The organism is Frateuria edaphi (assembly GCF_021117405.1).
In the GTDB taxonomy this organism is placed as follows: Bacteria; Pseudomonadota; Gammaproteobacteria; order Xanthomonadales; family Rhodanobacteraceae; genus Frateuria_A; species Frateuria_A edaphi.
The window spans coordinates 3,482,293-3,539,963 of sequence record NZ_CP088251.1; the positions used below are offsets into that span (position 1 = coordinate 3,482,293).

The following is a 57,671-nucleotide window of genomic DNA, read 5'->3' on the forward strand; positions in this document are numbered from 1 at the left end:
CAGCTTGTCCTTGATCAGCGGGCCGCCGACGTAACCGTCGACCGTGGTCACCCAGGTCTTGTTGTCCTGGCGGTACTGGCGCAGGGCACCGTCGGTGCCGTCGGCGTTGACGTAGTGCCAGTTCTTCGGGTCGCCCTTGAGCTGGCTCGGGGTCCACTGGACCTGGCCGCCGAAGTGCCATTCGTTGGTGCCGCGCTTGCCGACCTGGCTGATCACGCCGCCGTCGGAACGACCGTAGGCCGCACCGTAGCCGCCGCTCAGGATTTCCTGCTGGTCGATCGCGCCATACGGGAGGCTGATGCCGCCGAAGCCGCTGAGCGGATCAGTCGTGTTGAAGCCGTTGATGTAGTAGGCGTTCTCGGTGACCGAGGAACCGCCGAAGGAGACCACCTGGCCGCCCAGCGGGCCCTGGAACAGCGAGCTGCCCTGCACCACGCCCGGGGCCAGCAGCGCGATCGCTTCGGCGCTGCGCGCCAGCGGCAGCTTGGCCAGCTGCTCGGCGGTGATGACGGTGCGCGAGTCCACGCCGGTCACGTCGATCGTCGGCAGCGCGTTGGCGCTGACGGTGATGGCGGACAGGTTCTGGGCATCAGCCGCGCCCGCCGCAGCGAACGAGACCTGCGTACCGGCACCCACGCGCAGGGTGACGTCCTTGCGGGAATCGACGTTCTGGCCGTTCTGGCGCAGGGTGACGGTGTAGTCGCCCAGCGGCAGCTGGTTGGCGACGAAGTGACCGGAAGCGTCGACCGCGACTTCACGCGAGAAACCGGTGCTGTTCTGGATCAGGACGGTCTCGCCCTGGGCGGCCGGTGCATCACCGAAGATGCTGCCGGTGGTCGCCTGTGCAAAGGCAACGCCGGCGAAGCCCACGCTCAGGGCGACGGCGAGGGCCGTCCGGCGGATGGCCGGGCGATTGGCAACTTGCAAGCTCATGCAAAACTCCCCAAAACCTGTTTTGGAATAGAAGGACTGAGGCCATCGTTATGCCTCGTGGCAACGAGCACGATCGTCCATCCGCGTCCGAAAACGGTTCACAAGGAGTGCCTGAGGGAAGCCAGCAACCGCATAGGGGGATCGGTGCTGGCGAGACAGGCTTTGTGGGGAAGCGGGGCTCGTTTGACTGAACCTTAAGGTGCCCACAGCAAAAATTCAACATTTGTTGTAAAGGCGTTATTAACGCACCGCGGACCGACCCAGTGCGGGGTCATCGGTAAAGAACGCATCGACGCCGGCCTCCAGGTGCGCGCGGATCTCCTCGATCGACCCCGCGGCATTGCGCGCACCCGGGTCTTCGCCGCGCCACAGCGTGCGCGGCAGGAACACGTTTTCCGGACGGAAGGTCCACGCGTGCACTTGGAGTCCCGCTGCATGGGCATCGTGCACCAGTGACGTCGGCGCACCGAGGCGGCCCTCGTCGTCCAGCGGCAGGATTGCGCGCGCGTTCGGGCCGATCGCATCGGCCCAGGTCGCTACCTCGCGCAGGCCGTCGGGCGTGAGCAGGTCGGCGTAGCGCAGGTGGCCACCTGCGACCGCGACATCCCACGGTTGCGTCTGCGGCTCGTCGATGAGCTGCAGCAGGCGCACGTTGGGCAAGTCGCCCAGGCAGCGGCGCAACGCGCGCAGGTTGGCGAGCTCGAAGGACTGGATCACCACCGGCACGCTGCGCGTGCAGGCATGCGCCCCGAGCGTGTCGAGCAGACGCTGCTCCATCGGCAGGCCCCGGCGCTGGAACCAGGTGCCGTGCTTGATCTCCGGGATCAGTCCGACCACCCGCCCCTGCCGCGCACCCTCGATCGCCAGCAGTTCGATGACTTCCTCCAGCGTGGCGATCGGGTATTGCCCGTCGTGGGCGGTGCCGCGCAGGTCGGGCAGACGCTCGCGGGTGCGCAAGGTCTTGAGTTCGGCCAGGGTGAAGTCTTCGGTAAACCAGCCCTCGACCGCGACGCCGTCGACGACCTTGCGCGTGCGTCTGGCGGCGAAGCGCGGGTGCGCGGCCACGTCGGTGGTCGCGCCGATCTCGTTCTCGTGACGGGCCACCAGCACGCCGTCGCGCGTCATCACCAGGTCCGGCTCGATCAGGTCGGCGCCGTCGCCGATGGCGCGCGCGTAGGCGGCCAGGGTGTGCTCGGGCAGATGCGCGCTGGCGCCGCGGTGCGCGATGACCAGGGGGCGCGGAATGAGGGGACGTTCGCTCATGGCATGCGACCGCGGGATAGGTTTCAGTCCCCCGGCTCCGATGCGCCAAGGAGGGTTGGAGACCACCCTACGCGATCGCTCACAGCTTGAGGTAGAGCCGGCGCCGGTCCATCGCCCACGCGATCGCCCACCACAACGCCACGAAGGCGATCGCCCAGGTGAGCGATGCGATCCACGGACCGGCCAGCGGCGCGATCCAGCCGGCGAACAGATGCCGGTACAGCGGCTCCTGCCAGCCCAGCGCGGGTAGCGCGATCTGCAGCAGTTCGGAGCCGGCATAGGCGGCGATCGCATTCATGCCGAAGCGGCGGCCCAGCGCGGGCCAGCCACGCAGGTCGACCAGCCAGTGGAACGCCAGCAACGCCAGCATGGCCAAGCCGCCGGTCCACAACACGAACGAGGGCGTCCACAGGTTCTTGTTGAGCGGCATCCACGACGACCAGCCCGCACCGAACGCCAGCGCCACGAGGCCCGCGGCGAGCAGCCGCCCCGGTTGCCGCGCGCGCAGCCACGCGCCCGCGCACAGGCCAAGCAGGCTGCTGGCGATCGCCGGCAGCGTGGCGGGCAGGCCTTCCGGATCGTGCACCTGCCCGGTGGCGGGGTTGTGATCCCACACGTACTGCCCGAAGACCGCGCCATCGATGCGGTCGACGATGTTGTTCCATTCGTCCAGCGTGCCGCCCGCCAGCAGCAGCACGGTGTAGCCGGCCAGCAGCGTCGCGATGGCAAGCCACCAGGCGCGTCGCGGCGTGTAGATGGCGAACGCGGCGACCACCGCGAAGCACACGCCGATCCGCTGCAGCACGCCCGGCCAGCGCATCTCGCGCCCCGGCAGCCACCACGCCGCCAGCGCGTTGATCGCCAGCCCCAGCGCGAGGATGCGCAGCGCCCGCCACAGCGCCGCATTGAGCAGCCGGTCGGACGCCACGCCCTGCTCCAGCCGCGGAAGAATCGCCAGCGCCACGGACACGCCCATCACGAACAGGAAGAACGGGAACACCAGATCGGTCGGCGTGCAGCCGTGCCACGCGGCGTGCTCCAGCGGCCAGTAGACGTGCCCCCAGTCGCCCGGATCGTTGACCAGCAGCATCGCCGCCACGGTGCAGCCGCGCAGGGCATCCACCGAGGCCAGGCGGCGGGCAACATGCTGCCCCGTCGAGGGCGCCGGCTGGTCCATCGTCATCGCCATCGCGTGCACCGTCAGCGCGGGGCGTCCAGCGATAGCCGTCCAACCGCGTACAACGGCCCGTCGCCGGGCGCGGTGAAGGCCATGCACAGGTCGTGCGCTCCCCGCTGACGCTCGAAGTGCGCGTCGAGCGCGAAGCGGCGCGGCGCGGCGGTCGGGTCGGGCAGCGGCAGGGTCGCCAGGATGTCGCCCTCGCAGCTGTCGCGACGGATCACCAGCTCACCGAACGCGGTAGTCCTGGGCCGCTGCACTACCAGCGTGGCTTCATGCGCGAGCGCATAGTTGTTGGGCAGCCGGGCCAGTTCCACGTGCAGCGCCTGCGCGCCATCCAGCGGCGCGGCGGGCCACACCTGGCATGCGTTGAACAGATTGATCGTGTAGACCGGCCGCCGCGACGTGGCATCGGGCAACGGCTGCACACGCAGGCGGAACGGATTGCCCGGGCAGTTGACCAGCGTGTTGCCGTCGCGCGCATACAGGTCCGCCGCGTCGAAGCTGCGCACGCGCCGCGCCAGGATGCTGCCATCCGGCGCAAACGTGGTGGCGCGCACGGTCAGCGGCAGCGTCACCGCCAGCGGCTTTGCGTAGGCCGGTGAATCCGGATTGGGCGCGCTGCCGTCCAGCGTGTAGCGCATAGTGCCGAAGCCGGACTGGTTGGCCAGCGTGAGCGTCGTCCTGCCATGGGCGCGCGCGGCCGTTTCGTCGATCGCCATGGAAGGCGCGAAGGCGCTGTCGGCCCAGGTGATACCCGCTCGGCGGTAGCGCTCGAGCTGTGCTGGCAGGCGCGCGAGGAAGCCCTCCCAGTCATGGCGCGCCGGCGGCGTCCACAGCACTTCGGATAGCGCATCCAGCCGCGGGAACACCATGTACTGGACATGCCGCATGTCCGGCATGTGCTCGGTCCAGACATTGGCCTGCGCGCCCAGTATGTGCCGCGCCTGCGCCGCATCGAGCGCGGCCGGCACCGGTTCGAACGCGTAGATGTCGGCCAGGCTCTTGGGCGGGATGCGTCCGGTGGCCTCGTCGTCGCTGCTGCTCTGGAGCTGGTCGAAGTAGAGGTCCGGCGAGGGCGAGAGCACGACGTCGTGGCCCAGCTTCGCCGCATCGACCGCGCCTTCGGTGCCGCGCCAGGACATCACCATCGCGTCGCCCGGCACACCGCCCTGCAGGATCTCGTCCCAGCCGATCATGCGGCGCCCGTGCCGCTTCAGGTAGTCGCCCAGGCGGGCCATCATCCAGCTCTGCAGCTCGTCCTCGGTCTTAAGGCCCAGCGCCTTCATGCGCGCCTGCACCGCGGGCGAGGCCTGCCACTGGTCCTTCACCGCCTCGTCGCCGCCCAGGTGGATCCAGCGCGAGGGAAACAGCGTCATCACTTCGTCGAGCACGCTCTCCAGGAAATGGAGCGTGGGCTCGTCGACGTTGTACAGCGTGGTGTTGACGCCCCAGTCCGGCGACACCGCGATGCGCTTGCCGGTTACGCCGAACTGCGGATAGGAGGCGACCGCCGCGGTGGCGTGCCCGGGCAGGTCCAGCTCCGGCACGATGGTGATGCCGCGCGCGGCGGCGTAGGCGACCAGCGCGCGGATGGTCTCCTGGGTGTAGTAACCGCCGTAGCGCGCCGGCTCACCGTCCTCGCCCGCGGCCGGCGGCGTGCGCCACGCGCCGACGCGCGTGAGCTCGGGCCAGCGCTTGATCTCGATGCGCCAGCCCTGGTCGTCGGTCAGGTGCCAATGCAGCACGTCCAGTTTGTGCAGCGCCATCTGGTCGATCAGTGCGCGGATCTCGTCTGGGGTCTGCATGTGCCGGACCGAGTCGAGCATCAGTCCGCGCCAGGCGAAGCGCGGCGCGTCGGCGATGTGCAGCGCGGGGACTGCGTCCTGCCCAGCCTCGTCCAGCAACTGGTAAAGGGTGACCGTGCCATGCAGCAGTCCCGCATCGTCCGCGCCGACGATGCGGATGCCATCGACACCGACGTCGAGCGTGTAACCGCCGGCGGCCAGACCGGCATGCACATCGCGCACCAGCGCGATGGCGCCCGCGATGGGCGCGCCTTCGGCCAGGGCAAGGCGGGGCCCGTGCGTGCGAACCAATTGGGACATCAGGAATTGGGCCGCATGGCGCGCACCGTCGTCATGGGCGGGGATGCGCAACGGCGTGGCCGGTGCCAGCCTGAATTGGCCGTTGGCCAGGCGCAGCTGCGCGGGCCGCGGGATCAGCGAGGGTTCGACCGCTGCCGCGGAAGCGGAGGAGGCGGCCAGGCCCAGGAGCAGGCCGAGTAGCAAGCGGTGCATGCGTGGGCTCCATGGCAAAAAGCGGACCCGGCAAGCCGCCGGGCCCGGGCGGGGAGTTTGCCAAACTCCAAATGATCAGGACGCGGGCGGAACGCTCGTCGCGCTCCGCCCCCGCCCACCTTCTCCCGAGGGAGAGGGTTTCCGGCGCGTCAGAACTTGAAGCGCAGGTTGAGGTAGTACTGCCGGCCGTTGACGTAGAACGCGTACGGCTGCTTCCCGTAGGCGGCGTTCTGCGTGTAGTACTTGAGCTTGGGATTGTTGAGGTTCATCGCGTCCAGCGACAGCGACATCCAATCGGTCAGCTGCACGCCGACCGACGCGGCCAGGTTGCCGATGCCCTGCTGGAAGTAGGTGTCGGTGCGACTCACGCCGGCGTAGAACTCCGAGCGGTAGGTGTAGCTCACGCGCGCGTTGAAGCGCTGGTTCTCGAAGTAGCCCGACACGTTGTAGGTGTTCTTCGAGGTGCCCTGCAGCGGCACGTCGCCGGTGGCGTGGGCGTCGGCGTAGGTGTAGTTGGCCTGCACGCCGAAGTTGTCGCCGATCGGCTGGATGTAGTTGAGCTCGACGCCGCGCACCTTGCCGTCGACGTTGTGCGGCACGCTGATCAGGTAGTCGTTGAAGACGTCCTGGCCGGCCGCCTGGCTGGCCTGCATGTCCTTGAAGGTGCGCACCTCGTTGCCGAAGTTGACGTAGTCCTTCAGGTTCATCGCGTACACGCCGGCCGACACCAGGCCACGCGGCGAGAAGTACCACTCCAGCGCGGCATCGAAGTTGCTCGATACCAGCGGCTTGAGCTTGGGATTGCCGCCGCTGCCGGTGTGGGTCAGATCGTCGGCGGAAACGTAGCCGGCCAGCGCGGAATAGTCCGGCCGGGTCATCGTCTGCGAGGCGGCGAAGCGCAGCAGCACGTCGTCGGTGAGGGCGAACTTGAGGTTCGCGCTGGGCAGGAACTTGTCGTAGCTGGTCTGATAGGTGTTCCAGTAGTAGTCGCCGAAGGCCGAGCCGGTGATCGGGCCGGTGACCGTAGTGGCCTCGGCGTCCGGCGCCGTGCTGGTGTAGCCGATGTTTTCCTTGGTCTTGATGTAGCGCACGCCGACGTTGCCGCTGGCGATGCCCGACTGGAAGTTCAGCTGAAGGTAGGCGGCCGAGTCCTTCTCCTCCACCTTGTAGACATCGTTGAAGTAGAAGCGCGAGACCGGATCGCGGTTGGCGAAGGCGTCATCGATGGCCGCCAGCTGGCCGGGCGTCCAGTACCAGATCGGGCCGGGGAAACTGCCACCCAGCGAGCTGCCGAAGTCGCCCGGGTAGTGCTGCACGTTGGTCGGATAGGCGGCCGGGTCGGTCCAGTTGGTGGCGAAGTCCGGGCCCTGGGCGATCTCGCTCGGGTTCTGCCGCGTGTGCTTGGCGTAGCGCGCGCCGAACTGCAACGAGCTGATGGCGCCGTCGTCGAAGGCCAGTTCGCCGTCGAACTGCGCCCAGTCCTCCTTGTCCTTCACCTTGATGCCCTGGCCGCCGAAGATCCAGCCCATGTCGGGGCGGATGCCCGAGGTCGAGCTGTTGTCGCCGCCGAGCGTCCAGTTGATCGGCTTGTCCAGGCCGCGCATGTCCCAGCTGGCGCCTGCGCCGGCTGCGGTGCCCAGTTCCATCACGTCCTGGGTCGGGCTGGAACCGGTGCCGCGGGTGGTGCCGACCTGGCCTTTGAGCGTGAGGTGGTCGGTGACGCGCCAGTCGGCGTCGAGGGTCAGGTACTTCGATTCGGACTGCGCGCCCGGGCGCGAGATCTGGTCGTACACGCCGTAGGCGCCGGTGCCGCCGCTGATCGAGCCGCTGGTGACCACGTTGTTGTCGATCGAACCCGGGGTCAGCACGCCACCGTTGGCCAGCGCGCTGCTGGCCCACATCATGTAGTTGCGGTTGAAGTTGTCGGCCTTGAGCTTGGAGTAGAAGCCGTTGAGGTCGAGCGTGAGGTTGTCGGTCGGCTTGAACTCGATGTCGATCACGCCGCCCTTGCGCTCGCGCTGCTGTGTGAACAGCACCGCGCCGATTTCGTTGGGGTAGTAGACGGTGTTGCCGCCGATGGTGGTGGGCAGGTAGCCGCCGACCACTTCCTGGCCGTTGCGCTGCAGGCTGCGCTTCTCGTAGAAGGCCTGCACCATCACGCCGGCGGTGCCGCCGTCGTTCTTCCAGTTGAACAGGCCGCTGAACTGGGGCTTGGTATCGCCCGGCAGGTCCGAATACACGCCGCCGATCGACGCCTCGGCCGTCATCGGCTTGGCGAATTCCAGCGGCTTGCGCGTGATGATGTCGACCGAGCCGGCGCTGCCGCCCTCGACCAGGTGCGCCTCGGAACTCTTGTAGACCACCACCTGGTTGACGATTTCCGAGGGCAGCAGGCTGTAGCTGACGCTGCGGCCGACGGTCTGCACCTGGCTCAGCACGAACCAGTCGCCGGTGCCGATCGAGTGGCCGTTGACCAGAGTCTGGGTCAGGCTGGGCGCGGTGCCGCGCAGGCTCACGCGGTCGCTCTCGTCGAAGCCGCCTTCGCTGGCGCTGGAGGAGCTGATGTTCACGCCGGGCAGGCGCTGCAGGGTGTCGGCAACGTTCTTCGCCGGCAGCTTGCCGATGTCTTCGGCGGTCACGACCTCGACGTGCGAGTCGAACGCCTTCTTGGTTTCCAGCGATTCGGTTTCGGCATTGCGGATGCCGGTGACCGTGACGGTGCCCAGCTGCTTGACCTTGTCGCGGTCGGTGCGCGGGGTTGTGGCGTTGTCGCCGGTCTGCGTGGCGTCCTGGGCGTGCAGCGCGCCGGCCAGGCAAAGGCTGGCGACGATGCTTGCGGCTAACAGCGTTTTGCGGTGTGACATGGTGCTCCCCTCCAGTCGGATCAGCAGCACGCGCGTCGCGGTGATGCTGGTTGGTTGCAAGGGCTTGCGCCCGTTTGTTATGCGGTCTCGAAGCTCATCCCGGTTCGACGTGGCCGGCCAGGGCCAGGCCGGCCGCGCCGATCACGCCGTGCTGGCCGTGCTCCATCAGTCGTACGGGAACCTGTTGCAGGTACGGGCGCATCACGCCCTTGTTGAAGAAACGCTCGCGGAAGCGGCTGGCCAGCAGCAGCTGGCGGATCTGCGGCAGGATGCCGCCGGCGAGGAACACCCCGCCGCGCGCGCCGTAGAGCAGCACCAGGTCGCCGACGAAGCTGCCGAGCAGGCCGCAGAACACCTCCATCGCCTCGACCGCCACGGCGTCGCTCCGCATCAGCGCCGCGTGGGTGATCGCGGCGGGTTCGGCCAGCACGGCGGGCGTGCCGCGCAGCGTGCCGATCGCGCGGTAGAGGTTGCGCAGGCCGGGGCCGGACAACGCGTGCTCGAAGGCGACGTGCGCGCGCTCGCGCGCAAGCAGGCGCAGGATCTCGATCTCGCGCTCGTTGCCGGGCGCCAGCGCGATCTGTCCCGCTTCGGTGGCGAGCACGGTCGCGTGCGGCTGGCCCGGCAACAGCACCGCCGAGCCGAGGCCGGTACCCGGGCCCATCACCAGCACCGGCCCGCGCTGCGGCGGCGCGCTGGTCTCGATCACCGGCAGCGTGTCGGCGTCGGTGAGGAACTGGGTGGCCCAGGCAACCGCCTCGAAATCGTTGATGACCGCCAGGTGGTCCAGCGCCAGGGTTTCGCGGATGTCGCGGATCGACACCGGCCAGGCAAGGTTGTCGTTGACGATCGCGTCGTCCAGCACATAGCCGGCGCTCGCCACCACGCACTGGTCGATCGGCGCGGGCGCATCGAGGTAGGTGACGAAGTGCTGCAGCACGGCGGTGAGGCTGGGCCACTCGGCGCAGGCGTAGCGCTGGTAGCGCAGCACGGTGACCGGGCTGGCGCCGTTGGGCTGGCGACTGAGCAGGCCCACGCGCGCATGCGTCCCTCCGACGTCGGCCGCCAGCAGCAGGGACTCCTGCCTCAGGCGCTGCGGACTCCTCGAGTTGGCGACCTCGGCCACGACTCCTCCCTTTGCACTCTGGCACGGCGTCGCTGGACGTCGGCGGGGGCGGAGTCTGGACAGCGATGACAACGTTGTCAACGCGTTTTGGCGGCATTTTTGGAAGGTGGGTTTACGCGCCGCAACATGGATCGACGAACTAATGGCCGCGACATATGAAAAACTCGCGTCAAAGCCGCGATGCAGCTCACTTTGGCCGCTTTGCTCCGGCTTTGAGCGCGATGGCGCAGTGCGTCAGCGACACGGCGGATAGGCCATTGGTTGGTGCCATAAATGGGCGCGCTGGAAAGGCTCGCGACAGACATAAATTGACAACGATGGCCAGCGAGGCCATAAAGCCGGCCGGGGGAGCGCCCGCTGACGGCGCTCGCATCGCCATGCGTTTGCCTGACGGGAGCCGTCCATGTCGTCCACCACGCTCGCGACCGATCAACCCAGGCCCTCGGCGCTGGGGCCGATGCTGGTGATCGGGCTGTTGTTCTTCATCTTCGGCTTCGTGACCTGGCTCAATGGGCCGTTGATCGCCTTCGTCAAGCTCGCCTTCCAGGTGGAAGACGTCTACGCGTTCCTCGTGCCGTTCGCCTTCTACATTTCCTATTTCGTGTTCTCGCTTCCGGCGTCGATGGTCTTGCGGCGCACCGGCATGAAGAAGGGCATGGCGCTGGGACTGTTCGTGATGGCCGTCGGCGCGATGGCGTTCGGCCAGTTCGCGACCATGCGCATTTTCGCCGGCGCGTTGGTGGGCCTGTTCGTGATCGGCGCAGGCCTGTCGCTGCTGCAGACGGCGTCCAATCCCTACATCAGCATCCTGGGACCGATCGAAAGCGCGGCACAGCGCATCGCGGTGATGGGCATCTGCAACAAGGTGGCCGGCATCCTCGCGCCGATCCTGATCGGCTCGCTGGTGCTGGCCGGCATCGGCGACATCGACGCGCAGGTCCACGCGGCGGCCACGCCGCAGGCGCGCGAAGCGCTGCTGGATGCGTTCGCCGCGAAGATCCATGCGCCCTACCTGGGCATGGCCGTGCTGCTGGCGCTGCTGGCGATGTGGATCGTGCGATCGTCGCTGCCGGAGATCCGCCCGGCCAGCGCCAACAGCGAGCAGGCGGATGATGCCGACACCAGCATCCTGGGCTTTCCACACCTGTGGCTGGGCGTGCTGTGCCTGTTCGTGTACGTGGGCGTGGAAGTGATGGCGGGCGACGCGATCGGTACCTACGGCGCCGGGTTCCACCTGCCGCTGGACCAGACCAAGTTCTTCACCGCCTTCACCCTGGGCGGCATGTTGCTCGGCTACGTGGCCGGCCTGGTGCTGATCCCGCGCATCATCTCGCAGCAACGCTACCTTGCGGTGTCGGCGGTGCTGGGCGTGCTGTTCAGCGTGTGCGCCTATCTCACCCGGGGCTATGTCTCGGTCGGCTTCGTGGCGGCGCTGGGGTTCGCCAACGCGATGATGTGGCCGGCGATCTTTCCGCTGGCGATCAACCGGCTGGGCCGCCACACCGAGGCCGGCTCGGCGCTGCTGATCATGGGCATCGCCGGCGGCGCGGTGGTGCCGCAGCTGTTCGCACACCTGAAGACGCACTACGACTTCCAGTTGGTGTTCGCGGCGCTGATGGTGCCCTGCTACCTCTACATCCTGTTCTACGGCTTGCGTGGTTACCGCGTGGGCCTGCGTGATGGCGATGGCGCGCGCCCGCAGTGAAGGCACCGCCACGCCGGCGTGGCGGTGGGCTAGGATGGCGCGCCAGCCCTGCGGAGAACCCGTCGTTGCGTCACGCCACCATCAAGGACGTCGCCAAGCGCGCCGGCGTGTCGCTGAAGACCGTATCGCGGGTGATCAATCGCGAAGCCTCGGTACGCGAGGACACGCGCGAGAAGGTCGAGCGGGCGATCGAGGCGCTGGGCTACCGTCCCAACCTCTCCGCGCGCAGCCTGCGCGCGGCGCATTCCTATGCGATCGGACTGGTCTACGACAATCCGAACGCGCACTACGTCATCAGCATGCAGAACGGCGTGCTGTCGGCCTGCCGCGAGCGCGGCTTCGGCCTGCAGATCCATCCCTGCGATTCGACCTCGCCGCAACTGGCCGAGGAGCTGTGCGCATTGGTGCGCCGCTCCCGCCTGGCCGGCCTGGTGCTGGCGCCCCCGATGTCCGAGCAGCCGCAGCTGATCGCCACGTTGAAGGCCCACGACATCGCCTTCGTGCGCATCCTGGCGGCGCGCACCGATCCGGCCGACGGCTCGCCCTGCGTCTGGGTGGACGACCGCGACGCGGCGTATGCGATCACCGAGCATCTGATCCAGCTTGGCCACACGCGGATCGGCTTCCTGTGGGGCGAGCCGCATCATCGTTCCAGCCCCGAGCGCTACCAGGGCTATGCCGATGCACTCAAGGACTACGGCATCGCGCTCAACAAGAAGCTGATCCTGCCGGGACGCTACGCGTTCGACGACGGCTTCCGCGGGGCGCGCAAGCTGCTGGCGCTGAAGGAGCCGCCGACCGCGATCTTCGGCAGCAACGACGAGATCGCTGCTGGCGTGCTGGCGGCGGCACGGTCGGCCGGGCTGGACGTGCCGTGGGATCTGTCGATCGCCGGCTTCGAGGACAACCCGTTTTCCAAGCAGGCCTGGCCGGCGCTGACCACCGCGCGGCAGTCGACCGCCGAGATCGGGCGGCATGCGGCGTTGCGCCTGATGGCCGAACTGCAGCAGGGCGCATCGGCGCCGGATACCGGGAACGAGGGATTCGTGCCGGAGCTGGTGGTGCGCGGGTCGACGGCACCGCCGCGGAAAAGCTGAAGCTTCGTTCGGGCAGGACCTCCCGCCTCGTGCCCTCCCCGCCCAGAGGCTGGCGTGAGGTCTCCTCGCCGCCGCACACCCCTACTTTCTCCGAACGCCCACCCACCCTTCGGGCGCCCTCTCCCGGAAGGAGAGGGAACGCGCATGCGCATTTCCCCGGGATCCCCATGAAATCACCCCATGACACCCTGATGTACCAGGAGGCGCAGTCGGCCGCCGACGTGATCGCGCACCAGCTCGCCGCCAACGCCGGGCTGCTGACCGAGCTCGGCGAGCGGCTGCGCACGCAGCCGCCGCGCTGCATCGTCACCTGTGCGCGCGGCAGCTCCGACCATGCCGCCGCCTACGCGAAGTACGTGTTCGAGACACGCCTGGGCGTGGTCACCGCGTCGGCCTCGCCGGCGGTGAGTTCGATTTACGACGCGCCGCTGCAACTGGACGGTGCGCTGTTCCTGGCGATCTCCCAATCGGGCAAGAGCCCGGACCTGCTGCTCAGTGCCCAGGCAGCCAGGGCGGCCGGCGCGCAAGTGGTGGCGCTGGTCAACGACACCGATTCCCCGCTCGCGCGGTTGGCCGACACGGTGGTGCCCTTGCACGCAGGTCCCGAGCGCAGCGTCGCGGCCACCAAGAGCTACCTGGCCACCCTCTCGGCGGTGCTGCAGCTGACCGCCTGCTGGAGCGGCGACGAGGCGCTGCACGGCGCGCTCGACCGGCTGCCCGGCGACCTGCGCCAGGGTTGGGAGGCGGACTGGCGCGCGCTCGGGGAGGGCCTGCGCGAGGTACACAACCTGTTCGTGGTCGGCCGGGGCTACGGCTTCGGCGCCGCGCTCGAAGCCGCGCTGAAATTCAAGGAAACCTGCGGCCTGCACGCCGAGGCCTTCAGTGCGGCGGAAGTGAAGCACGGACCGATGGCGCTGGTCGGCACCGGCTTCCCCGTGCTGGTGTTCGCCCAGGAAGACGGCTCGCTGGAGGGCACCCTCGCGGTCGCTGCCGAGTTCCGCGCGCGTGGCGCGCGGGTCTGGGTGGCCGCGCCCGGCGCGAGCGGCCCCGACGCGTTGGCGCTGCCGGCCGGCGTGCCGGCGATCACCACGCCGCTGCTCGCGGTGCAGAGTTTCTATCGCGCAGCCAGCGCGCTTTCACTGGCGCGCGGCTACGATCCGGATGTTCCGCCGCACCTGCGAAAAGTCACGGAGACGTTGTGATGCTTCAGCCCCTACTCGCCCTGGTCCACGGTCGCGTGCTGACCGACGAGGGCCTGCGCGAGGATGTCGTGGTGCTCGTGCGCGAAGGCCACGTGCTCGCGCTGGCCGCGCCCGACGATCCGCGCGTGGCGCAGGCGCAACGCCACGACCTGGCCGGCGCGCTGCTGCTGCCCGGCTTCATCGACGTGCAGGTCAACGGGGGCGGCGGGCTGTTGTTCAACGACGCGCCCACGGTGGAGGCGCTGCGCGGCATCGCCCTGGCGCACCGGCGCTTCGGCACCACCGGCCTGCTGCCTACCCTGATCACCGACACCGCCGCCAAGATGCGCGCGGCGCTGGACGCCGTGGACGCGGCGATCGCGCAATCGGTGCCCGGCATCCTCGGCATCCACCTCGAAGGTCCCTTCCTCGCCCCCGCGCGCAAAGGCATCCACGATGCCTCGCTGTTCCGCACGCCCGACACCGATGACCTGCTCGCGCTCACCGCGCAGCGCCGCGGCGTGGTCATGCTGACCCTCGCGCCCGAGCAGGTGGCGCCGCCGGTGATCGCGCGCCTGGCCGAGGCCGGCGTGCGCGTGGTCGCCGGCCACACGGGCGCCGACTACGCCACCACGCGCGCCGCGCTGGATGCGGGCGTGTGCGGCTTTACCCATCTCTACAACGCCATGACCCCGCTCACCAGCCGCGAGCCAGGCGTGGTCGGCGCGGCGCTGGACGATCCGGCCAGCTGGTGCGGGCTGATCGTCGACGGCCACCACGTGCACCCGGCCTCGCTGCGCATCGCCATCAACGCCAAGCCGCCGGGCAAATGCGTGCTGGTCACCGACGCGATGCCGCCGGTCGGCAGCGCGCGCGCGGAGTACGTGCTCAATGGCCAGACCATCGTCGCGCGCGACGGCATCTGCATGAACGACTCGGGCGTGCTCGCCGGCAGCGCGCTGGACATGGCCGGCGCCGTGCGCAACACGGTCAACCTGCTCGGGCTGCCACTGGCCGAGGCATCGCGCATGGCCAGCACCTATCCGGCCGAGTGGCTCGGACTGGAACAGACCCACGGCCGCATCGCGCCCGGCCAGCGTGCCGACTTCGCCGTGCTGGACGACACGCTGCACGTGCGCGAGACCTGGATCGGCGGCGAACGCCGGATCGCGTGATCGACGGTCGACGCGGCCGGCCGAACTGACACCGGCGCCGCTGCCGCAACGACCGCGAGGCGCCCCCACGGCAATCCGTGCCGCAGTCCCGCGGCCGCGGTCCGGCATCCCGTCCCGATGGACCACAGCGACTACGGTCGCGACGGCGCGAGCCCCGCCGCCTGCAGGTCGCTGCCGGCGATGCGCAGGCTGCGCGCGAGATACTCGCGCAGCACCGGATCCAGCGGCTCGGGCGCGGCGCCGCCCAGATGGCGATGCAGCATCAGCACGATCAGGTAGAGCTGCGCCTCGCGCGCCACCGGGTCGGCGTTGGAATGTCCGGCATCGGCATCGACCAGCAGGCTCACGTCCTTGCCAAGTTGCTTCAGCCGCGCGGCGTAACCCAGCACGCCGCGGATCGCCACGCGGCGGTCTTCGCCACCGGCGTACAGCAGCAGCGGCCGGTTCATCTCCCGCGCATGGGCCAGCGGCGCCTGCGCATGCAGGCGCGCCATCGTGGCGGCGTCGCGGGGGTCGAGCGAAAGCGCGGCGAGCCAGGAATCGAGAGGGATGTAACGCGCCAGCGCCAGCGCCTCGGTGGTGCGCCCGACCCAGTCAAGGACCCAGGCGAAGTCCGGCGGCGGCACCATCGCCACGCCCACCTTGAACAGCTGCGGCTGGAAGGTGACGCCCAGCAAGGTGCTGTAACCGCCGAAGGACGCGCCGATGATGCCTACGCGATCGGCATCGCCGATGCCCCGGCCGAGCAGCCAGCGCGTGCCTTCGACGATGTCCTGCTGCACCCGCCCGTTGCCGAAGTCGCCCTGTGCCGCCATCGAATAGCGCCGGCCCAGACCGGTGGAACCGCGGAAGTTCGGTTCGAACACCGCGTAGCCGCGATTGACCAGCGCCTGCACGAAGCCACCGCCGAACTCGTCCGGGCGCGAGGCGTTCCAGGGTCCGCCATGCACCAGCACCACCAGCGGCAGGCGTGCCGGGTCGACGCCTGGCGGCAGCCACACGAAGCCGTGCAGGCGCATGCCGTCGGAGGCGTTCCACGCGAGCGGCAGCTTGCGCGGCATCGCCGCCTCGGGCAGCCACTGCGCGGGACGGCCGTCGCGATCGGCCAGCGGCGCAAAGGCGAGGATGTCGCGCAGCCCGCCGGTGCGCACGTCGTACAGGTGCCAGCGCGCGCCGTGCAAGGTGCTGGCCTGCTCCTGGACGAGCCAGTGCGTGGCGCCGATGGCGACCTCCAGATTGCGCCCCGGATAGCGTGCTTCGAGCGTGGCCAATGCGTCGTGCGCCGCCGCGTCGAGTCCATGGCTGGCCGCCACGGTGCCGCGGTAGCTGGCGATGCGCGGCGTGCCGTCGGCCGGGTCGAGCGCGAGCGTGTCCAGATCGGCCTCGCCGCGTGGGTCATCGTGCAGCGTGGTCAGCGTTCCATCCGGCTCCAGCCGGCGCAGGCCGTCGAAACCGTCGCCGAGGTCGCTGCGCAGGAGCAGCCGGCCCCGTGTGTCGACCAGCGGCAGCGGCGCGCAACGATGCAGCCCGGTACAGCGCAGGACCTCGTGCAGGCTCCCGGATGCATCGACGCGGTGGAACACCAGCGCCGCACCTTCCACGCGCTCGACGAAGGCCAGTCGTCCGCTGCGCTCGAGCGTGGCATCGACCAGTTGCCGCGCGTCTTCCCGCAGCAGCGTCCGATGCCCCTGCATGTCCACCCGCACCAGGCGCCAGCGCTCGGGTGCGTCCAGCGAGGCCGGTACGCGCTCGCGCAGCAGTACCGCGGCCGGCTGCAGCGGGTCGATGCGCAACAGCTCGCGCTGTTCGCGTCCGCCCAGCGGCGCGACCAGGCGCGAACCGCCCTGCCCCGCGGCAGCCACGGCGAACAGCTGGGTGGGCGAGGCGAGCAGCAGCCAGCGGCCGTCCTGCGACCAGTCGATCTGCCTGGCGTCGGTGCCGCCCAGCAGGCGCCGGGGTTCGCCGCCGTCGGCCGGCAACACCCACAGGCTGCGGTGGCCGGCCTGCTCGCGCAGGTAGGCGACCTGCCGCCCGTCGGGCGACAGCGCCACGGCCGGGGTCGCGCTGCGCACCAGGAAAGTGGCGCGGGGGTAGTGCGGCGCGACCGGACGGGCGCGTTCGCGCGCGACGGCCGCATGGAGCGCGTCGTCCGCTGCGCGGCAGGGCAGCGCCGGCAGCAGGAACGGCAGGACGCACAGGAGGCGCAGAAGTTGGATGGTCGAGCGCATGAGCGTCTCCTCGGGCGTCGGACGCTTCGTGGGTGGTGCGAGGCAGGAGCGACCCTTCACCCAACCCTTCCCCCTTCCTTGATGCGAGTCGGGGGAGAGGGCGCGGGTCCGGGCCGGCGGGAAAGCGGGCTACGCGGCGGCCGGTTCCAGGCGCGTGCGGGGCGCGGGCTCATGGGCCGGATAGAGCAGCCACAGGCTGGCCAGCGCCGGCAGGCCGATCGCGCCGCAGGCGACCACCCAGGCGACCTTCCCCAGCAACGACAGCGGGCGGAGGCGCACCAGCCACAGCGCGGCCAGCGACGCCACCAGCATCAACGCGCCGGCCAGCCACAGGATCGCCCGCGGCCTCGGTTCCGGGTTGGCGACCTGCATCGGATCGGGCGCGGCGAACAGGCCGGTCACGCCCTGGCGCAACGCATACAGCGCGGGCGAGGGCCACCACGACTGGTAGCGGAACCATGCCGGGTAGTCGAACGCGATCGGCCGCCGCGCCGCGAGCGTGACGCGGCCGTCGTCGTGCACCCAGGTGACGGTCTGGTACGGCGCGGCGCCCGCCATCGTGTAGTCGTAGTTGGTGTATGCGTTGGAGACCAGGTAGCCGTCGACCAGCTCGATCAGTTCCAGGTTGTGCAGGCCGCCGGGACCGCCGGGAATGGGCATGCGCTGGCGCGGACGGAGCAGGTTTTCGCTCGCCACCACGTCGCGGCCGTCGAAGAAATACAGCGCCCGGTTGCTTAGGGCGACCAGGTTCTCGCCGACCGGCGCGGTGGCAAGCAGCCACTCGCCGTCCGGCAACCGGATGCGCGGGAACACGCGGCCGGTTTCGCTCACGTAGTGGTAGAGCATGTTGCCGGCCAGCAGGCTGCGGTCTTCCTTCGGCTGGCCGGGGAGTCCACGGGTGGCCACGGCTGGCGCGGGGAACGCCGCGTTGGCGTCGCCCACGCCGAGCGTGCCGACGGCACGGCCGCCGGCGATGCGGTAGCCGGACAGGCGCATGCGGTCGTGGCTGAAGGTCCAGCGCACGCCGCGCGCCGGGTCGTCGAAGTCGACCGGCGCGGCATTGGTGAGCGCACCGCGAACCGGCACCTCGTCGAGATCCGGCGCGATCGCCACCACGTCCGACAGCGCCACCTGTTCGCGCCACAACGGCGCTTCCGGTGCGGTACTGGCCGCCAGCCCGGCGAGCATGCGCTGCTGCGGCGTCATGCGCTCGGTTTCGTTCTGGCCGCCGCGCGGCGGCGTGTCGGTGTTGTTCGGATGGGTGCCCTGCACCATCCAGATGACCTGCGCGCCGACCTGGACCACCACGATGATCGCCACATAGACGGCCATTTGCAGCGGCAAGGCCAGCAGCACGGTCGCCCCCAGGCTTCGCGGCGGCGCCGACAGATCCGGCTTGAACGACGCCACCGCCATCGCGGCAAGCCAAGCCAGGGCGAAGACCTGCATCAGCAACGCCCACGCACCGCTGGCCTGGCTGGCGACCGGCACCAGCAGCAGCACCAGCGCGGCGACCGCGCTGCGCGGGCGGCCCAACATGCAGCAGGCACCGGCGAGGTAGCCGCAGGCGGCCAGCGACCATGCCGCCAGCGGAAGCAGCCAGTGGCGCAGGTCGACCACGCGCGCGGTAAGCCCGGCCTGGTAGGCGGCGGCCAGCAGCACCGGCAGCGCCACCGCGACTGCCAGCCACACCAGCCCCGCGCCGAGCAGCGCGGTGGCGATGCGCCCCGGTGCGAGCGGGCGGTGCAGCAGGTTTAGCCACACGTTCGGGCGGCGATAGCTGCCCATCTGGTAAAGCCCCAGGAGCACGCCGGCCAGCACGTCGACACCACCGAATACGCGGTAGACGAAGATCGGCTGCTGGGCCAGGTCGACCAGGCGGGTGAAGAACAGCAGCACCAGCAGATGCACCGCGAACGCACCGAGCGCCCAGCCGCGGAAGCGCAGCAGCTCGGCCTTGATCAGGTCACGCATGTCGCCCTCCTCATGCCGCGGCCGGCATCGCGTGGTTCTTGGCCAGGAAGCCGTTGACCGCGCGGTCCAGGCTCACCGGCATGCTCTGCACCGTGCGCGCACCGGCGCCGCGCAGGAATTGCGCGAACGCCTCGTCCTGGTCGAGCACCAGGTAATGGTGCAGGCCGTCGATGCGCTGCACCTGCAGCAGGCCCGGCACGCTGGCCGGCGGCGGGCCGGCGAACGGAATGTCGGCGACCCAATGCGTGACGCGCGCGCAGAACTCCTCCGGCGCCGACATGTGCGCGAGGCGTCCCCGCTCGAGGATGATCAGGTTCTCGGCGACGCGCTCGATCTCTTCCATCTGGTGCGAGCAATAGATCACCGTGCAGGACTCGGCCGCGCTGGAATACATCAGCGATTCAAGGAAGGCGCGCTTGGCCACCACGTCCAGGCCCAGCGTGGGTTCATCCAGCACCAGCAGTTCCGGTGCCTGCGCGAGGGTCAGCGCGAGGTTGAAGCCGGCGCGCTCGCCGCGCGAGAGCTGCCCGACCTTCTGCTCGGGCAGCACGTGGTAGTGCCCGATCACCTCGTCGTAGGCGCGCTGGTTCCAGCGCGGATACTGGTGGCGCTGCATGGCGGCCACGGCCGAGACGCGCATCCAGTTGGGCAGCGTGTGTTCCTCGTTGACGAAGCCGATGCGGCCGCGGTCCTCGGGGGTCAGCCGCTGGCTGTCGCGTCCGAGGATGCGCGCGCTGCCGCTGGTCGGCGGCAGGAAGCCGAGCAGGATGCGGAACAGCGTCGACTTGCCGGCGCCGTTGGCGCCGACGATCGCGTGGATGCGGCCGGCAGCGATGGACAGGTCCAGCGCGTCGAGCGCGAGTTTGGTGCCGTACTGTTTGGTCAGGGCGCGGGTTTCGATGACGTGGTCGGTCATGGCTCAAGGGTTCTCGGGCAGGTCAGGCGCTTTTTCGGGACAACACCTGGAGCGCGCGGTCCAGCCGCGCCAGCGCGCGGTCGGGCGGGTAATCGAGCGCCGCCACTTCGTGCACGAAGGCCTGGATCGCCTCGTCCATGCGTCGGTCGCGCTCGCCGTTGGAGAGCCGCTGGCGCGGCCTTGCGACGAACAGGCCCAGTCCCTGGCGCGACTCCAGCCATCCTTCACTGGTGAGCTCGGCGTAGGCCTTGGCCACGGTGTTGGGATTGATCGTCAATTGCTGGGCCAGGCCGCGCACGCTGGGCAGCTGGTCCCCGGGGCTGAGTTCCGCGGTGGCGATCTTCATGCGCACGCCGTCGACGATCTGCTTGCTGATCGGGCGCGCGTCGCCGGTGGCGATCTGGAGCATCAGGGCCTGGCTGCGGGGCATCTTCGTCTGTCCTGTCTGTACTGTGTGTAGTAGTACAGTCGTCCTTGCGGCCTGTCAAGCGCCGCAGGCCGGGACAGGACAGCGCAGCGCCGCCCTTCGCTCCGTCGATCTGCTACGTTCCCGGCCCTGCCCGTTTGCTGCCGGACGTTTCCCGATGTCGCTCCGCCCGCTGTTGCCCCTGCTCGCCGCCGTCGTGCTCGCCGGTTGCGCCTCCAGCCCCATCGCGCCCGCCGTGGCACCCGATGGCACCCGCGCCGACGTGGCGATCCTAGAAACCACCGACGTCCATGCGAACGTGCTGAGCTGGGACTACTTCAAGGCCAAGGACGACCCAACGGTTGGCTACGAGCGCGTCGCCACGCTGATCCGCCGCGCACGCGCCGAATTCCCCAACAGCTTCCTGTTCGACAGCGGCGACACCATCCAGGGCACCGTGCTGGCCGACTACCAGGCAATGGTCGCGCCGCTCGGCTGCGCGCAGGAATTGGCCATCTACCAGGCAATGGACGCGGTCGGCTACGACGGCGGCACCGCCGGCAACCACGAGTTCAACTACGGCCTGCCGTTCCTCTCGCAGGTCACCGGCACCCCGATGGAGATCGACGGCAAGCGCACTGCGCATTGCTCGGGCCCGCACTTCCCGCTGGTGCTGTCCAACGTGTTCGACGCGAAGAGCGGCCAGCCGATCTTCAAGCCGTGGACGATGGTGAAAAAGACCATCGAGGCCTACAGCGCCGACGGCAGTCGCCTGCAGGTGCCGCTCAAGGTGGCGATCATCGGCTTCACGCCGCCGCCGATCCTCAAGTGGGACCAACGCAACCTGCAAGGCAAGGTCACCGTCAGCGGCGTGGTCGAGGCGGCGCGGCGCTACCTGCCGCAGATCCAGGCGCAGCACCCGGACCTGGTGGTGGCGATCCTGCACGGCGGGCTCAACACCGCGCCGTACACCAGCGACATGGAGAACGGCGGCTGGTACCTGGCCGGCGTGCCGGGCATCGACGTGCTGCTGCTGGGCCACTCGCATACCGAATTCCCGGGCCCGCGCTACGAAGGCATGAAGGACGTCGACGCCAGGCGCGGCTTCGTGCGCGGCAAGCCGGCGGTGATGGGCGGCTTCTTCGGCAAGGACCTGGGCGTGATCAAGTTGGCGCTCGAGCGCACGAACGGTCGCTGGACCATCGACCGCGACGACACGCACAGCGAGGTGCGCCCGATCTGCCCGCGCAAGAACCAGTGCGTGCCGGTCGACCCGACGATCGCGCCGCTGGTGGCGCAGGCGCACAATGCCACGGTGGCCTACGTGAACACGCCGATCGGTGAGGCGAAGCTGCGCCTGTCGAGCTATTTTTCCGACGAGGGCGACATGACCGCGCTGGCGGTGGTCAACGCCGCCCAGCGCGACTACGTGCAGCGTGAACTGCCCAAGCTGCACCCCGAACTGGCCGGCGTGCCGGTACTCGCCGCGGCGGCCGCCTTCCGCACCGGTTTCGGCGGTCCCGACGACTACACCGACGTGCCGCCCGGCCCGCTCACCCTGCGCAGCGCGGCGGACCTGTACTTCTATCCGAACACGCTCGCCGCGGTGAAGACCGATGGTGCGGGCGTGAAGGCGTGGCTGGAGAAATCGGCCGCACGCTTCAACCGCATCGACCCGGCCAGGACCGGCGAGCAGGCGCTGATCAACACCCACGTGCCGGGCTTCAACTTCGACCAGATCCAGGGCGACCTCGCCTACGTGATCGACGTGAGCAAGCCCGTCGGCGAGCGCATCGTGGAGCTCCGGTACCAGGGCAAGCCGGTGACGCCGGCGCAGCCGTTCATCGTCGCCACCAACAACTACCGCGCCAGCGGCGGCGGCAACTTCCCCGGGCTCGACGGCAGCAACACCGTGCTCGCTTCGCAGGATGGCGTGAGAGAGATCGTCGCCGCCTGGCTCAAGCGCATCGGCACGCTCGGTCGCGCCCAGCTGCCCGGCGCCTCGTGGCGCTTCGCGGCGCTGAAGACGCGCGGCGCGGTCACCTTCACCGCCGCTGCGGGCAAGCAGGCCATCGCCGCCGCCGATGGTGCGACGGGCATCCGCCAATTGCGCGAGAACGGCGACGGCACGGCGACTTACGCGATCGACCTGGCCGGGCCCGTGCCGCCCAAGGTCGACGGTCAGCCGCGCCATCGCCGTCGCCATGCCGGCCACTGAGCCTTCCCCATCGGTCGCCAGCGCCTTCGCCCCCGCCTGCGTGGGCAACGTCGGCGTGGGCTTCGACATCCTGGGCCACACGCTGGCTGGCGCCAGCGACCGCGCGCAGGTCAGGCGCATCGACGAGCCGGTGGTGCGCATCGCCGCCATCGAGGGCATGGTGCGCGACCTGCCACTGGAGGCCGAACGCAACACCGCCGGCGCCGCGTTGCTCGCGCTGCGCGCCGGACGGGCTCTTTCGCACGGCTTCGAGCTGACCCTGCACAAGGGCATCGCGCTGGGCTCCGGGATGGCCGGCTCGGCGGCCTCGTGCGTGGCTGCGCTCATCGCCGCGAACGCGTTGCTGGATGAGCCGCTCCCGCGCGAGGCGCTGTACGGCTTCGCGATGGACGGCGAGGCGGTGGCCAGCGGCGGGCGCCACGGCGACAACGTCGGTCCGCAGTTGCTCGGCGGCCTGGTGCTCGCGACCGCCACGCGGCTGGTGCGCATCCCGGTGCCGGCGGCCTGGCATTGCGCGTTGGTGCATCCGCATTGCGTGCTGGAAACGCGCCGCGCGCGCGCGGCGCTGGCTGGAAGTTACGCGCTGTCCGATTTCGTCACGCAAAGCGCCAACCTCGCGCAGGTGATCGCCGGCTGCTGGCGCGGCGACGCGGTACTGGTGCGCGAGGGCCTGAAGGACGTCCTGGTCGAACCGCGCCGCGCGCCGCTGGTACCCAACTTCCCCCGCGTGCAGCAGGCCGCGCTCGACCACGGTGCGCTGGGCGCCAGCATCTCCGGCGCCGGCCCCAGCGTGTTCGGCTGGTTCGAGGACGCACCCCGGGCGACCGCCGCCGCCGACGCGATGCGCGCCGCGTTCGCCGAAGCCGGCCTGGACAGCGACGTGCTGGTCGGCCCCATCGACGGCCCGGGCGCGCAGCTGCTCGCATGAGCGCGCTGCGCTACCTGAGCACGCGCGGGAGGGCGCCCGCGGCCACCTTGAGCGAGGCGATCGCCGCCGGCCTGGCGCCGGACGGCGGGCTGTACGTGCCCGAACGCCTGCCGTCGATCGACCTGGCCGCATTCGATTCGCTCGGCGACCTGGCCGCCACCGCAAGCACCCTGCTCGCGCCGTTCTTCGCCGGGGATCCGCTGGCCGACGCCCTGCCCGCGATCTGTGCCGAGGCGTTCGCCTTCGATGCACCGCTGCGCCCGCTCGCGCGCCCGGACGCGTCGCTGCTGGAGCTGTTCCACGGCCCGACCGCCGCTTTCAAGGACTTCGGCGCACGCTTCCTCGCCGCCTGCCTGCGCCGGCTGCGCGCGGCGGATGCGCCGCCGCTCACCATCCTGGTCGCCACCTCCGGCGACACCGGCGCCGCGGTGGGCGCCGCGTTCCACCAGGCCGGCCCCGGGCCGAGCGGCGTGCGCGTGGCGATCCTCTACCCCGACGGCCGCGTCTCGCCGCGCCAGGCGCACCAGCTGGGGAGCTTCGGCGACAACGTGCACGCATTGCGCGTGGCCGGCAGCTTCGACGACTGCCAGCGCATGGTGAAGGCGGCCCTCAACGACCCCGCGCTCAGGCGCGAGGTGCCGCTCAGTTCCGCCAACAGCATCAGCCTCGGCCGGCTGCTGCCGCAGATGAGCTACTACGCGCACGCCGCCCTGCGCTGGCACCGGAACCACCGCGCGCCGCTCGGTTTCATCGTTCCGACCGGCAACCTCGGCAACGCCCTGGCATGCCTGTGGGCGCGCCGCATGGGCCTGCCGATCGGCGACATCCGGCTGGCCTGCAACGCCAATCCCACGCTGCCGGAGTTCTTCGCCGGGGCCGATTACCGGCCGCGCGATGCCGCCGCGACCCTCGCCAACGCCATGGACGTGGGCGCGCCCAGCAATTTCGAGCGGCTGCGCTGGTCGTTCGACAACGACGACCACGCCCTGCGCCATGCACTCTCTGCCCGCAGCGTCGACGACGCCACCATACGCGCCACCCTGCTGCGCCACGCCCGCGACCATGGCGAAATCGTCTGTCCGCACACGGCGACGGCCCTGGCGCTGCTTGAGGAGGAGCCGCAAGGCGACGCACATCACTGGGCGGTGGTCGCGACCGCGCATCCGGCGAAGTTCGAAGCCGTGCTGGAGCCTCTGCTCGGCCAGGCGGTCCCGGTGCCGCCCGCGCTGGCCGCCATGCTCGGGCGTCCGTCGCAGGCGGCGCCGATGCCCGCGGAGGACCAGGCCCTCGCTCAGTGGTTGCGCAAGCTCGCCTGACCGGTCATCCGCGGAGCGGGAACCACGAGGGAGCCGAGGGCGTTCCGGCATGTGACGAACGGCATCCGGCCGAACGGGCTATTTACGGGAGGGCGGCAAAGCCCTGACGCTGCGCTTCGTCCACAGGCAAGGAGCGCACATGAAACAGTTCTTCCGCGATCGGCAGGGATCACTGCGCAACGGGTGGTGGATCCTCCTCTTCCTCGCCTTGTTCGTGGCGAGCCAGCCGGTCTACACCCTGGCGTCGAAAGCGGTGCAACGGCTCGGCGTGGACAAGCCGTGGCTCGCGCCCCTGCCGGTGGTCTTCCTGCTGCTGGTGACCTGGGCCTGTTTGCGATTGCGCAGGCAGCCCCTGGCCGCGGTCGGACTGCGACTGGACCTTGCCTGGGCGCGCGGGGCTTTCGCCGGGGCGGCGCTCGGGTCTGCGCTGATCCTGGCCGTGGCGGGCCTGATCGCGCTTTCCGGCGGCGTCCGCTTCCATCTCGATCCGGCCCGCAGCGTCCGCGCGCTGGCGATGGGCGCGTGGGCGTTCACATGGGTCGCGCTGCTGGAGGAGCTGCTTTTCCGCGGTTTCGTGTTCCAGCGACTGGTCGACGGCATCGGTCGCTGGCCCGGGCTGCTGGCGATGGCGGCGCTGTTCGCGCTCGCGCACTGGGGCAATCCCGGCATGGAGGGGCCGACGCTGGCCTGGGCCTCGATCGACACGGTGCTTGGCGCGCTCCTGCTGGGGCTGGCCTACCTGCGCACCGGCTCGCTGGCGCTGCCGATCGGCATCCATTTCGGATGGAACTGGGCGCAGGGCGCGCTGCTCGGCTTCGACGTGAGCGGCTTCGGCCAGGCCGGCTGGCTGCTGCCGGAAATGCTCGGTGGGCCGCAGTGGCTCAGCGGCGGCGCGTTCGGTCCGGAAGCGAGCATCTTCGCGGTGCTGGTGGACGCCGTGGCGGTGTGGCTGATGTGGCGCTGGAGCGGCAGCGCGAGCGCGCGTGAGGCCATGCTGGCGCCGTTGGGGTAATCCATACGGACGTCTGGACGTCCGCCGCCCGCCGGCTTAGAACAGGTCAATACTGCCGGTGCTCATCGACTCGGCCACCAGCGCACCCTGGCGGACCAGTTCCTCGTAGCCGTGGGTGCGGTTGCGGCCGTGCTCCTTGGCGAAGTACAGCGCCTTGTCGGCGCGGTCGATCACCGTCTCCGGGTAGTCGCCCATCGCGGCCAGCGCGTAGCCGACGCTGACGGTCACGTGGCCGACCTGCGGGAACAGGTAGCTCGCGACCCGCTCGCGGAAGCGCTCCAGCGCGCGGCGGGCCTCGGCCTCGTCGTGGCCGGCCAGCAGGATCACGAATTCCTCGCCGCCGAAGCGGAACAGCACGTCGCCCTGGCGGAAGCTGGCGCGCATCTGCTGCGCCAGCAGCAGGATCACCTCGTCGCCGTAGATGTGGCCGAAGGTGTCGTTGATCCGCTTGAAATGGTCGATGTCGAAGATCGCCAGCCATACGCCATCGGACGCGGCGCGCCCGGCGCGGCGTTCGTCTTTTTCCCTGGCCGCGCCCGGGCAGTGGAACAGCCGCTGCAGGTGGCGCTCGAAGGTGCGTCGGTTGTACAGGCCGGTCAGCTTGTCGCGTTCGCTCTCGTTGAGCAGGGTGATGTAGTTGGCGTAGATCCGCGCGAAGCCTTCGGCCAGTGCGTGGGCGCCGTCCAGCGGAGCATCCGATTCGAGCTGCAGCGCGCCCAGCGCGCGTCCTTCGTGCAGGATCGGCACGTATAGGCAATGGCCCTCGGCGTTCGCCTCGGCATGGCTTTGCTGCTGGTCCATGCAGTGCCAGACCGGGGCGAGCGCGGGATCGTCGGCGTCCGGCGCGCAGGCGCGCAGCGAGAACACGCCCTGCGCGTCGGCGGCACAACGCACCAGGCTTTCCACGTGCCGGCCGTCGACCGCGCGCTTGCACAGGACGACCGCGCGTGCCGGCGCCAGCTCGGCCAGCGACAGCGCCAGTCCGTGGTCGAGCGCGTCGATGTCGCGGTGATGGGTGAAGGCGGCCACCGAGTCGAGCAGGCGCGCCTGCGCCGGCGGCATGGGGCTTCGCAGCGTCGGCGCGGCCGCGGGCAGGATCCGCGCGGGCGCCGCATTCTGCGCAACGATGTCGTATGCCACGGACATACCCGGCCTCCTGCGGATAAAGGGGCGCTTGCCTTCCGGCCGTCGCTTGCACGACGGGTACCTTCGCTCGGGGTATCGGCCGCCACGGGGCGTGCTTGAGCGGCGTGTCCCGAACTGTGGCGCAGCACACCTTTTGCGCGCGCTTGACGGGTGTTGCGCAACGCTGGTGTCCCTCCATCCCCTCCTGGAGCCAGTGCCATGCCGAACAACCCCCAGCATCCCGAACCGCCGATCGCGCAGCCGGGCAAGCAGCGTCCGGAAGAGGAAATCCGCAACCCGGGCCACGCCAGCCCCGCCCGCGACGCCGACGCCGATCCACTCGGCAGCCCGCTGGACGAGAACGACCCGCTGGACCCGCTGCCCTGAGCCTTGCCTGAGTCTTCTCCCGGCCGGGTAGCCTTCGGGCGGACGAGGTTTGCGGGGAGAAAAGCGCCGTGCCGCCCAGATCCGGGCGAGGCGCCGGGCTAAACTGCCGCGCATGGCTCCTCCTCCCCGCAAGCGCCAGCGCCGCACGCCGCCGACCACGACGCGGCCGCGCCCCGCCGCACCCGTCCGCCCGATCCGTCCGGCCGACAGTTCGACGCGCGCCACGCGCGTGCTCGACCTGCTGCTGCGCCCGCTGCCGCCGCACTGGCGCGAAAACGCCGCCGACTATCTCGTGCTCACCCGCATGGATCGCCCGATCGGCGCGCTGCTGCTGCTGTGGCCGACCTGGTGGGCGCTGTGGCTGGCCGCCGGCGACTTCCCGCCGTGGGGCCCGCTGGTGATCTTCACCCTGGGCGTGTTCGCCATGCGCTCGGCGGGCTGCGCGATCAACGACTACGCCGACCGCAAGCTCGACCCACAGGTGGCGCGCACCGCCGGCCGGCCGATCGCCAGCGGCCGGGTCAGCCCGCGCGAGGCGCTGGTCGTGTTCGGCGCGTTGCTCGCGTTCGCCTTCGTGCTGGTGCTGTTCACCAACGCGCTGACGATCAAGCTGTCCTTCGCCGGCGCCGCGCTGGCGGCGATCTATCCGTTCACCAAGCGCTGGACCTACCTGCCGCAGGTCGTGCTGGGCGCGGCGTTCGGCTGGTCGATCCCGATGGCGTTCGCGGCGGTGACCAACACGGTGCCGCCGCTGGGCTGGCTGCTGTTCCTGGGCAACATCCTGTGGTCGGTGATCTACGACACCGAGTACGCGATGGTCGACCGCGACGACGACCTCAAGGTCGGCGCCAAATCCACCGCGATCCTGTTCGGCGATGCGGACGTGCCGATCCTCGGCATGCTGATCGGCACCTTCCTGCTGGCGATGCTGTTCGTCGGCCAGCGCGGGGAGCTGCCCTGGCCATACTGGCTCGGCCTGCTCGCCGCCGTCGGCCTGTTCGGCTACCAGCTTTGGCTGATCCGCAGCCGCGCCCGCGACGCCTGCCTGGCCGCGTTCCGGCACAACAACTGGGTCGGCCTCACCTTGTGGATCGGCATCGTGCTCGGCCTCGCCATGAAATGAAGCTGGGGTGGGGTGGGCTTCAGCCCACCGTTCCCGCTCCGTGGCGGTGGGTAGATGCCCCTCTTATGTCGATGGGCCGCGTGGTGAGGGAGTAGCCGTTCCCCGTCGCGTCGAAGGGCCGCGCGCTCCGAAGTCACCGCTGCCGCGACGACGGCGCCCGGGCCAGCGCCCACACGTCCACCCGCGCCACGCCCGCACGCTTGAGGACCCGCGCACATTCGGCCAGCGTCGCGCCGGTGGTCATCACGTCATCCAGCAAGACCACGTGCGGGGGCAGCGGCGCGCCGTCGCGCAGCGCGAACGCCCCGTGCACGTTGCGCCGCCGCGCCGCCGCATCGAGCTCGGTCTGCGCCACGGTGGCGCGCGAACGGAGCAGTCCGTCGTGGCGCACGGGAATGCCCAGCGCACGACCGAGCGGCCGCGCCAGCTCCAGTGCCTGGTTGTAGCCGCGCTCGCGCAGGCGCGCACGGTGCAGCGGTACCGGCAGGATCAGCGCCGGCCGCGCGACTGGCGGCACCGCGCGCTGCCACAGCCGGGCCAGCGTGCGACCGGCGGCCAGGTCGCGGCCGAACTTGTAGCGCGCCTCCAGCCGGTCCAGCGGCCAGCCGTAGCGGAACGGCGCCCACGCCGCATCCCACGGCGGCGGCTTGCGCTGGCAGGCGCCGCACATCGCCACCGCGCTGGGCAAGGGCAACGCGCAACACGCGCAACAGCTGGTATTGCGCGGCAATTCCGCGGCACAGGCGTGGCAGAGATCCAGGCCGTCACCACCGGCGTCGCCGCACAGCAGGCAGCGCCATGGCAACAGCCAGGCATGCAGGCGGGAGAGTGGACGGACAAGCGCTTCCATGCGCATCGGCGGGTTTCAGTCCTTGGGCTTGTACAGCGCCGCATCAAGGATCGACCACAGATGGACGATCCAGCCCATCCACACGAACCACAGCGCGACGGCGAGCACGAACATGATGATCGCCTTGAGCAACCGGCCCTGCACCAACTGGCCCAGGCCGGGAAGGAAGAAGCTGCACACCGCCGCGATGACGTTGCCGGTGCTGCCCTGACCTGCGCTCATCTGCCTGGCTCCGTGGGGTCGGTACGCCGATGGTAGCCGACGGGCGTGGACGCAAAGTCCGTCAACCTGATGCCCATCTCGTCGGTTGACAGACGCAAGGCCCCTTCCCACACTGCCGCGTCCCCACGCGGAGCCGTCGCCCTCATGTTCCCTGCCCCGATCCGCCACGACTGGACGCGCGCGGAAGTCGCCGCGCTGTTCGCGCTGCCGTTCAACGACCTGCTGCATCGCGCGCACACGGTCCATCGCGAGCATCACGACCCGAATGCGGTGCAGGTCTCGACGCTGCTCTCGATCAAGACCGGCGGTTGCCCGGAAGACTGCGCCTACTGCCCGCAGGCACAGCGCTACCAGACCGGCGTGAAGGCCGAGAAGCTGATGAGCGTGGAGGCCGTGCTCGAGCGCGCACGGGCCGCCCGGGACGCCGGCGCCAGCCGCTTCTGCATGGGCGCGGCCTGGCGCAGCCCCAAGGACCGCGACGTCGCGAAAGTGGCCGAAATCGTTTCCGCGGTGAAGGGCCTGGGCCTGGAAACCTGCGCCACGCTGGGCATGCTGAGCGGCGAGCAGGCAACCACGCTCAAGCAGGCGGGCCTGGACTACTACAACCACAACCTCGACAGCGCGCCGGAGTTCTACGACCAGATCATCCACACGCGCGACTACCAGGACCGCCTGGACACGCTCGATCACGTGCGCTGCGCGGGCCTGAAGACCTGCTGCGGCGGCATCGTCGGCATGGGCGAATCGCGCGAGCAGCGCGCGGGGCTGCTGCAGACCCTGGCGAACCTGCCCGAGCATCCGCAGTCCGTGCCGATCAACCAATTGGTGCAGGTCGAGGGCACGCCGCTGCATGGCACTGCGGCACTCGATCCGTTCGAGTTCGTGCGTACCATTGCGGTCGCGCGCATGCTGATGCCGGCCTCGATGGTGCGCCTGTCCGCCGGCCGCCAGCAGATGGACGAAGCGGTGCAGGCGCTGTGCTTCCACGCCGGCGCCAACTCGATCTTCTATGGCGAGAAGCTGCTGACCACCGGCAACCCCGACGTCGCCGCCGACCGCGCGCTGTTCGCACGGCTGGACCTGCATCCGCTGGAAGTGGTCGAACACTCGGGCACGGTGCACGCCGACATCCTTCAATCCGCCTGATCGCCGCCGTGCGTCCCGACCTGCTGCAGCGGCTGGTCGTCCAGACATCCGAACGCGCACAGGCGGACCTGCTGCGCCGGGCGCGCACCGTCGATCACGCCGAAGGTCCCTCGCTGGAGATCGGCGGGCGCCGCCTGCTCGCCTTTTGCTCCAATGACTACCTCGGCCTGGCCCAGCACCCGCAGCTGATCGCCGCCTTCAAGCGCGTGGCCGACGACGAAGGCGTGGGCAGCACCGCCGCGCACCTGGTCTGCGGCCACCGTCGCGAGCACGCGATGCTGGAGGAAGCGCTGGCCGACTGGACCGGCCGCGAGCGTGCACTGCTGTTTTCCACCGGCTACATGACCAATCTGGGCGTGATGCAGGCGCTGCTCGGCCGCGGCGACCTGTGCGTCCAGGACAAGCTCAACCACGCCTGCCTGCTCGATGGCGCCACGCTCGCCGGCGCCGTGCTTCGCCGCTACCCGCACGGCGATGCCGCCGCCGCCGCGCGCCAGCTGACCGGCGATGCTCCGGCGCTGCTCGCGACCGACGGCGTCTTCAGCATGGACGGCGACCGCGCGCCACTGCGCGAACTGGCCGCGCTGTGCCGTCGCGAAAACGCCACGCTGATGGTCGACGACGCGCACGGGCTTGGCGTGCTCGGTCCCGAAGGGGCCGGCAGCGTCGCCGAGGCGGGCCTGGGCCCGCGCGAGGTACCGGTGTTGATGGCCACCCTGGGCAAGGCGCTGGGTACCCATGGCGCGTTCGTCGCCGGCTCCGCCGCGCTGATCGAGGGGCTGACCCAGTTCGCCCGCACCTGCGTCTACACCACGGCCATGCCGCCGGCGGTGGCTGCCGCGGCGCTCGCGGCGGTGCGGCTGGCACGCGAGGACAACTGGCGGCGCGAGAAGCTCGTCGCGCTGGTCATGCGCTTCCGCACCGGTGCCGCGCAACTGGGCTTGCCGCTGGCCGCTTCGGACACGCCGATCCAGCCGCTGCTGCTGGGCGATGCCGCCAGCGCACTCGCCGCGGCACAGGCACTGGAAGCGCGAGGCCTGCTGGTGACCGCGATCCGTCCGCCCACGGTGCCCGCCGGACAGGCGCGCCTGCGCATCACGCTGAGCGCCGCACACGAGGAGGAGCATGTCGACCGCCTGCTCGAAGCGCTGGCGGCGTTGCCGCGGGGCGAAAGCGCCGCGCCGGTATAATCGGCGACTCGCCGCGCCCCTTCCCGCATGATCGTCAACGTTGCCGCCTACCGTTTCGTCCCGCTCGCGGACCTTCCCGCGCTGCGCGAATCCCTGCGCGCGCGCGCCGAGGCGCTGGCGCTCAAGGGCACCATCCTGCTCGCGCCCGAAGGCATCAACCTGTTCCTGGCTGGCACCCGCGAGGCGGTCGACGATTACCTCGGCTGGTTGCGCGGGGACACGCGCTTTGCCGACCTGCCGGTGAAGGAGTCGCTGTCCGACCAGGTGCCGTTCGGACGCCTGCGCGTACGGCTCAAGCGCGAGATCATCACCCTGCGCGCGCCAGTCGCGCCGCACCAGGGCCGCGCACCCGCGGTCGAGGCGGCCACGCTGAAGCGCTGGCTCGACCAGGGCCACGACGATGCGGGTCGCGAGGTCGTGCTGCTGGATACCCGCAACGACTACGAAACCGACGCGGGGCGATTCGCCGGCGCGCTCGACTACCGCGTGCCCAGCTTCACCGCGTTGCCCGACGCGGTCATGGCCGACCGCGAGCGCTATCTCGGCAAGACCATCGTCTCCTATTGCACCGGCGGCATCCGCTGCGAGAAGGCCGCACTGCATCTGAGCGAGCTGGGGTTGGGCGCGGTGCTGCAGCTCGAGGGCGGAATCCTGAAATACCTGGAAGAGACCGACGGCAGCCATTGGGAAGGCGAGTGCTTCGTGTTCGATGGAAGGGGTGCCGTGGACCGCCACTTGCGACCGGCGGAGTTCCCTCGTCCTTCCGGGGAGAGGGTTGGGGTGAAGGGCGGCTCTTGCGGGGAGCCCGCATCTGAAACCGCCGCGCCAGCAACCTTCGCCGCGAGCCCCGGTCCCTCATCCCAGCCCCCTCCCCCCTTTTCGGCAAGAGCCGGGGGAGAGGACGCAGAAGCCTCGTCATGACCCTGCATATCGACAAGGTGGGCCACGGCCCGCAGCCGCTGGTGTTGCTCCACGGCTGGGCCATGCACGGCGGCGTCTTCGCGCCACTGATCGAAACCCTGGCCGCGCGGTGCACGCTCTACGTGGTCGACCTCCCCGGCCATGGCCACTCACGCGCCTGCGGCCTGCCGCTGGAACCACGCGCGATCGCCCACGCCATCGCCGCAGTGACGCCGCCGGCCCCGTGGCTGGGCTGGTCGCTGGGTGGCCTGGTCGCGCTCACCGCGGCACTCGACATGCCCGACCAGGTGCGCGGACTGGCGATGCTTTGCGCCACCCCCAGATTCGTGCGCGGCGCGGACTGGCCGCACGGCAGCGACGCCGCCCTGGTGCACCAGCTCGCGACGGATCTCGAAACCGATTACCACGCCACGCTCGAGCGCTTCCTCGCGCTCGAAGCGATGGGCAGCGCCGACCCCAAGGCCGAGCTGCGCCGCCTGCGCGCGGAGGTGTTCGAACGCGGCGAGCCGGAGCTGCGCGTGCTGCAGGAAGGCATCGGCCTGCTCGAACGCAGCGACCTGCGCGCACGCCTGCCGCAGCTTTCGGTGCCGAGCGTATGGATCGCTGGTCGCCGCGATCGCCTGGTGCCGCCCGCCGCGATGGCCTGGTCGGCCGAGCGCTGCGGTGGACGCTTCGTGGAGATACAGGGCGCCGGCCATGCGCCCTTCATCGGTCACGCCGGTGCCGTGGCCGACGCCCTGCAGCCCCTGTTCGCGGAAACCCCGGCATGAGCACGTTCCATCTCGACCGCGCGCGCGTGCGCCGCAACTTCGCCCGCGCCGCGGCGACCTATGAGCAGCACGACGTGCTCCAGCGCGAGGTGCAGGCCGACCTGCTTGGCCGTCTGGACTTCTATCTGCAGGCGCCCGAGCGCGTGCTGGACGTCGGCGCCGGCACCGGCCGCGGCAGCGCGTTGCTGAAGAAGCGCTACCCGAAGGCCCAGGTGATCGCGGTGGACCTGGCGCAACCCATGCTGCACGCGGCGCGCAAACACCAGGCGCTGTTGCGGCCGTTCCAGCGCGTCTGCGCCGAGGCCACCGCATTGCCCCTGCCTGACCGCAGCGTCGACGTGCTGCATTCCAACCTGTGCTTCCAGTGGATCGACGACCTGCCGGCGCTGTTCGGCGAGTGCGTGCGGGTGCTCAAGCCCGGCGGACTGCTCGCCTTCTCCAGCTTCGGCCCCGACACGCTGAAGGAACTGCGCGCCGCCTGGGCCGCGGTGGACCAGCACTCGCACGTCAGCCGCTTCCTGGACATGCACGACGTGGGCGACGCGATGATCAACGCGGGCCTGCGCGACCCGGTGCTTGACGTCAACCGCTACACCCTCACCTACGGCGAGCCGCGCGCGTTGCTCAAAGAGCTCCAGGGCCTGGGCGCCACCCATGCCGACCGCGCGCGCGAACGCCACCTCACCGGCAAGAGCCACTACCGCGGCATGCTTGCGGCCTACGAGGCGATGCGTGTGGACGGGCGTATCCCGGCCACCTGGGAAGTGGTGACCGCGCACGCCTGGGGCCCGCCGCCCGGCCAGGCCCGGCGCACGCCCGAGGGCGAGATCGCGACCTTCTCGCTGTCCAGCCTGCGCGGCTCGCGCCGGCGCTGAAGCTCGGCGGCCGATATCCCCTGCCGGCGCGTCTGAGCTCCTGCGACGGAGCCCACGGCCGCGGACATACCGCGGCGGCGCGCGGCCGACGCGCCCCGCGAGCCGCACGACGGGCAGCAGGTGCGCGTTCATCCATCGCCCCGTCGGGAGCGAAGCGCCATTGACCCATGCGGCGCACCGCCGCGCGGCGCGCCAGGCCGTGTCGGGGCGGTCGGCGGAGTATTGTGTGAGGGCGCGCCGCTGGCGCCGTCTTCACCCGCGCGCGCCTATGGTGGGCAGCCTCATCCACTTCCGAAGGAGCCGCGATGGGGTTGCAAGGCAAGGTCGCACTGGTCACCGGGGCGGCACAGGGCATCGGTCGCGCCATCGCGCTGCGGCTGGCGCAGGAAGGGGCAGCGGTGGTGATCGAGGATCGCGTCGCCAACGACCTCGCCCGCGAAACCCTCGCGCAGGTACAGGCGACCGGCGCGCGCGCCTGCCTGATCGAAGGCGACGTCGCCCAGGTCGAGGCCGTCCAGCGCGTGATGGCCGAGGCGGTGGCGCAGATGGGCCGCGTCGACATCCTGGTCAACAACGCGGGCGTGGAGCGGCGCGCCGGCTTCCTGGACGTCACCGAGGCCGATTACGACCTCGTGCTGGACGTCAACCTCAAGGGCGTGTTCTTCCTCACCCAGGCATTCGCCCACCACGTGCGCGACCGCGGCGACGGCGGTCGCATCGTCAACATCAGCTCGGTGCACGAGGAACTCCCCTTCCCGCACTTCGCCAGCTACTGCGCCAGCAAGGGCGGCGTGAAAATGCTGATGCGGGACCTGTCGGTGGAGCTGGCACCCTTGGGCATCACCCTCAACAACATCGCGCCGGGCGCGATCAAGACGCCGATCAACGCGCACCTGATGAGCGACCCGGCGTTGGTGAAGGCGCTGATGAAGAACATCCCCCTGCAGCGGCTGGGCTCGCCCGAGGAGGTCGCCGGCGCGGTCGCCTTCCTGTGCGGCGACGACGCCCGTTACATGACCGGCAGTACGTTGTTCGTCGATGGCGGACTGCTGTGGAACTACGCCGAGCAATGAGCGACGACACCAAACGCAGGAACGAGGAAAACGCGGCCAACGTTCCCAAGGCCGATACGCTCACGCCGGCGGACCGCTACCAGGAACTGTTCATCGCGGTGCAGATGGGTGGCGTGTTCACCGACAGCAAGACCTTCGTCGACTGCGTGCCGCGCGGCGACCCGGAAGACATCCTGGAGTCCTACCGCGAGCGCTGCGACGACGAGGGCTTCGACCTGGCCGGTTTCGTGCACGCCAATTTCGATCCGCCCGAAGTGCACACGAGCCACTACAAGTCCCCGCCCGGGCAGTCGCTCAAGGCGCACATCGACAGCTTGTGGGACGTGCTCACCCGCCACCCGCGCCAGCATCCGCCCAACGCCTCGATCCTGCCGCTGCCCAACGACTACGTGGTGCCGGGCGGGCGCTTCGCCGAGCTGTACTACTGGGACTCCTACTTCACCATGCTGGGCCTGGCCGAGAGTGGCCGGCACGACCTGCTCGCCGCGATGGCGAACAACTTCGCCTTCCTCATCGACACCTACGGCCACGTGCCCAACGGCAACCGCACCTATTACCTCAGCCGCTCGCAGCCGCCGGTGTTCGCGCTGATGGTGGAACTTTTCGAGGACAAGGGCGTGTGCAAGGCGGTCGAATACCTGCCGCGCCTGCGCAAGGAATACAACTTCTGGATGGCCGGCGCCGAGGAGATGCGCCCGGGCGACGCCCGCGACCACTGCGTGTGCCTGGACGACGGCAGCATCCTCAACCGCTACTGGGACGAGCGCGACACGCCGCGCGAGGAGTCCTACCGCGAGGACGTGCTGACCGCGCGCAAGTCGCCGCTTCCGGCGCACCGCGTGTACCGCGAACTGCGCGCCGGCGCGGCGTCGGGCTGGGACTTCAGCTCCCGCTGGTGCGACGGCACCGAGCTGTGCACCATCCGCACCACCTCGATCCTGCCGGTGGATCTGAACGCGTTCCTGTACAAGCTGGAGCGGCAGATCTGCCTGCTCAACCACGCCGTCGGGCAGCGCAAGCAGGCTGAGAAGTTCCAGCAACGCGCGGAGGCGCGCAAGCAGGCGATCGAGCGGCTGCTCTGGAACGACAAGGCCGGCGCCTACCTCGACTACGACTGGCAGCGCGACGAGCCGCGCGAAGCGCTCAACAGCGCCGCGGCGGCACCTCTGTTCATCGGCTTGGCCAGCCGCGAACAGGCCCATCGTACCGCCCAGGCCCTGCGTGACCGGCTGCTGCGCCAGGGCGGCATGGGCACCAGTGAACAGGACAGCGGCCAGCAATGGGACCAGCCCAACGGCTGGGCGCCGCTGCAGTGGATGGCGATCCGCGGCATGCGCAACTACGACATCGACGCCAACGACATCGCCTGCCGGTGGCTGCGCACCGTAGGTGCGCTCTACAAGAAAGAGAGCAAGCTGGTGGAGAAGTACGTGATCACCCATGACGGCGAAAATGCCGAGGGCGGCGGCGGCGGCGAATACCCGTTGCAGGATGGCTTCGGCTGGACCAATGGGGTGACGCGGCGCCTGTTGCACGAGGATCCACGCAACGAGGCGAACGAGGCGAAGGCGGCGAGCCGGTCGTAGCGCCTCGCAGGGGGCTTTGGGCCCACCATCGGCCTTGCGGCAGCGCGCGATGGACCGAAACGCGCCCTGGCCATCCGCTCAGAGACCGAGCTTTCGCATCAGCGACTGCGCATCGAAGGGCGCATGCACCTTGGCGTCGTTGTCGAAGTAGCAATACACGTCGCGCGATGCGCGCCTTGGCGGCGGTCGCGTGCTCGCGCGCACCGCATCCTCCGGCTCGCCGCCCCGCGCCCATTCACGGATGCGTGCGGCCCAGCGCTCCAGCGCCGCGTCGCCGTAGCCGCTGGTATAGAGCTTCTCGTCGCCGTGCAGGCGCAGGTACATGAAGTCCGCGGTGACGTCCTCCAGGTAGGGCCAGCGGCCGGCGGTGTCGGCCACCACCAGTGCCACCTTGTGCCGGCGCAGCAGGGCGATGAACGCCTCGCAGATGAAGCTCTCGTGGCGGATCTCCAGCGCGTGGCGCAGGCGCCGCTTGCGGTCGGGCGCAACGCTGGCGCCGTGCTTCAGGCGATGGTCGTGCCGACGCGCCAGCGCGGCCGCCTGGTGGGTGTCGCGCGGCAACGCTCCCAAGAAGTGATCGAACAGCGCTTCGTCGAAGCGCTGGTTCGGCGGGCACTGCCACAGGATCGGCCCCAGTTTCGCGCCCAGCTCGAACAGGCCCGAGGCGAGAAAGTTGGCGAGCGGCCCGTCGAAGTCGCGCAGCCGCTTGATGTGCGTGATGAAGCGCGGCCCTTTCACCGCGAACACGAACCCGCGCGGCGTGGCCTCGTTCCAGCCCGCATAGCTGGCCGGCCGCTGCAGGCTGTAGAACGAGCCGTTGAGCTCGATGCTGCCGACCTGGCGCGAGGCGTATTCCAGTTCGGCCCGCTGCGGCAGGTCCTTCGGATAGAACACGCCGCGCCAGGGCGCGTAACGCCAGCCGGATATGCCGATGCGCAGTGTCGCCACGCTCCGTCCCGTCCGCGGAAACCGCCTTCCATGCAAGCGTCTGGCGGGTGACGCACTGGTGAATCGCTCCCTCGCGGGCGTCGAAGGTCCCGTGGGCTCCGTTCAAACCTGCCGGTGGCGGAAGCAGCCCACCAGATGGTCGTTGACCATGCCGGTGGCCTGCATCAGGGCGTAGCAGATGGTGCTGCCGACGAAGCGGAAGCCGTCCTTCTTCAGCGCCTTGCTCATGCGGTCGGAGGTGGGAGTGGTGGCGGGCACCTCGGCACTGGTGTGCCAGCGGTTGCGCACGGGCTTGCCATCGACGAACGACCACAGGTAGGCATCCAGGCTGCCGTGCGCCTCGATCGCCTTCAGCGAAGCGCGGGCGTTGTCGCGCGTGGCGGTGACCTTGAGGCGGTTGCGGATGATGCCCGGGTCGGTGAGCGCCTGCTCCAGTTCGCGCTCGCTCATGCGCGCCACGCGCGCGATCTCGAAGCCGTGGAAGACCTCGCGGTAGCGCTCGCGTTTGGCCAGCACCGTGCGCCAGGACAGCCCGGCCTGCGCGCCTTCAAGGCAGAGGAATTCGAACAGCAGGCGGTCGTCGTGCAGCGGCACGCCCCACTCGCTGTCGTGGTAGGCGCATAGCAGGTCGTCGGTGGCCCAGGCGCAGCGGTGCATGTGGATCCCTTCGATGGCAGGGCGCCAATGTAGCGCAGCGCGCGGCGTACACTGGCGCACTTTCCCGATGCGCTCCCCGATGTCGAACCCTTCTCCGCAGCGCAGCGCGCTGGCCGCCCTGGCCGGCACCATCCTGATCTGGGCCTACAGCTGGGTAGTGATGAAGCAGGCGCTGAACTGGGCCGGGCCGTTCGATTTCGCCGCGCTGCGTTACCTGCTTGGCGCGGTGGTGCTGTTCGCCGCGCTGGCCGTCAGCCGCCAGTCGCTGCATCCGCCGCCGCTGCTTCCCACGGTGCTGATCGGCCTTTGCCAGACCGCCGCGTTCCAGGGACTGGAGCAGTGGGCGCTGGTGGGCGGCGGCGCCGGGCACGTGGCGCTGCTCGCCTACAGCATGCCGTTCTGGTCGGTGCTGCTGGCCTGGCCGCTGTTGGGCGAGACGCCTTCGGCGCGGCACTGGCTGGGCCTGGCGCTCGCGGCGGCCGGACTGCTGTGCATCCTCGAACCCTGGCACGGCCTGGGCAGTCCGTCGAGCACGGTGCTGGCGCTGGCCGGTGGCGCGGCGTGGGCGGCCGGCACGGTGCTCAGCAAGCGGCTGTTCCAGCGCCACGCGGTGTCGGCGCTGTCGCTGACCAGCTGGCAGATGCTCGTCGGCGCGCTGGTACTCGGTGCGGTGGCGTTGCTGGTGCCCGCGCGACCGATCGCCTGGAACTGGGCGTTCGCCGGCGCGCTGGCCTACAGCGCGGTGATGGCTTCCAGCGTTGCCTGGGGCCTGTGGCTGGTGGTGCTCAAGCGCCTGCCCACGACGGTGGCGAGCCTGTCCAGCCTCGGTGTACCGGTGGTCAGCGTGCTGCTGGCCTGGCTGATCCTGGACGAGCGGCCCGATGCGATGGAATGGCTGGGTATCGCGCTGGTGCTGGCGGGCCTGGCGGCGGTGGTCGGTATCGGCGCGCGCCGCACCCGCGGCTGAGAGGCAGGGAAAGCCTCAGCCACCCATCCACACGCCGAAAGGTTGAGGTGGACGGAAGTCCACCTGCGGCCCCTCACCAGGGCAACGCGTCGAGGTCGACGTTGCCACCGGTGAGTACCACGCCCACGCGGCGGCCGGCGAAGCGTTCGGGAGCCTTCAGGATCGCGGCGAAGGCGGTGGCGCTGGAAACCTCCACCACCTGCTTGAGCTCCCGCCACAGCAGGCGCATGGCGGCGATGGTGTCCTCGTCGGTCACCGTGATGATGTCGATCCGATGCTGGCGCAGCGCGTCGAGGTTGGGTTCGCCGACCAGCGCGCGCAGGCCGTCGCAGATCGTATCGGGCACCACGTCGGTGACGCGCTCGCCGCGGGCCATCGAACGCGCGGCGTCGTCCGCCCCGGCCGGTTCGCCCGCATGCAGGCTGAGCGTCGGCCGCAGCGCATGCGCGGCGATGGCCACTCCCGAGGCAAGGCCGCCGCCGCCGACCGGCGTGACGATCGCCTCGATGTCCGGGACCTGCGCCAGCAGCTCCAGCGCGATCGTGCCCTGCCCCGCCATCACCTGCGTGTCGGCATACGGATGCACCAGCACCGCGCCGGTGTCCTGCACCAGCTGCGCGGTGGTCGCCTCGCGCGCGGCCTGGGTCGGTGCGCAGCGGTGCAGCACCGCACCCGCGCGCTCGATCGCCTCGAGCTTGGCGCGTACGGCGCCCTCGGGCACCACCACGTGGGCGCGGATGCCGCGGGTCCCGGCCGCCAGCGCCAGCGCGTTGCCGTGGTTGCCGGAGGAATGCGTGACCACGCCGCGCGCGGCGGCGGTCTCGTCCAGCGCCCACACCGCATTGCAGGCGCCGCGAAACTTGAACGCACCGCCGCGTTGCAGGTTCTCGCACTTGAAGTACAGCTGCGCGCCGGCCAACGCATCGAGCGCGTCGCTGCGAAGCACCGGTGTCACGCGCGCATGAGGCGCGATGCGCGCGGCCGCGTCCTGGATTTGGGCGAGAGTAGGCAAAACTGTCATGGGGTATCGATCTCCACGCCGCAGCGGAACATCCGTGCGGCACCGGGTTCAAGTCGGATGGCTTCGGCGCAGTCGGGCCGGTTGAAGGCGTCGGGCAGGCTTTCCATCGGTTCGAGCGCGAGCGAGCGACGCGCATCGCGTTCCAGCGTATCGCCGGTGAAGGCGAGCAGCACGCCGTGCTCCTGCCACACCGCGATGCCGATGCCGCTGGCCGGATCGCGCAACCGGGCGCGCATGCGGCCATCGGTGTCGGCCTGCAGGCCGACGTAGGTGTGGTTGAGTTCGATCGCGCCGATCGCGCGCGGCTGGCGGAAGTCGAGCGCCGGTACCTGCGCCAGCGGCAGGTAAGCGGCCTCGCCAGGTAGCGGTATGAAGTCCGCACCGGTGCCGATCACGCAGGCGGCGGGGATGGCGAGCTCCCATGAAGCCAGCGCACCATCGCCGACGCGGAAGTACGGATGCCAGCCGGCGAAGGCCGGCGCCGCGCGCACGCCGACGTTGCGCAGGGTCGTTTCCAGCGTCAGCCCGTCGACCGCCAGGGTGTAGCGCACGACCAGGTCGAGCGTGAACGGGTAGCCGGGCTGCGGCGGAATGGTGGTGGCGAACGACACGCGCGCCGCTCGCTCGCCCGCCTCCAGCGCGCCGATGGCGAAGTCGGCATCGCGCACGAAACCATGCCGGCTCGCGCGCGCCGCGCCGGCGAGGCCGGGCGAAAGGTCGTGATCGTTGCCGTCGAAACGATAGCGCGCATCGGCGACGCGGTTGGCGAAGGGTGCCAGCACGGCGAACCGCGAGCCCGGGCGTGCTGCCAGCTCCACCGCGTCGCGATAACCATCGGCGAACTGCACGAACCGGCCGCCCACGGTCGCTTCGATGCCCAGCACGCAGGCGCCATGCCGCGCGATGCGCACGCGGCGACCACGCGCGCTGTCGTTCAATACGACGACCGGCTGCGTGTCCAACCACTCGATGGCGACGTCGAAAACGCCCATGTCCCGTCCGGTCGCGAAAGCGCCGCATGTTAGCCTGAGCCTTCCCCCAGCGGCTTCTCCACCCCATGACTGCGCGCGACGAACAGACCCCCTCGCCCATCCGCCTTGCCGAATACCGACCACCCGCCTGGACGGTCGAACAGGTCGAACTCGAATTCGACCTCGGCATCGACGCGAGCGAGGTGCGCTCGCGCCTGCATCTGCGCCGCGATCCGGCGCAGGACGCGCCGCTGCGGCTTGACGGCGAGGGCCTTGAACTGATCGCCATCGTGCTGGACGGGCAACCGCTGGACGCGCAGGCGTATCGCTATCGCGACAACGTGCTGGAGGTCGACGGCGTTGGCGACGGCAGCGTGCTGGAAACCTGCGTGCGCGTGCGCCCCGCGGCCAACACCGCGCTGGAAGGGCTGTACCTGTCCGGCTCGCGCGAACACGGCTTCCTGCTGACCCAGTGCGAAGCCGAAGGCTTCCGGCACATCACCTTCTTCCCCGATCGCCCGGACGTGCTTGCGCGCTATACCGTCACGCTGCGCGCCGACCGCGAGCGTTTCCCCGTGCTGCTCGCCGGCGGCAATCCGGATGGCGCGGGCGAGCTGCCGGGCGAGCGCCACTGGGCGCGTTTCGTCGACCCGTATCCGAAACCCTGTTACCTGTTCGCGCTGGTGGCCGGTCGGCTGGACAAGATCGAGCGCGACTATCGCACCGCCGACGGTCGCGATGTGGCGCTGGTGATCTGGGCCGAGCCGGACGTGATCGCCTGCTGCCATTACGCCATGGACGCGCTGGAGCGCGCCATGCGCTGGGACGAACAGGCCTACGGGCGCAACTTCGATCTATCCGTGTTCCACGTCGTCGCCACGCACGACTTCAACATGGGCGCGATGGAGAACAAGGGCCTCAACATCTTCAACGCCAAGTACCTGCTGGCCGATCCGGACACCACGACCGACGACGAATACCGCGCGGTGGAGGCAGTGATCGGCCACGAGTATTTCCACAACTGGAGCGGCAACCGCGTCACCTGCCGCGACTGGTTCCAGCTGTCGCTGAAGGAGGGCCTCACGGTGTTCCGCGAGCAGCAGTTCTCGGCGGACATGAATTCGCCCTCGCTCAAGCGCATCGACGACGTCGCGCTGTTGCGCCGCGCGCAGTTCCCCGAGGACGCCGGTCCGCTCGCGCATCCGGTGCGCCCGTCGCAGTACAGCGAGATCAACAATTTCTATACCGCGACGGTGTACGAAAAAGGCTCGGAACTGGTGCGCATGCTGGCCGGGCGGCTGGGGCGCGAGGGATTCCGCCGCGGCATGGACCTGTACTTCGAGCGCAACGACGGTCGTGCCGCCACGCTGGAGGATTTCCTCGCCGCGCTCGGCCAGGCCAACGGCATCGATCTTTCACCCTACCTCGCCTGGTACGGCCAGGCCGGCACGCCGCGGGTGTCGGGTGAAGGCCACTACGATCCGGCCAGCCGCGCCTACACGCTGATCCTGCGCCAGCACACGCCGCCCTCGCCGGGCCAGCCGGACAAGCGGCCGCTGCCGATCCCGGTCAAGCTCGCGCTGTTCGATCCGGACGGCCATATGCTGCCGTTGCACGAGGGCGCGAGCGAGCAGGTGGTGGTGCTCGATGCGCACGAGCAGTCGTTCGTGTTCCCCGGCATCGAGCGCGCGCCGGTGCCATCCCTGCTGCGCGGCTTCTCGGCGCCGGTGATCCTCGACTACGCCTATGCGCCGGCCGAGCTCGCCTTGCTGCTGACCCACGACACCGACGGCTTCAACCGCTGGGAGGCGGCTCAGCAGCTGGCCTGGCGCGCCTATGCGGAGCTGCGCGACGGTCGTGGCCGAGAGGCGTTGGCGGTGTGGGGCGACACGCTCGCCGGGCTGTTCGGCCAGGCCGCGCTGGACCCGGCGCTGCTGGCCGACCTACTCACGCCGCCGGGCGAGGTGGAACTGGCCGAGCGCGAGACCGACGTCGATCCGGCGCGCATCCACACCCTGCGCCAGTCGCTGCAGCGCGAGCTTGCCGCCCGTATCGGCGCGCCCGTGCTGGCCGACCGTTACCGCGCGCTGACCGCCCAGGCGAGCGACGCACTGGATGCCGTCAGCCAGGCACAGCGCCGGCTCAAGCGCCGCGTGCTGGAACTGCTGGCGCTGCTGGATGCGCCCACGGCGCAGGCCTTCGCGACCGCCCAGTTCGACCGCGCCGCGACGATGACCGATCGCCTCGCCGGCCTCGCGGTGCTGGTGCGTAGCGGGGCTCCGCAGGCGGCCGATGCGCTCGCCCGCTACCGCGCGCGCCACGCCGACAACGCGCTCGCGCTGGACAAGTGGTTCGCAGTGCAGGCGCAAATCCCCGACGATCCCGCGCTGGCGCGCGTGCGTGCGCTGGAGGGCGATCCGACGTTCACCCTGAAGAATCCCAATCGCGTGCAGGCCCTGCTCGGTACCTGGGCGCGTGGCAATCCGAGCGGGTTCCATCGCGTCGATGGCGAGGGTTACCGGTTCCTCGCCGCGCGACTTGCGGAACTGGATGCGCTCAACCCGCAGGTGGCGGCGCGACTGGCGACCGCGTTCAACGGCTGGCAGCGGCTGGAGCCGGCGCGGCGGGAACAGGCGCACGCGGCGGTGGCGGGACTGGCGGAGCAGCGGCTTTCGCGCAACCTGGCCGAGATCGTCGGCAACATGCTCAAGGGCTAGCGGCGCCGCGTGGCCGCAAGGACGTTGCCGGACGGAACGCCCTCACGGCGCTCCGCCCGGCGACGGGGCGGTCAAGCGGCGAGCTGGCTCAGCGCGTTGCGCAGGCGGACCATGTGCGTTTCCAGGCGCGGGCGCAGGTTCTGGCGTTCCTGCTCGGTGCGCGCGGCCAAGTGTTCGATCGCCATCTGCACCTTGCCGATTTCGATCATCAGGTCGTGGCGCGGATAGACGGGCTGGAAGTCGAAAGTGCTGTTCATGACGGAACGCAGAGGATGGGGTTGGTGAAGCGGGCTCTGCAATGGCCGTGCCAGAGCGTGATCGTCGTCACATTCGGCTCTGGGCCTGGCCGGCCGGCTGACGCTCAGCGTCAGCTGCCTTACAAAAAAAAGCCGGAATTAGTCACTTTTTATTCACGGCCGTACTGGGAATATCGCTTCCGCAGTCGCGACGGATCGCGACGGCGCCTGCGACTTTCCGGTTTCTGGCGCCCGGCAACACGGTCATCCTGGATTCCCCCTGTTCCTGAGACCGCCGGGCGCCAGATCTAAGCACGACCAAGCCCCGCCATTGGCGGGGCTTGGTTTTTCCGGGGCGGGAAAAGGCGACGGCGCCGTGGGAATCCCCAGCGGCGCCGTCATGCTTCCTCTCCCGGTACGCGGTCAGGCCCCTGTCTGCCCAGCCTCGGCGCGCGGTTCGCGCAACGTCTGCCCATGGAAAGTGCACGCGAAGTGAAGCAGCAATCGTGCCAAGCTCTTGATTATGTTCGGGCGCAGACGCCAAAGCGCTAACATACGCACGTTCCGTCCTCGCACGCGCCAGGCGCCTTCTTTCGATGATCCATCCCACCCGCTACGACGTGATCGTGGTTGGCGGCGGCCATGCCGGCACCGAAGCGGCGCTGGCCGCGGCCCGCTGCGGCGCACGCACCCTGCTGCTGACCCACAACCTGGAGACCGTCGGTGCGATGAGCTGCAACCCGGCCATCGGCGGCATCGGCAAGGGACACCTGGTCAAGGAGATCGACGCGCTCGGCGGCGCCATGGCGCAGGCGGCCGATCGCGCCGGCATCCAGTGGCGCACGCTCAACGCCTCCAAGGGACCGGCCGTGCGCGCCACGCGCTGCCAGGCCGACCGCACGCTGTACCGCGCGGCGATCCGGCGGATGGTGGAATCGCAGCCGAATCTCGAATTGTTCCAGCAGGCCGTCGACGATCTGCTCATCGAGGGCGACCGCGTCGCAGGCGTGGTCACGCAGATGGGCGTGACCTTCCGTGCCGGCGCGGTGGTGCTCACTGCCGGCACCTTCCTCGCCGGCAAGATCCACATCGGCCCGGCGCAGTACGCCGGCGGGCGTGCGGGCGACCCGCCCGCCAGCGCGCTGGCGATGCGCCTGCGCGAACTGCCGCTGGCGGCCGACCGGCTCAAGACCGGCACGCCGCCGCGCATCGATCTGCGCAGCATCGACTTCGGCGGGCTGGAGGAACAGCCGGGCGACGATCCCGCGCCGGTGTTCTCCTACCTGGGATCGCGCGCGGAACATCCGCGCCAGGTCAGTTGCTGGATCACCCACACCTCCGAGCGCACGCACGAGATCATCCGCGGCGCGCTGGACCGCTCGCCGCTCTTCAGCGGGCAGATCGAGGGCACCGGCCCGCGCTACTGCCCCTCGATCGAGGACAAGGTGGTGCGCTTCGCCGACAAGGGTTCGCACCAGATCTTCATCGAGCCCGAAGGACTGGACAGTTTCGAGATCTATCCCAACGGCATATCCACCTCGCTGCCCTTCGACGTGCAGCTGGAGGTGGTGCACTCGATCGCCGGCTTCGAGCGCGCGCACATCACGCGTCCGGGTTACGCCATCGAATACGACTACTTCGACCCGCGCGGCCTGCAGCCATGGCTGGAGACCAAGAACATCGGCGGGCTCTACTTCGCCGGCCAGATCAACGGCACCACCGGATACGAGGAAGCCGCCGCGCAGGGCCTGGTCGCCGGGCTCAACGCCGCGCGCATGGTCCGCGGCGAGGCACCCTGGTTCCCGCGGCGCGACGAGGCCTACATCGGCGTGCTGATCGACGACCTCACCAGCAACGGCACGCTGGAGCCTTACCGCATGTTCACCTCGCGCGCCGAGTACCGGCTGCACCTGCGCGAGGACAACGCCGACCTGCGACTGACCGAGCAGGGTTTCGCGCTCGGCGTGGTACCGCAGGCGCGCTTCGATGCCTTGCGCGCCAAGCGCGAGGCGGTCGAGCGCGAGACGCAGCGGCTGGCCTCGCTGTGGGCGGCACCAACCAATGCGCTGGGCGCGACGATCGAGCGCCAGCTCGGCATTGCGCTCAGCCGCGAAACCAACGCACTGGACCTGCTGCGACGCCCCGAACTGGACTACGGCAAGCTCGCCGCCGTCAGCGAACTCGGCCCCACCGTGGAACGCGAGGATGTCGCGGCGCAGGTCGAGGTGCAGGCGAAATACGCCGGCTACCTGGAGCGCCAGCGCGAGGAGATCGCGCGCCAGCGTCGCCATGAGCACACCGACATTCCTGTCGGTTTCGATTACGACAAGGTGCGTGGCCTTTCCTCCGAAGTGCTGCTCAAGCTCAAGCGCACGCAACCGGCCACGATTGGCCAGGCCGCGCGGATCAGCGGTGTCACGCCCGCGGCGATCTCGCTGTTGCTGGTGCATCTGAAGCGCCGCGCCTGAAGCTTGTCTTGCCCTCCTCTCCCGGGAAGAGGCCGGGGTTCGCGGCGCACTTGAAAGCAATCCTGCAAGAACGAGCCCCACCCGACGCCTCCCTCATCTTCGATAAGAGCGGGCGCGAGGGAGCAGTGTGCGGTGGCCCATGGCATCATCGCTTGAATCGAAATTTGCGGAGCGAGTGCATGGAAATCTGGATCGGCCGCGATGGCCAGCGCCACGGTCCCTACAAGGAGGAGGACGTGCGCCAGTGGCTGCGCAGTGGCCAGCTCGCCGCGGAGGACCTGGGTTGGTACGAGGGCCTGGCCGACTGGCAACCTTTGTCAGTGCTGTTCCCCGACGCGCTGGCCGCCACGCCCCCGCCGCTTGGGCCCGCGCCCGTGGTGCCGCCGCCGACCACCACGGCGGCGCTGGAGGATTACGCCGGTTTCTGGAAGCGCCTGGTCGCCTACATCATCGACGTGATCGTGCTCTACATCCCGCAGATGCTGATCATGAATGCGTTCGGCAACGAAGCGGCCCAGGCGAAACTGGAGCAGGTCATGCTCTCGGCCGGTTCCGATCCCCAGGTGATGCTGGCTGCCTACGGCCAGTACTACGAAACCATGCGCATGGGCATCGCGCTGACTGCCGTGCTGGTCTGGCTGTATTTCGCCATCTGTGAGAGTTCGGCCTGGCAGGCCACCGTGGGCAAGCTGGCGATGGGCATCCGCGTGACCGATCTGGATGGCGGGCGCATCGGCTTCTGGCGCGCGCTGGGACGCTACGCGGCTAAGATCCTCAGCTGGATGATCGTGGGTGTCGGCTTCCTGATGATCGGCTGGACGCGGCGCAGGCAGGGCCTGCACGACATGCTCGCCAACACCCTGGTGCTCAACGGCCGGGCCGGCGCATTCCACCACCCGGCACCGCGCAACGATGGATCTTTCCACGCCTGAACGAAGGGTGGGGTTCGGCCCACCATCGCCATCCCGCATGGTGGGCGAACCCACCCGACGAACCGCGCTGCGGTTGTTATGATCGACGGCTCCCTGCACCACTTGAAGCCGTTGATCACATGCTCAGCATCGAACACCGCATTGCCCAGGACATCGCCGCCAAGCCCGACCAGGTGCGCGCGGCGGTGGGCCTGCTCGACGAGGGCGCGACCGTGCCCTTCATCGCCCGCTACCGCAAGGAGGCCACCGGCGGCCTGGACGACACGCAGCTGCGCCTGCTCGAAGAGCGCCTGCGCTACCTGCGCGAGCTGGAGGAGCGCCGCGGCGCGATCCTCGCCAGCATCGAGGAGCAGGGCAAGCTATCCGATGCGCTGAAGAACGACATCCTCGCCGCCGACACCAAGGCGCGGCTGGAAGACCTCTATCTGCCCTACAAGCCCAAGCGCCGCACCAAGGCGCAGATCGCCCGCGAAGCAGGCCTGGAGCCACTGGCGACCGGCCTGCGCGACGATCCCACGCTTACCCCCGAAATATTCGCCGAATCGTTCGTCGATGCCGACAAGGGCGTGGCCGACGTGCGCGCGGCGCTCGATGGCGCACGCGCCATCCTGATGGAGTCCATCGCCGAGGACGCGCACCTGGTCGGTGAGCTGCGCGACTGGCTCTGGGACAAGGGCCAGATCCGCGCGAAGGTGGTCGAGGGCAAGGAGAACGAGGGCGCCAAGTTCCGCGATTACTTCGATCATGTCGAAGCGGTCGGCAAGATCCCCTCGCATCGCCTGCTGGCGCTGATGCGCGCGCGCAACGAAGGCGTGATCGAACTGGAGCTGCAGCCGGCGCTCGACGCCGAACAGGGCCATCTCGAGGGCGAAGGCCGAGTCGCCGCGCACGCCGGCATCCATGACCGCGGCCGCGCTGCCGATGCGTGGCTGCGCGAAACCGTGCGCCTGACCTGGCGCGTGAAGCTGCACCTGCACCTGACGCTGGACCTGTTCGGCCGCGTGCGCGAAGGCGCCGAGGACGAGGCGATCCGCGTGTTCGGCGACAACCTGAAAGACCTGATGCTGGCTGCGCCGGCGGGCGCCAAGACGGTGATGGGCCTGGACCCGGGCATCCGCACCGGTTGCAAGGTGGCCGTGGTCGATGCCACCGGCAAGCTGCTGGCGACCGAGACGATCTATCCGCTGGAGCCCCGGCGGCAGTGGAACGAATCGCTGGTCGTGCTGGCGAAGCTGTGCAAGCAGCACGACGTGGACCTGATTGCGATCGGCAACGGCACCGCCTCGCGCGAGACCGACAAGCTGGCCGGCGAGCTGATCAAGAAACTGCCGGATGCCAAACTGTCGAAGATCGTGGTCAGCGAGGCCGGCGCTTCGGTCTATTCAGCGTCCGAAACGGCTGCGAAGGAATTTCCGAACCTCGACGTCAGCCTGCGCGGCGCCGTGTCCATCGCGCGCCGCCTGCAGGATCCGCTCGCCGAACTGGTGAAGATCGAGCCCAAGGCGATCGGCGTGGGCCAGTACCAGCACGACGTCAACCAGGTGAAGCTGGCGCGCGCGCTCGACGCGAAGGTCGAGGATTGCGTCAACGCCGTCGGCGTGGACGTCAACACCGCCTCGGCCGCGCTGCTCTCGCGCGTGGCCGGACTTTCGCCGAGCGTCGCCGAGAACGTGGTCAAGCATCGCGACGCCCATGGTCCGTTCGCCAACCGCAAGGCGCTGCTGAAGGTGCCGCGGCTGGGCGACAAGGCGTTCGAGCAGTGCGCCGGCTTCCTGCGCGTGCCCAGCGGCGACAACCCGCTGGACGCCAGCGCGGTACATCCGGAAGCCTACCCGGTGGTCGAGCGGATCATCGCCCAGTGCGGTCGCGAGGTGCGCAACATCATCGGCGACACCGGCTTCCTGCGCGGCCTGAAGCCCGAGCAGTTCACCGACGAAAAGTTCGGCGTGCCGACCGTGCGCGACATCCTCAGAGAGCTGGAGAAGCCAGGCCGCGACCCGCGCCCGGAGTTCGTTGCGCCGAGCTTCGCCGAAGGCGTGGAGGACCTCAAGGACCTGCGTCCCGGCATGATCCTGGAAGGCCGCGTCACCAACGTCGCCGCGTTCGGCGCGTTCGTCGACATCGGCGTGCACCAGGACGGTCTGGTGCACGTGTCCGCGCTCTCGCACACGTTCGTCAAGGACCCGCGCGATGCGGTCAAGGCCGGCGACATCGTCAAGGTCAAGGTGATGGAGGTGGATCTTCCGCGCCAGCGGATCGGCCTGTCGATGCGTCTGGACGACGAACCGGGCCAGGCCCGCGGCGCCCGCCCCGGCGACGACAACCGTGGCACCCGCCCGCAGCGGGGTGCGCCGCCACCCAAGCCCGCCGCGCCGCCGGCCAACAACGCCTTCGCCGACGCGTTGCTGCGCGCGCGCGAGGGCAAACGCTGAAACCACAGGGACGCCCCTATCCGCGCTCGGAGTCCGTTCCGGGCGCGCGTGGGGCAAACGTCCGCGCTCGGGCTCAGGCCGGCTGGTAGACGACGGCCATCGCCCCGGAGCTGAAGGGGGTCACGCTGAGCAGCCGCAAATCGGCCGGACTGCTTAGTCCGGCAAACAGCGGCTGGCCCTGGCCCAGTGTCACCGGGTGGATGGCCAGTCGGTATTCGTCGATGAGGCCGGAGGTGACGAGGCTGCGGGCGAAGCGGGCGCCCCCGTGCGCCAGGATGTATTTGCCCGGCTGCTGCTTCAGCCGCTGGATTTCCTCCACCAGATCGCCGCGTGCCACCGTCGGCCTGGCCCAGGAGTCCAGGACCGCCACTGTCGGCGTGGCGCCATGCCTTTCCGCATTGCGCGCCTTTGCTTCGGCGAAGGCCCTGGTCGTCTGATCGCCCCGGGTTCCGTCGTCGAGCCCGTGCCTTGAGAAAATCACCTTGGGGATATCGTTCATCGGCCGTGCGAGCGGCATTTCCGAATAGGGCCAGAACGCCGCCATGTCGTAATAGCTGCCGCTCCCCATGATGTGCACGCCCGCGTCGCCGAGCGTATCGAGGACCCATCGGGTCGAATCGTCGCCGCCGGAGGTGCGAAACACCCAGTCGGCCTCGCCGTTCGGTCCGGCGACGAAACCGTCCAGCGAGACGGACATCTTCAGTACCAGCTTTCTCTTCGCTGCCGTCGTGGCCGTCATGACTTTTCCCCTCGCCTCGGTGGTTCGCAGGACGTAGGTGTCCTTTGCCGGTTTCTTGCCCTATGGACCGCGACGAGCGGCGCGACGATGTTTCGACACGACGCGCTTGGCCGCAGGGGATCGGATCGACAACGAGTCCACGCGATAGTTTGCCGGGGGACCGTTCGCCCTGGCCGCGCTCGGCGATGGCAAATCGCAGCCCGGCCTTTCCGCACCGCGCACACGCGATGCGCCGCAGCATGCGCTTCCGTATGGACTGCATTACCGTGACGCTCAAATAACGAAGGCCATCCCGGCCCCTCAAGGAGCGTCACCGTCATGCCCCGTACCCGTCTTGCCGGCGCCATCCTCGCCGGTCTGCTGTTCAGCGCGGCCGCCGCGGCCACCGATTTCGACCAGGTCGTCGTGTTCGGCGACAGCCTGAGCGACAACGGCAACATCTCGCTGGCGACCGCGCCCGGCGTGCAGCCGCCGCTGCGCTTCACCACCAATCCCGGCACCCTGGCCATCGAGAACGTCGCCAGCGCGCTTGGCCAGCCGATCGCGCCGTCCCTGACCGGGGGCTCGGACTACGCGTGGGGCGGCGCCGGCGTGCTCGTCAATTCCCCGGGCACGCCCGCCGCGGTGCCCACGCTGACCAGCCAGGTGGGCGGCTACCTGGCCGCCGGCACGGTCGATGCCAATGCGCTGTACTCGATCTGGGGCGGCGCCAACGACATCTTCTATCACGCCACCGCCGCCGGCGCGGGGGCCACCGCCCAGCAGCTGATCGCGCAGACAATTACGCAACAGGTCTCGCTGGCGATCGCCAACAACATCATTCCGAATGATCCGGCCGCGATCGCCGCCTTCACCGCGCAGATCACGCCGACCGTCACCGCCCAGGTGAACGCGGCGGTGCTCGCCGGCGCCGGGGTCAGCGCGTTCGAGACCGCGGAACAGGCACAGGCGGGCGTTGCCGCCGCGGCCCAGCAGGAGGTCAAGCTGATCGGCCAGCTGCAGGCGGCGGGCGCCAAGAACATCCTGGTGTTCAACCTGCCCAACATCGGCCTGACGCCTTCGGCGCTTGCCCAAGGTCCAGAGGCGGCAACCGCGCTGGGCGGCCTCGGCCTGGTCTTCAACGGCCAGCTCAACGCCGGCCTGTCGCAAATGGGCGTGGGCATCGTTCCGGTCAATGTCTACAGCCTGTTCAACGAGATCATTGCCGACCCGCAGACCTTCGGCTTCACCAACGTCAACGAGCCGGCCTGCGGCGCGGGCGCATCGTCGGTGCAGTGCGGTCCGGCCGGTTCGGGCCTGCCCTATACCTACCCCGATGGCGCCGACCAGAGCTACGTGTTCGCCGACGGCGTGCATCCGACCACCGCGGCGCATGCGGTGCTGGGCCAGTATGTGATGTCCATCCTCGAGGCACCGGGCCAGGTTTCGCTGCTGGGCGAGGCGCCGCTGGCGGCGACCGGCGCGCAGTACCGCGCGATCCGCAACCAGCTGCTGGCCGATGGCCAGGGCAGCGATACCCGCTTCTTCGCCAGCGTGGATTACGGTCGGCAGCGCTTCGACGCGACCGGTGGCTCGCCCGGCACCGACAGCGACAACGTCAACCTGACCCTCGGCACCGACGCGCGCGTGAACGACCACGTGTCGGTCGGCGTTGCGCTCTCGCTGGGCCAGAACAATGCCGATTTCAACGGTGGCGCTGGCGGCTACAAGATGCAGGACATTTCCGGCCTCGGTTACGCGCTGTACCACAACGGCGGCGGTTACCTGGGCGGCTTCGCCAGTTTCGGCCAGTCCAACTTCAAGGACATCAACCGGCGCATCCAGCTGGGCGCCGCCACCCGCAACGAGAGCGGCAAGGCGGATGGCTCCCATCTCGGCGCCGGCCTCGAAGGCGGCTGGTGGTTCGGCAGCGACGGCCTGAAGACCGGACCGTTCGCGCGCGCGGAGTGGCAGACGGCGAAGGTCAACGGCTACGCCGAGACGGGCAACGACAGCACCGCCATGTGGTTCGGCCGCCAGCAGCGCGACGCATTGCTCGAATCGCTCGGCTGGCGCCTGCAGGGCCAGTGGCAGGCCGGCGGCGCCACGCTGATGCCGTTCGTGGAAGTGTCCTGGAACCACGACGACAAGGCCGATGCTCGCGAGGTCCAGGCCGGCCTGGTCGGCATGCCCGGCACCTTCGCGCTCACCGGCTACGTGCCGGACAAGACCTGGCTTGGTGCCGATCTTGGCCTGTCCGCCCAGTTCAGCACGAACGTCACCGGCTGGTTCGGCTATCACGGCCGCTTCAGCGATGACACCCAGAAGGACGACAGCGTGAACCTGGGCGTCAAGATCGGCTTCTGACGCCGATCGCGCTTCCACGAAAAAGCCGCCCTCGGGCGGCTTTTTTTTTGGCCGGACGCCCAGATGGCTGGACGTCCATTGGGAGCAGGCGGAAGGCTTACTTGCCCTTGCCGCCCGTGGCCAGCTTGAGGATGTTTTCGGCCTGGTTCTTGAGGCTGGCGGCCTCGTCATCGCCAAGCGTGTCGGTCTTGCTGCCGGAGACGACCTGCTTGAGCACCAGATTGCCGTCCTTGTCCCAGCCGGCGCGCTCGGTCGAGCTGGGCTTGGCATCCTGGCTGGCCTTCTTCTGCTGCACCACCACCCACGGCTTGCCGTCGCGGTAGGCGTAGTCGGTGCTGGTGAAGCCCTTGTCGCCGTAATCGGCGCGGCCGCGGATGAACTGCACCTGCCCGTTCTGGCGGAACACCTGCCAGGCACGCGAGACGTCCTTCTCCAGCTTGGTGCCGTTGCTGATCTTCATGCCGCCGATCTGCTTCTGCACGGACTGGAAATCGGCCAGCTCCTTTTCGCCCGGGGTCTGCTCGGCGACCAGTTCGATCGTGACCTGGTTGGGCGCACCCTTGGTCAGTACCGGCGCCTGCAGCGCCATCTTGTAGTGACGCTCGCCGTCGGTCAGGTCGGCCTTGACCACGTACAGGTCGGCCGGGTTGACGTCGGCCGGGTTGAAGGTGAGCTCGAACGACTGCGGGAACTGCACCGGTGCGATGGTCTTGGTAGCCAGCGCGGCGCCGGCCTGGTCGGTCGAGGACACGTCGACCAGGTTGACCGTGAGCTTGGCGTCCGGCGAGACGGCGCTGTCGCCGCGCACGTTGATCGTGCCGCTGACCGAGTTCGCCTTCGCCGCGACGGCGGCATTGTCGCCCTTGCCCTGTTCGGGGGCGTTGGAGCCGTTGCAGCCAGCCAGTGCCAGCGCAGCTACCGACATCAGCGACCAGACCATCCTGCGCATGGGGAAACCTCTATTCAATTGAAAAGCATTTGCTTTGGGGAATGCACGCAAACCGTACGGCGTCTCGCGTACGTTTTCCGCGGGGGAAGTTCCAAGCATAGCGGAAAAAATCGCCCCCGGGCAAAAGTCAAGCCAGACTGATGGCAGCCCCGGCGACGTCCCTTTTGCCATTCACATGGCATAAACGCTGGCGAGGCACGCCAAAGCCCGCGGTAAGCACGGCGCGCTACGATGGCGCATGGCGGCTTCCGGTCGGCGGCTGCCAGTGACGCTTCCTGATGTCGGGAAAAGCCCATGAACCTCGCACCGCCCTCATCCCAATCCGAAAGCCCCGGCACCTTCGCCGACCGCATCAAACTGCTGATCCAGCGCGTCGGCAGCGCTACCGAAATCGCCCGCATGTGCGGCTTTTCCGAAGGCGTGGTGCGCAGCTGGCGCGACGGCAACACCGACCCCTCGCGCGCACGCTGCGTGACCCTTGCGCGCACGCTCGGGATTTCGTTGATCTGGCTGGTCGCCGGCGAGGGCGCGATCCTGACGGACGTGGACCAATCCGGCGCCGACGAGCAAACCAGCAGCGACACCACGCAGCGGCCACGCGCACGCCTGGACGGTGCAACCGGCCACGTTCTGGTCACCTCGAGCACCAGCGTGGACACGCAACGCCTCAACGCTGCGATGCGCATCCTGCAATCGGAACTGGAACTGGCCGGGCAACGACTTCCGCTGGCCGACCACACCGATCTTCTGGCCAAGCTTTACGAGGCCATGGGCCCGGGCGGCATTCGCGTGGATACCGACGCGATGCTGACGTTCAACCGCCAGCTGGCCGAGCGGATCGGGCGCACCGGCGCCTGATTCGGCCGATCATGGTCCGCGGTACGGGCATTCGAGTTCGCGGACGAAAACCGCGAGAGCGCACTTAGCTGTCTGTCGGAGAGTGGCCCGGCGCATCAAAGCCGACGACTACCGGGTCCAGGCACAGCTTTGATCGCCCGGAGCGCGGGAAGATGCGCCGGTCCCGATCCGACACTACAGACGCGCGATATCGGCGACCGCCGCGAACTGCGCTTTCAGGCTGGCCAGCAGGGCGAGGCGATTGGCGCGCACGCGGACGTCCTCGGCGTTGACCAGCACGCTGTCGAAGAAAGCGTCCACCGGCGCCTGCAGCTGCGCCAGGCGCGTGAGCACGGCGGTGTAGTCGCCGGCGGCACGCGGCGCGGCGGTATCGGCAAGGGCGGCGTCCAGCGCGTTAGCCAGGTCATGCTCGGCGGGCGAGTCGAAACAGGCCGGGTCGACCACGCCGCCTGGCGCGATGCCGGTTTCTTCCTCGGCCTTGCGCAAAATGTTGGCCACGCGCTTGTTGGCGGCGGCCAGACTGGCCGCTTCGGAACGACGGCCGAATTCCCCCACTGCACGCAGCCGACGGTCGAAGTCCGGCAGCGTGGCCGGTCCCACGGCCAGCACCGCCTCGAACTGCTCGGGAGTGAAACCCAGTTCGGCGTAGTAGCCGCGCAAGCGGTCGAACACGAACTCGGCGAGTTCGCCCAGCAGTGCGGCGCGGCGCGCGCCGGCATCGAACACCGCCGGTTTGCCATCCTTGCGCGGCTTGAGGCCGGCGGCCAGCGCCGTGTCCGGCAACAGGTCCAGCGCCTCGGCGAAACTGGCGCGCAGATCCAGCTCCAGGCTTGCCTCGACCAGCGTGCGCGCCAGGCCGAGCGCCGCGCGGCGCAGCGCGAACGGATCCTTGTTGCCGCTGGGCTTCATGCCGACGGCGAAGATGCCGGCCAGCGTGTCGAGTCGTTCGGCCACGGCGAGTACCTGGCCGACGGCGTCGGCGGCGATGGCATCGCCGGCGAAACGCGGCTGGTAGTAGCTGTCCAGCGCCTGCGCCACTGCCTCGCCTTCGCCCTGGCGCTGTGCGTAGTAGCGACCCATCACGCCCTGCAGTTCGGGAAACTCGCCGACCATGCGGGTCAGCAGATCGCACTTGGCCAGCGAAGCGGCGCGCGTGGCGGCGCCGGCATCGACACCCACGCGGCTGGCGATGACGCGGGCGAGTTCGGCCACGCGCACGCTCTTGTCCCACAGGCTGCCCAAGGCCTGCTGGTAGGTAACGTTCTTCAGCGGCTCCTGATAGCTCGCCAGCGGCGTCTTGAGGTCCTCGTCCCAGAAGAACTTGGCATCGGCGAAGCGCGGGCGGATCACGCGCTCGTAGCCCTTGCGGATCTCGGCCGGGTCCTTCGACTCGATGTTGGCCACGCCGATGAAGTGCTCGCTGAGCGAACCTGCGACGTCGAATACCGGCACGAACTTCTGGTTGGTCTCCATGGTGGTGACCAGCGCTTCGGGCGGCACGGCGAGGAACTCGCGCTCGAAGGCACAGGCGATCGCCGCCGGCCATTCGGTGAGGTTGGCGATCTCGTTCAGCAGGGCATCGTCCAGGCGCGGTTCGCCGCCGGTCTGCCCAGCGGCGCGGGCCACTTCCGCCTGGATGCGTTCACGACGCTCGAGCGGATCGGCGAGCACTTTGGCCGCGCGCAGCGCGTCGAGCCAGCCGTCGGCGTCGGTCACATGCACGGGATTGGGATGCATGAAGCGGTGGCCGCGCGACTTGCGGCCGCTCTTCAGGCCCAGCACCTCACCGTCGATGATGTCCGCGCCATGCAGCATCACCAGCCAGTGCGCCGGGCGCACGAAGGCGTAGTCGTGGTCGGCCCAGCGCATCGGGCGCGGGACCGGCAGGCCCCTGAGCGCCTCCTCGACGATCTCCGGCAGCAGCGCGGCCAGCGACTGGCCGGGCTTGACCGCGCGGAACACGAACCACGCGCCCTTGTCGGTCTCGAGCTTTTCCAGCTGGTCCACCTCGACGCCGCAGGACTGCGCGAAGCCGGTCAACGCCTTGGAGGGCTGGCCCTGTGCGTCCAGCCCGGCCGTGAGCGCCGGACCGCGGCGTTCGACATGCTGTTCCGGCTGCGTGGCAGCGACCGCCGGCACGTACACGGCCAGCCGGCGCGGCGTGCAGTAGGCGCGCGCCTCGTCCAGCCCGCCTTCGATGCCGCGCTTGCCCAGGCCCTGGACGATTCCGTCCAGGAACGCCTGCGACAGTTCGTCGAGCGCCTTGGGCGGCAGCTCCTCGGTGCCCAGTTCGATCAGCAGCGATTTGGCGGCGCTCATGCGGCCTGCTCCTTGGAAACGTTC

Annotated in this window: 45 protein-coding genes and 1 pseudogene (2 of these 46 only partly in view); 24 read left to right on the top strand and 22 right to left on the bottom strand. The window is 69.6% G+C overall.

All coding sequences use genetic code 11. From position 1 onward, the window contains the following. The 6 genes from LQ772_RS16105 to glk form a co-directional block, all read right to left on the bottom strand. Positions 1-933: the start of an outer membrane beta-barrel protein gene (locus tag LQ772_RS16105; RefSeq protein WP_231322293.1), read on the bottom strand. It extends 2,145 nt beyond the left edge of the window; only the first 933 of its 3,078 coding nucleotides appear in the window; its start codon is at positions 931-933; its stop codon lies beyond the left edge, outside the window. Between the two features lie 240 nt (positions 934-1,173). Continuing rightward, positions 1,174-2,196, bottom strand: coding sequence for a glycerophosphodiester phosphodiesterase (locus LQ772_RS16110; protein ID WP_231322295.1), 1,023 nt, complete (start codon positions 2,194-2,196; stop codon positions 1,174-1,176). 79 nt (positions 2,197-2,275) lie between these two features. Beyond that, on the bottom strand, positions 2,276-3,385 hold the full coding sequence (locus LQ772_RS16115; RefSeq protein WP_231322298.1) for an acyltransferase family protein: 1,110 nt from the start codon (positions 3,383-3,385) through the stop codon (positions 2,276-2,278). An 11-nt stretch (positions 3,386-3,396) separates the two neighbouring features. Next, on the bottom strand, positions 3,397-5,673 hold the full coding sequence (locus LQ772_RS16120) for a beta-N-acetylhexosaminidase (protein WP_231322301.1): 2,277 nt from the start codon (positions 5,671-5,673) through the stop codon (positions 3,397-3,399). A 149-nt stretch (positions 5,674-5,822) separates the two neighbouring features. Then, on the bottom strand, positions 5,823-8,537 hold the full coding sequence (locus LQ772_RS16125; RefSeq protein ID WP_231322321.1) for a TonB-dependent receptor: 2,715 nt from the start codon (positions 8,535-8,537) through the stop codon (positions 5,823-5,825). Between the two features lie 94 nt (positions 8,538-8,631). Further along, positions 8,632-9,663 (bottom strand): glucokinase, encoded by a 1,032-nt coding sequence (gene glk / locus LQ772_RS16130; protein ID WP_231322323.1) that lies wholly within the window; start codon positions 9,661-9,663, stop codon positions 8,632-8,634. 403 nt (positions 9,664-10,066) lie between these two features. Between glk and LQ772_RS16135 the strand changes: the two genes are divergently transcribed. From LQ772_RS16135 to nagA, 4 genes are all read left to right on the top strand, one after another. Beyond that, entirely contained in the window at positions 10,067-11,368 is a 1,302-nt protein-coding gene (locus LQ772_RS16135) for a sugar MFS transporter (protein WP_231322326.1), read from the top strand. 65 nt (positions 11,369-11,433) lie between these two features. Beyond that, positions 11,434-12,465, top strand: a complete 1,032-nt coding sequence (locus LQ772_RS16140; RefSeq protein WP_231322328.1) for a LacI family DNA-binding transcriptional regulator — start codon at positions 11,434-11,436, stop codon at positions 12,463-12,465. A gap of 161 nt (positions 12,466-12,626) precedes the next feature. Further along, positions 12,627-13,667 (top strand): SIS domain-containing protein, encoded by a 1,041-nt coding sequence (locus tag LQ772_RS16145; RefSeq protein WP_425600856.1) that lies wholly within the window; start codon positions 12,627-12,629, stop codon positions 13,665-13,667. Then, positions 13,667-14,821 carry an N-acetylglucosamine-6-phosphate deacetylase gene (gene nagA, locus LQ772_RS16150; protein WP_231322332.1) on the top strand — a complete coding sequence of 385 codons (1,155 nt, stop codon included), beginning with the start codon at positions 13,667-13,669 and terminating at the stop codon, positions 14,819-14,821. Before LQ772_RS16145 ends, nagA begins: the two co-directional genes overlap by 1 nt. 131 nt (positions 14,822-14,952) lie before the next feature. Here the strand turns inward: nagA and LQ772_RS16155 are convergent, their stop codons facing one another. The 4 genes from LQ772_RS16155 to LQ772_RS16170 all read right to left on the bottom strand — a co-directional run bounded on the left by LQ772_RS16155 (position 14,953) and on the right by LQ772_RS16170 (position 20,369). Further along, positions 14,953-17,049: a S9 family peptidase gene (locus tag LQ772_RS16155; RefSeq protein ID WP_231322334.1), complete on the bottom strand. Its 2,097-nt coding sequence runs from the start codon at positions 17,047-17,049 to the stop codon at positions 14,953-14,955. A gap of 129 nt (positions 17,050-17,178) precedes the next feature. Beyond that, a complete protein-coding gene (locus tag LQ772_RS16160) occupies positions 17,179-19,023 on the bottom strand; it encodes a hypothetical protein (protein WP_231322335.1) in 1,845 nt (614 codons plus the stop codon). 10 nt (positions 19,024-19,033) lie between these two features. After that, entirely contained in the window at positions 19,034-19,939 is a 906-nt protein-coding gene (locus LQ772_RS16165) for an ABC transporter ATP-binding protein (protein WP_231322337.1), read from the bottom strand. A 22-nt stretch (positions 19,940-19,961) separates the two neighbouring features. Beyond that, positions 19,962-20,369: a GntR family transcriptional regulator gene (locus LQ772_RS16170; RefSeq protein WP_231322339.1), complete on the bottom strand. Its 408-nt coding sequence runs from the start codon at positions 20,367-20,369 to the stop codon at positions 19,962-19,964. Positions 20,370-20,523: 154 nt separating this feature from the next. Between LQ772_RS16170 and LQ772_RS16175 the strand changes: the two are divergent. From LQ772_RS16175 to LQ772_RS16190, 4 genes and pseudogenes are all read left to right on the top strand, one after another. Further along, a pseudogene (locus tag LQ772_RS16175) lies at positions 20,524-22,500 on the top strand (bifunctional 2',3'-cyclic-nucleotide 2'-phosphodiesterase/3'-nucleotidase); the annotation flags it as partial. 49 nt (positions 22,501-22,549) lie between these two features. Beyond that, positions 22,550-23,491: a homoserine kinase gene (locus LQ772_RS16180; protein ID WP_231322343.1), complete on the top strand. Its 942-nt coding sequence runs from the start codon at positions 22,550-22,552 to the stop codon at positions 23,489-23,491. Between the two features lie 5 nt (positions 23,492-23,496). Next, entirely contained in the window at positions 23,497-24,807 is a 1,311-nt protein-coding gene (gene thrC / locus LQ772_RS16185) for a threonine synthase (RefSeq protein WP_425600857.1), read from the top strand. Positions 24,808-24,946: 139 nt separating this feature from the next. Continuing rightward, the gene (locus tag LQ772_RS16190; protein ID WP_231322348.1) at positions 24,947-25,819 is read left to right on the top strand and encodes a CPBP family intramembrane glutamic endopeptidase; all 873 of its coding nucleotides are present in this window, start codon (positions 24,947-24,949) and stop codon (positions 25,817-25,819) included. Between the two features lie 36 nt (positions 25,820-25,855). Here the strand turns inward: LQ772_RS16190 and LQ772_RS16195 are convergent, their stop codons facing one another. Continuing rightward, complete coding sequence (locus LQ772_RS16195; protein ID WP_231322350.1) at positions 25,856-26,965, bottom strand: GGDEF domain-containing protein; 1,110 nt, start codon at positions 26,963-26,965, stop codon at positions 25,856-25,858. Positions 26,966-27,163: 198 nt separating this feature from the next. On the opposite strand from LQ772_RS16195, the gene LQ772_RS16200 reads away from it, so the two are divergent. Together LQ772_RS16200 and ubiA are read left to right on the top strand one after the other, a co-directional pair. Beyond that, positions 27,164-27,331 (top strand): hypothetical protein, encoded by a 168-nt coding sequence (locus tag LQ772_RS16200; protein WP_231322353.1) that lies wholly within the window; start codon positions 27,164-27,166, stop codon positions 27,329-27,331. 193 nt (positions 27,332-27,524) lie between these two features. Continuing rightward, entirely contained in the window at positions 27,525-28,454 is a 930-nt protein-coding gene (gene ubiA, locus LQ772_RS16205) for a 4-hydroxybenzoate octaprenyltransferase (protein ID WP_231326083.1), read from the top strand. 133 nt (positions 28,455-28,587) lie between these two features. On the opposite strand, the gene LQ772_RS16210 is transcribed toward ubiA, so the two are convergent. Both LQ772_RS16210 and LQ772_RS16215 read right to left on the bottom strand, forming a co-directional pair. Further along, positions 28,588-29,304: a ComF family protein gene (locus tag LQ772_RS16210; RefSeq protein ID WP_425600813.1), complete on the bottom strand. Its 717-nt coding sequence runs from the start codon at positions 29,302-29,304 to the stop codon at positions 28,588-28,590. A 15-nt stretch (positions 29,305-29,319) separates the two neighbouring features. Next, positions 29,320-29,526, bottom strand: coding sequence for a hypothetical protein (locus tag LQ772_RS16215; protein ID WP_231322356.1), 207 nt, complete (start codon positions 29,524-29,526; stop codon positions 29,320-29,322). A gap of 144 nt (positions 29,527-29,670) precedes the next feature. Here LQ772_RS16215 and bioB point away from each other — a divergent pair, with 144 nt between their 5' ends. The 7 genes from bioB to treF all read left to right on the top strand — a co-directional run bounded on the left by bioB (position 29,671) and on the right by treF (position 37,087). Then, positions 29,671-30,672, top strand: a complete 1,002-nt coding sequence (gene bioB, locus LQ772_RS16220) for a biotin synthase BioB (RefSeq protein ID WP_231322358.1) — start codon at positions 29,671-29,673, stop codon at positions 30,670-30,672. An 8-nt stretch (positions 30,673-30,680) separates the two neighbouring features. Continuing rightward, positions 30,681-31,862, top strand: a complete 1,182-nt coding sequence (gene bioF, locus LQ772_RS16225) for an 8-amino-7-oxononanoate synthase (protein WP_231322360.1) — start codon at positions 30,681-30,683, stop codon at positions 31,860-31,862. 27 nt (positions 31,863-31,889) lie between these two features. After that, positions 31,890-32,783 (top strand): sulfurtransferase, encoded by an 894-nt coding sequence (locus LQ772_RS16230; protein WP_231322362.1) that lies wholly within the window; start codon positions 31,890-31,892, stop codon positions 32,781-32,783. Then, positions 32,780-33,553 (top strand): pimeloyl-ACP methyl ester esterase BioH, encoded by a 774-nt coding sequence (gene bioH, locus LQ772_RS16235; RefSeq protein ID WP_231322364.1) that lies wholly within the window; start codon positions 32,780-32,782, stop codon positions 33,551-33,553. Before LQ772_RS16230 ends, bioH begins: the two co-directional genes overlap by 4 nt. Next, entirely contained in the window at positions 33,550-34,428 is an 879-nt protein-coding gene (gene bioC / locus LQ772_RS16240; protein WP_231322366.1) for a malonyl-ACP O-methyltransferase BioC, read from the top strand. Before bioH ends, bioC begins: the two co-directional genes overlap by 4 nt. Before the next feature lie 305 nt (positions 34,429-34,733). After that, a complete protein-coding gene (locus LQ772_RS16245; RefSeq protein ID WP_231322368.1) occupies positions 34,734-35,501 on the top strand; it encodes an SDR family NAD(P)-dependent oxidoreductase in 768 nt (255 codons plus the stop codon). Further along, a complete protein-coding gene (gene treF, locus LQ772_RS16250; protein WP_231322370.1) occupies positions 35,498-37,087 on the top strand; it encodes an alpha,alpha-trehalase TreF in 1,590 nt (529 codons plus the stop codon). Before LQ772_RS16245 ends, treF begins: the two co-directional genes overlap by 4 nt. Positions 37,088-37,165: 78 nt before the next feature. Here treF and LQ772_RS16255 read toward each other — a convergent pair whose 3' ends face one another. Together LQ772_RS16255 and LQ772_RS16260 are read right to left on the bottom strand one after the other, a co-directional pair. After that, on the bottom strand, positions 37,166-38,035 hold the full coding sequence (locus LQ772_RS16255) for a DUF72 domain-containing protein (RefSeq protein WP_231322372.1): 870 nt from the start codon (positions 38,033-38,035) through the stop codon (positions 37,166-37,168). 102 nt (positions 38,036-38,137) lie between these two features. Then, the gene (locus LQ772_RS16260; RefSeq protein ID WP_231322374.1) at positions 38,138-38,692 is read right to left on the bottom strand and encodes a DNA-3-methyladenine glycosylase I; all 555 of its coding nucleotides are present in this window, start codon (positions 38,690-38,692) and stop codon (positions 38,138-38,140) included. 79 nt (positions 38,693-38,771) lie between these two features. On the opposite strand from LQ772_RS16260, the gene LQ772_RS16265 reads away from it, so the two are divergent. After that, a complete protein-coding gene (locus LQ772_RS16265) occupies positions 38,772-39,659 on the top strand; it encodes a DMT family transporter (protein WP_231322376.1) in 888 nt (295 codons plus the stop codon). 73 nt (positions 39,660-39,732) lie between these two features. On the opposite strand, the gene LQ772_RS16270 is transcribed toward LQ772_RS16265, so the two are convergent. Then, the gene (locus LQ772_RS16270; protein WP_231322378.1) at positions 39,733-40,680 is read right to left on the bottom strand and encodes a pyridoxal-phosphate dependent enzyme; all 948 of its coding nucleotides are present in this window, start codon (positions 40,678-40,680) and stop codon (positions 39,733-39,735) included. Further along, positions 40,677-41,672 carry an aldose 1-epimerase gene (locus tag LQ772_RS16275; RefSeq protein ID WP_231322381.1) on the bottom strand — a complete coding sequence of 332 codons (996 nt, stop codon included), beginning with the start codon at positions 41,670-41,672 and terminating at the stop codon, positions 40,677-40,679. The genes LQ772_RS16270 and LQ772_RS16275 overlap by 4 nt, the downstream gene beginning before the upstream one ends. A 65-nt stretch (positions 41,673-41,737) precedes the next feature. Between LQ772_RS16275 and pepN the strand changes: the two genes are divergently transcribed. Further along, positions 41,738-44,368: an aminopeptidase N gene (gene pepN, locus LQ772_RS16280; RefSeq protein ID WP_231322383.1), complete on the top strand. Its 2,631-nt coding sequence runs from the start codon at positions 41,738-41,740 to the stop codon at positions 44,366-44,368. A gap of 71 nt (positions 44,369-44,439) precedes the next feature. Here pepN and LQ772_RS16285 read toward each other — a convergent pair whose 3' ends face one another. After that, positions 44,440-44,625 carry a hypothetical protein gene (locus LQ772_RS16285; RefSeq protein ID WP_231322385.1) on the bottom strand — a complete coding sequence of 62 codons (186 nt, stop codon included), beginning with the start codon at positions 44,623-44,625 and terminating at the stop codon, positions 44,440-44,442. Positions 44,626-45,200: 575 nt separating this feature from the next. On the opposite strand from LQ772_RS16285, the gene mnmG reads away from it, so the two are divergent. The 3 genes from mnmG (at position 45,201) to LQ772_RS16300 (ending at position 50,436) form a co-directional block, all read left to right on the top strand. Next, positions 45,201-47,072, top strand: coding sequence for a tRNA uridine-5-carboxymethylaminomethyl(34) synthesis enzyme MnmG (gene mnmG / locus LQ772_RS16290; protein ID WP_231322387.1), 1,872 nt, complete (start codon positions 45,201-45,203; stop codon positions 47,070-47,072). A gap of 179 nt (positions 47,073-47,251) precedes the next feature. Beyond that, positions 47,252-48,004, top strand: coding sequence for an RDD family protein (locus LQ772_RS16295; protein ID WP_231322390.1), 753 nt, complete (start codon positions 47,252-47,254; stop codon positions 48,002-48,004). A gap of 119 nt (positions 48,005-48,123) precedes the next feature. Continuing rightward, entirely contained in the window at positions 48,124-50,436 is a 2,313-nt protein-coding gene (locus LQ772_RS16300; protein WP_231322392.1) for a Tex family protein, read from the top strand. Between the two features lie 73 nt (positions 50,437-50,509). Here the strand turns inward: LQ772_RS16300 and LQ772_RS16305 are convergent, their stop codons facing one another. Continuing rightward, positions 50,510-51,175 carry a dihydrofolate reductase family protein gene (locus LQ772_RS16305; protein WP_231322395.1) on the bottom strand — a complete coding sequence of 222 codons (666 nt, stop codon included), beginning with the start codon at positions 51,173-51,175 and terminating at the stop codon, positions 50,510-50,512. 318 nt (positions 51,176-51,493) lie between these two features. Here LQ772_RS16305 and LQ772_RS16310 point away from each other — a divergent pair, with 318 nt between their 5' ends. Beyond that, entirely contained in the window at positions 51,494-53,521 is a 2,028-nt protein-coding gene (locus LQ772_RS16310) for an autotransporter outer membrane beta-barrel domain-containing protein (RefSeq protein WP_231322397.1), read from the top strand. Between the two features lie 97 nt (positions 53,522-53,618). Here LQ772_RS16310 and LQ772_RS16315 read toward each other — a convergent pair whose 3' ends face one another. After that, a complete protein-coding gene (locus tag LQ772_RS16315) occupies positions 53,619-54,470 on the bottom strand; it encodes a DUF1481 domain-containing protein (protein ID WP_231322400.1) in 852 nt (283 codons plus the stop codon). A gap of 294 nt (positions 54,471-54,764) precedes the next feature. Here LQ772_RS16315 and LQ772_RS16320 point away from each other — a divergent pair, with 294 nt between their 5' ends. Next, positions 54,765-55,328, top strand: coding sequence for a helix-turn-helix domain-containing protein (locus tag LQ772_RS16320; RefSeq protein ID WP_231322402.1), 564 nt, complete (start codon positions 54,765-54,767; stop codon positions 55,326-55,328). A gap of 174 nt (positions 55,329-55,502) precedes the next feature. Here the strand turns inward: LQ772_RS16320 and glyS are convergent, their stop codons facing one another. Further along, the gene (gene glyS, locus LQ772_RS16325; protein ID WP_231322405.1) at positions 55,503-57,647 is read right to left on the bottom strand and encodes a glycine--tRNA ligase subunit beta; all 2,145 of its coding nucleotides are present in this window, start codon (positions 57,645-57,647) and stop codon (positions 55,503-55,505) included. Continuing rightward, positions 57,644-57,671, bottom strand: the 3' portion of a protein-coding gene (gene glyQ / locus LQ772_RS16330; RefSeq protein ID WP_231322407.1) for a glycine--tRNA ligase subunit alpha. It continues 884 nt past the right edge of the window; 28 of the gene's 912 nt are visible here — the last part of the coding sequence; its start codon lies beyond the right edge, outside the window; it ends in the stop codon at positions 57,644-57,646. The genes glyS and glyQ overlap by 4 nt, the downstream gene beginning before the upstream one ends.

Coding starts and splice junctions, on each gene's coding strand:
- LQ772_RS16110 (WP_231322295.1), bottom strand. CDS start 2,196: ATGAGCGAACGTCCCCTCATTCCGCGCCCCCTGGTCATCGCGCACCGC.
- LQ772_RS16115 (WP_231322298.1), bottom strand. CDS start 3,385: ATGGCGATGACGATGGACCAGCCGGCGCCCTCGACGGGGCAGCATGTT.
- LQ772_RS16120 (WP_231322301.1), bottom strand. CDS start 5,673: ATGCACCGCTTGCTACTCGGCCTGCTCCTGGGCCTGGCCGCCTCCTCC.
- LQ772_RS16125 (WP_231322321.1), bottom strand. CDS start 8,537: ATGTCACACCGCAAAACGCTGTTAGCCGCAAGCATCGTCGCCAGCCTT.
- LQ772_RS16135 (WP_231322326.1), top strand. CDS start 10,067: ATGTCGTCCACCACGCTCGCGACCGATCAACCCAGGCCCTCGGCGCTG.
- nagA (WP_231322332.1), top strand. CDS start 13,667: ATGCTTCAGCCCCTACTCGCCCTGGTCCACGGTCGCGTGCTGACCGAC.
- LQ772_RS16155 (WP_231322334.1), bottom strand. CDS start 17,049: ATGCGCTCGACCATCCAACTTCTGCGCCTCCTGTGCGTCCTGCCGTTC.
- LQ772_RS16160 (WP_231322335.1), bottom strand. CDS start 19,023: ATGCGTGACCTGATCAAGGCCGAGCTGCTGCGCTTCCGCGGCTGGGCG.
- LQ772_RS16165 (WP_231322337.1), bottom strand. CDS start 19,939: ATGACCGACCACGTCATCGAAACCCGCGCCCTGACCAAACAGTACGGC.
- LQ772_RS16170 (WP_231322339.1), bottom strand. CDS start 20,369: ATGCCCCGCAGCCAGGCCCTGATGCTCCAGATCGCCACCGGCGACGCG.
- LQ772_RS16180 (WP_231322343.1), top strand. CDS start 22,550: ATGCCGGCCACTGAGCCTTCCCCATCGGTCGCCAGCGCCTTCGCCCCC.
- LQ772_RS16190 (WP_231322348.1), top strand. CDS start 24,947: ATGAAACAGTTCTTCCGCGATCGGCAGGGATCACTGCGCAACGGGTGG.
- LQ772_RS16195 (WP_231322350.1), bottom strand. CDS start 26,965: ATGTCCGTGGCATACGACATCGTTGCGCAGAATGCGGCGCCCGCGCGG.
- LQ772_RS16200 (WP_231322353.1), top strand. CDS start 27,164: ATGCCGAACAACCCCCAGCATCCCGAACCGCCGATCGCGCAGCCGGGC.
- LQ772_RS16210 (WP_425600813.1), bottom strand. CDS start 29,304: ATGGAAGCGCTTGTCCGTCCACTCTCCCGCCTGCATGCCTGGCTGTTG.
- LQ772_RS16215 (WP_231322356.1), bottom strand. CDS start 29,526: ATGAGCGCAGGTCAGGGCAGCACCGGCAACGTCATCGCGGCGGTGTGC.
- bioB (WP_231322358.1), top strand. CDS start 29,671: ATGTTCCCTGCCCCGATCCGCCACGACTGGACGCGCGCGGAAGTCGCC.
- LQ772_RS16230 (WP_231322362.1), top strand. CDS start 31,890: ATGATCGTCAACGTTGCCGCCTACCGTTTCGTCCCGCTCGCGGACCTT.
- bioH (WP_231322364.1), top strand. CDS start 32,780: ATGACCCTGCATATCGACAAGGTGGGCCACGGCCCGCAGCCGCTGGTG.
- bioC (WP_231322366.1), top strand. CDS start 33,550: ATGAGCACGTTCCATCTCGACCGCGCGCGCGTGCGCCGCAACTTCGCC.
- LQ772_RS16245 (WP_231322368.1), top strand. CDS start 34,734: ATGGGGTTGCAAGGCAAGGTCGCACTGGTCACCGGGGCGGCACAGGGC.
- treF (WP_231322370.1), top strand. CDS start 35,498: ATGAGCGACGACACCAAACGCAGGAACGAGGAAAACGCGGCCAACGTT.
- LQ772_RS16260 (WP_231322374.1), bottom strand. CDS start 38,692: ATGCACCGCTGCGCCTGGGCCACCGACGACCTGCTATGCGCCTACCAC.
- LQ772_RS16265 (WP_231322376.1), top strand. CDS start 38,772: ATGTCGAACCCTTCTCCGCAGCGCAGCGCGCTGGCCGCCCTGGCCGGC.
- LQ772_RS16270 (WP_231322378.1), bottom strand. CDS start 40,680: ATGACAGTTTTGCCTACTCTCGCCCAAATCCAGGACGCGGCCGCGCGC.
- LQ772_RS16275 (WP_231322381.1), bottom strand. CDS start 41,672: ATGGGCGTTTTCGACGTCGCCATCGAGTGGTTGGACACGCAGCCGGTC.
- pepN (WP_231322383.1), top strand. CDS start 41,738: ATGACTGCGCGCGACGAACAGACCCCCTCGCCCATCCGCCTTGCCGAA.
- LQ772_RS16285 (WP_231322385.1), bottom strand. CDS start 44,625: ATGAACAGCACTTTCGACTTCCAGCCCGTCTATCCGCGCCACGACCTG.
- mnmG (WP_231322387.1), top strand. CDS start 45,201: ATGATCCATCCCACCCGCTACGACGTGATCGTGGTTGGCGGCGGCCAT.
- LQ772_RS16295 (WP_231322390.1), top strand. CDS start 47,252: ATGGAAATCTGGATCGGCCGCGATGGCCAGCGCCACGGTCCCTACAAG.
- LQ772_RS16300 (WP_231322392.1), top strand. CDS start 48,124: ATGCTCAGCATCGAACACCGCATTGCCCAGGACATCGCCGCCAAGCCC.
- LQ772_RS16305 (WP_231322395.1), bottom strand. CDS start 51,175: ATGACGGCCACGACGGCAGCGAAGAGAAAGCTGGTACTGAAGATGTCC.
- LQ772_RS16310 (WP_231322397.1), top strand. CDS start 51,494: ATGCCCCGTACCCGTCTTGCCGGCGCCATCCTCGCCGGTCTGCTGTTC.
- LQ772_RS16315 (WP_231322400.1), bottom strand. CDS start 54,470: ATGCGCAGGATGGTCTGGTCGCTGATGTCGGTAGCTGCGCTGGCACTG.
- LQ772_RS16320 (WP_231322402.1), top strand. CDS start 54,765: ATGAACCTCGCACCGCCCTCATCCCAATCCGAAAGCCCCGGCACCTTC.
- glyS (WP_231322405.1), bottom strand. CDS start 57,647: ATGAGCGCCGCCAAATCGCTGCTGATCGAACTGGGCACCGAGGAGCTG.